Raw genomic sequence first — 56,171 nt, 5'->3', positions numbered from 1 at the left:
CAATGGGAGGGTAGAGCAGCTCCGTACCGATGGGTAGGGGTTGGGGAAAGGAAAGTTACCGGCGGTACAACATAGGCTGCAGGCGTGGCTGAAGACGGAGAACGACCCGGTGAGCAGCGCGAGTACCGGATGGAGGAGCTGGCGCGACTGGCCGGCATCACGGTGCGCACCCTGCGCTTCTACCGCGAGCGCAAGCTGATCCCCCCGCCGCGCCGCGAGGGCCGTATCGCCTGGTACGACGACCACCATCTGGCCCGGCTGCGCACGATCTCGGCGCTGCTGGAGCGCGGCCACACCCTCAGCGGCATCGCGGAACTCGCGGAGGCCCTCGACCAGGGCCGGGACGTCGCCGACCTGCTCGGCATCGGCGCCCCCACCGAGGAGGAGCCGGTCCGGCTGACCCCCGAGGAACTCGCCGCCCGCTTCGAGGGCGAGGTCACCCCGGAGAACCTCGGCGCGGCCATGGAACTCGGCTACCTGGGCACGGACGGCGACGAGATCGTCCACATCAGCCGCCGTCTGCTGGACGTGTCCTCCACGCTGGTCCGCGAGGGCATCCCGCTCGCGGAGGTCCTGGCGGCGGCCGGCCGGGTGCGCGAGCACGCGGACGCCCTGGCCGAACTCTTCACCGAACTCGTCCTGCGCCACGGCCCGGAGGAGGACCTGCAGCGCCTGCGCCCGCTGGCGGCCGGCGTGGTGGCGGCGGAGCTGTCCCTGGCCCTGGACCGGCGGCTGCGCAAACGCGCCTGAGCCGCAGGGGCGGCGCCGCCGTCGCCCTAGAGGCTGTAGACGACCGTCACCGGCGCGTGGTCCGACCACCGCTCGCCGTGCGTCGCCGCCCGCTCGACGAAGCCCTTGACCGCCTTGCCGGCGAGCCCGGGCGTCGAGACGTGGTAGTCAATGCGCCATCCCGTGTCGTTGTCGAAGGCCCGCCCCCGGTACGACCACCACGTGTACGGCCCCTCGACATCCGGGTGCAGGGCGCGCACGACGTCGACGTACCCGCCGTCGGCCGGGTCCAGGACGCTGCCGAGCCACGCCCGTTCCTCCGGCAGGAAGCCGGAGTTCTTGATGTTGCCGCGCCAGTTCTTGAGGTCGGCCTGCTGGTGGGCGATGTTCCAGTCGCCGACCACGAGGACCTCGCGCCCGTCGGCGGCGGCCCGCGCGCGCAGCCCCTTCAGGTGGGCGAGGAACTCGTCCATGAAGCGGACCTTCTCGTCCTGTCGCTCGGTACCGACCTCGCCGGCGGGGAGGTAGAGGGAGGCGACGGTGACCCCGGGCAGATCGGCCTCGACGTACCGGCCGCTCCCGTCGAACTCGGCCGACCCGAAGCCCACCTGGACGCGGTCGGGCTCGCGCCGTGTGTAGAGGGAGACGCCCGCGCGGCCCTTGGCGGCGGCCGGGGCGTGCACCACGTGCCAGCCTTCTGGCTGCCGCACACCCTCGGGCAGCTGCTGCGGCTCCGCGCGCACCTCCTGCAGGCAGACTACGTCCGCGGAGGTCTCGGCGAGCCACTCCACGAAGCCCTTCTTCGCGGCGGCCCGCAACCCGTTCACATTCACAGAGGTCACAGTCAGCACCAGGGCACGATACCGGCACACTGGACGAGGCACCGTCCATCCCTCTGCATAGAAGTACGATGATCAGCATGAACATACAGCGCGTCCCCTTCGACCACCCCGACGCCGTCCGGCTCAACGACGAGGTCCAGGCCGAGTACCACGTGCGCTACGGCGACGGCGGCGACGCCACGGCCCTGGACGCGGCGCACTTCGAGCCGCCGAAGGGCGTGTACCTGATCGCCTACGACGAGGACGGCCGCGCCGTGGCCACCGGCGGCTGGCGCAGCCAGGACGCGAACGGCGAGGGGCACGAGGACGGCGACGCGGAACTCAAGCGCATGTTCGTGATCGACGCGATGCGCGGCCGCGGCCTGGCCCGCCGCATGCTGGCGGCCCTGGAGGACGACGCCCGCGCGGCCGGCCGCGTCCGCATGGTCCTGGAGACGGGCACCAAGCAGCCGGAGGCCATCGCCCTGTACGCCTCCAGCGGCTACGAGCCGTGCGTCAAGTTCGGCTACTACCGCGGGTACGAGTCGAGCCGCTGCTACGCGAAGCTCCTGTAACCCGGATCACAGGCGGCCCACTTGGGCCGCCTGTGCCTCGACGCACACACGATGAAGCCCCTGTCGGCTACTGCCGACAGGGGCTTCATGCTGCGTGGACCTGAGGGGATTTGAACCCCTGGCCCCCTCGATGCGAACGAGGTGCGCTACCGGACTGCGCCACAGGCCCTTGCAACGAGTGAAACTTTAGCATCCCCGTCGGGGTGCTTGGAAATCCGTTCCCGGACTGGTCAGGGGCGGGGTCCGGCCCCGGCCGGCGCCGGGGACATCACTCGTTGGCCGCGCGCGGCCGGTCGCCGTCCTCGTACTGGTCGAAGAGCGGCGTGCGCCCGCGCTCCCGTGCCCGGCGCGCGGAGGCGGCGCGGCGTGCGTCGCTGCGGCCGCCCGCCGACTTGTCCTCGGCCGCGGGTGCCGGCTCCTGCTCCTCGGCCTCCCGCGCGCCCGGCTTCGCCGCCTGCTCGGCCTGGCCCGGCTGCTCCGGCCGCTCCGCGTGTTCCGGCGCGACGGCACTGGACCGCGCCGAACTCCACGCGTCGGGCGCCCCGAGGTCCACGTCCGAGGTGGCGCGCGGCGCGACCGGCGCGGTCACGTACGTCGGCAGGGGCACCGGCACCGGGTCCCAGCTGTCCCCCTGCCCGGGCCGCCGCTGCCGCTCGCGCTGCTGGTCGACCCACTCCGCGTGGTCGGTCTGCTCGACGAGGGCGCGCCGGTCGGCGGCGAGCGCGGACAGTTCGGTGTCGGTGTCGGCGTCGGTCTCTGGTCCCTCGTCCGGTTCGTCGGCGGCCACACCCTCGTCCAGCGGCGCGCGGCGGCGTGGCTGACGCTCCCGCAGCCGCTGCGCCGCGGCCTCGGCCCGGCGCCGGTCCATCTGGAAGGCGAAGCGCCGGCGTTCCTGGGAGCGCAGGTAGGCGATGTACCCGCTCAGGAGGACGGCGGGCACGGCAGGCGCCCACAGGAAGGAGAGCCCGCCGACGGCCGCGACGACGGCGCCGAGCGTGAAGACGATGAAGAGCATCACCGTGGTGCGCCGACGGCGCGCGAGCACCTTCGTCCGCTGGGCACGCGCCGCTGCCGCCTGCGGCGAGGGCGCGCGCCGGGCCGCCGGCACCCGCTTCTGCGCGGGCGAGGAGGGTGACACCGGGGTCGAGGCCGAAGGCGTCGGCGCGGAGGGGGACTTGGGCTCGGGTACCGGGGCCTTGGGCTCGGCGTCCGCCCGCACCTGACGGCGCGTCGGAGGCACGGCGAAGGCCCGGACGTCCACCGAATCGGTGACCGCGTCCGGGTCGGCGTCGGGCTCCCCCTCTTGGTCGGAGCGCGCCCGCAGGTCCTTGGCGTATCGGCGCTCCATCCCCGCCCGTCCGGACAGGAGCCGGATGGCCGTGCTGAAGCGTTCCGTCGGACGGGCCTCATTCAGCTCGTCCTGCCTACGGAGCCACATCGGCACCAAGTAGGCGGCCCAGGCCCCGACAATGACTGCGTAGATGAGGCCGCTGCTGCTCACGCCTCACACGGTAGAGGGGTTTGCGTGAGGCCATCTGCCAATTCGGCCGGTGTGTCGCACGATCTGGCTGATATTTCCAGCTTTTTTTCGACCGATGCGATCAGCGGGCCGCCGGAGCCGCGAATTCAATGGGCACGAGACGCTCATCCGGCGATCAATTTCGAACATACATTCAATTTCCCGGGCTACGAGGCATTCCCCGGAGTGCTCTGCGGATTCCGCGGTGTGTTGCGGGTGTCCGGCGTCGTCCCGGATCGTGCCCGCTGCCAACGGTTCAGCAACCCCTCGGGCGCCTCTTCCGCGGTGAGCGCGAAGACGAGGTGGTCGCGCCAGGCGCCGTCGATGTGGAGATAACGCGGCCGCAGCCCCTCCTCGCGGAATCCGAGTTTCTCCACCACCCGGCGGCTGGGCCGGTTCTCGGGGCGAATGCAGACCTCGATGCGGTGCAGACCGACCATGCGGAAACAGTGGTCCACCACGAGAGCGACGGCCGTCGGCATCACCCCGCGGCCGGCGACCGACTCGTCCACCCAGTAGCCGATGTGCCCCGAGCACATGGAGCCCCAGGTGATTCCGGCGACCGTCAACTGCCCGACCAGCTGCCCCTGGTACTCGATGACGAACGGCAGCATCCGGCCCGAGTGCGCCTCGGACCGCAGGTGCCGGACCATCTGCCGGTAGGTCGGCCGGTGCGCGATCGGCCCGCTGGGCGTGGGCGGCGGAATGGTCGCCTCCCAGGGACGCAGCCAGTCCCGGTTGCGCCGGTTGACCTCGCGCCAGGCCCGCTGGTCGCGCAGCTTTATCGGCCGGAGGACGATGTCGCCGTCCGCCAGCACGACGGGCCAGGATGGGCTGTTCAGCTCGCACCCCCAGGGCGTCTGGAGCGGTCGTCGCCGGCCGCGGCGGACTCGGCGTCCGGCCTGGGGTGGTCGCCGCCCCGGATCTGGTCGACGGCGTGGGCGAGCAGCGGCTCCAGGACGGCCAGCCCGTCCCGCACGCCACCGCTCGACCCCGGCAGGTTGACGATCAGCGTCCGGCCGGCCACTCCGGCCAGTCCCCGGGACAGCGCCGCGGTCGGCACCTTCTCCCGTCCGAACGCACGGATGGCCTCGGCCATGCCCGGCACCTCGTAGTCGATCACCCGGCGGGTGGCCTCGGGGGTGCGGTCGGTGGGCGAGACGCCGGTGCCGCCGGTGGTGACGACGACGTCGTACCCGGCCTCGACCGCGGCACGCAGCTCGGCCTCCACCGGGTCTCCGTCCGGGACGACCCGCGGCCCCTCCACGACGAAGCCGAAGCCCCTGAGGCCGTCGGCGACCATCGGGCCTCCCTTGTCCGCGTAGACGCCCGCTGCGGCCCTGTTGGAGGCGGTCACGACCAGCGCGCGGTACCGCGCGGGCGCGCCCGCGCCGACGGTCGGCCCGGCGTTCACGCCCGGCTCCAGTCGCCCGACTTGCCGCCCGTCTTCTCCTCCACGCGTACGTCCGTGATGACCGCTCCCTTGTCGACCGCCTTGACCATGTCGATCACGGTGAGCGCGGCGACCGACACCGCCGTGAGGGCCTCCATCTCGACGCCCGTGCGGTCCGTGGTCCTCACGGTGGCCAGGATCTCGACGGCGTCGTCCGCGACCGACAGATCCAGTTTCACACCGGACACCGACAGCGGGTGGCACAGCGGGATCAGGTCCGGGGTGCGCTTGGCGCCCATGATGCCCGCGATGCGCGCGGTGGCCAGGGCGTCTCCCTTGGGCATGCCCTCGCCGCGCAGCAGCTCGACCACGCGGGGCGAGACCAGGACGCGGCCGCTGGCGCGGGCGGTGCGCGCGGTCACGTCCTTGTCGGACACGTCGACCATGCGGGCGGCGCCCACCTCGTCGATGTGCGTCAGTCGGTCCTGCGCAGGGGGTCCGGGGGTTTCCCCCCGGGAAGGCGTGGTCATGATGTGAGGCGCTCCCGGTCCCGGCCCGTCGCGGTGCGGCGCACGGGCCTGCTGTGCGCGACACGGTACCGCCAAGTCGGGGGACGCACTCAGCCGAGCAGGACCACCTCGACCTCGGTGCCCGGCTCGACGGACTCCATGTCCTCGGGGACGACGATCAGCGCGTCCGCCTGCGCGAGAGCCGCGATCAGGTGGGACCCGGCCCCGCCCACCGGCGTCACCTCGCCGTCGGCGTACGCCCCGCGCAGGAACTGCCTGCGCCCCTTCGGGGAACTCAGCGCCTTGTCCGCCGTCAGGGTCGCCCGGGCCGTCGGCCGGTGGACGTCCGTCACCCCCATCAGGGTGCGGATGGCGGGGCGCACGAACAGCTCGAAGGAGACGTACGACGAGACGGGATTGCCCGGCAGCGCGAGCAGGGGCGTGTGGTCGGGGCCGATGGAGCCGAAGCCCTGGGGCTTGCCGGGCTGCATGGCGAGCTTGCGGAAGTCGATGCCGCTGCCCGCCTCGTCCTCGTCGCCGACGTGCGACAGCGCCTCCTTGACGACGTCGTACGCCCCGACGCTCACCCCGCCCGTGGTGACCAGCAGGTCGGCGCGGATGAGCTGGTCCTCGATGGTGGACCGGAGGGTCTCCGCGTCGTCGGTGACCGCGCCCACCCGGTAGGCGATGGCACCGGCGTCCCGCGCGGCGGCGGTGAGGGCGAAGCTGTTGGAGTCGTAGATCTGGCCGCTGCCCAGCGACTCACCGGGCTGGACGAGCTCACTGCCGGTGGACAGGACGACCACGCGCGGGCGGGGGCGCACCCGGACCGTGCCGCGGCCGATCGCCGCGAGCAGCGCGATCTGCGGGGGCCCGAGGACCGTACCGGCCGCCAGGGCCTGGTCGCCGGCCTTCACGTCGCTGCCCGTCGCGCGGACGTGCGCGCGTGCCTCGGCCGGCCGGTAGACGCTCACCTGCCCGCCCGCCCCCTCGGGCGCCAGGCTACGGGCGCGCATCCCGCTCACCGGGCCCTCGCCGAGGCCTCCGTCGGTCCACTCGACGGGGACGACGGCCTCGGCGCCGGGCGGCAGCGGGGCTCCGGTCATGATCCGGGCGGCCTGGCCGGGACCCACGCGCAGCGCCCCGGCCGAGCCGGCCGCCACGTCGCCGACCACCTCAAGGGCGGCCGGGAACTCCTCGCTCGCACCCGCCACGTCCGCGACCCGCACCGCGTACCCGTCCATCGAACTGTTGTCGAAGGGCGGCAGCGAGACCGGGACCATGACGTCGTCGACCAGGACGCAGCCCTGGGCGTCGAGCAGTTGCAGTTCGATCGGTTCGAGCGGGCGGACGGTGGTGAGGATGTCCTCCAGGTGCTCGTCCACCGACCACAGGTGGTCCGGGCCGGCGGGGCGGGGCGCGGCGGTGCTCAAGGTTGCTACATCTCCTCGGCTACGTAACTGCGAAGCCAGGTCCGGAAGTCCGGGCCCAGGTCTTCACGTTCGCACGCGAGTCGGACAATGGCACGCAGGTAGTCGCCGCGGTCGCCGGTGTCATAGCGGCGGCCCTTGAAGACGACGCCGTGCACCGGGCCGCCGACCTTCTCGTCCTGCGCGAGCTGCTGGAGCGCGTCGGTCAGCTGGATCTCGCCGCCGCGGCCCGGCTCGGTCTTGCGCAGTATGTCGAAGACGTGCGGGTCGAGGACGTAGCGGCCGATGACCGCGTAGTTCGACGGGGCGTCCGCCGCGTCCGGCTTCTCGACCAGGCCGGTCACCTTGACGACGTCGCCCTCTTCGGTGGCCTCGACGGCGGCGCAGCCGTAGAGGTGGATCTGCTCGGGCGCGACCTCCATGAGCGCGATCACGCTGCCGCCGCGCCGCTCCTGGACCTCGACCATGCGCGCGAGCAGGGGGTCGCGCGGGTCGATCAGGTCGTCGCCGAGGAGGACCGCGAAGGGCTCGTGCCCGACGTGCGGGGCGGCGCACAGGACCGCGTGGCCGAGGCCCTTGGGGTCACCCTGACGGACGTAGTGCATGGTCGCGAGGTCGCTGGACTCCTGGACCTTGGCCAGCCGACCGGCGTCGCCCTTTTTCTGGAGAGCGGATTCGAGCTCGTAGTTGCGGTCGAAGTGGTCCTCAAGGGGGCGCTTGTTGCGTCCGGTGATCATGAGCACGTCGTCGAGCCCCGCCGACACGGCCTCCTCGACCACGTACTGGATCGCCGGCTTGTCCACGACCGGCAGCATCTCCTTGGGAGTGGCTTTGGTGGCCGGCAGGAACCGGGTGCCGAGGCCTGCTGCGGGAATGACAGCCTTGCTGATCCTGGGGTGCGACTGAGTCATGCCCGCAACCTTATCCGGTGCCTTTGATGGGAATCTGTGGCTCCGGTCAATTGGCTCTCATATGAGCGCATTCGGAAGGGTACGGGAGCGACCTCATGGATCACACCGGACGTACGGCGGAGCCTGACAAGCGAATGTTGCGGCGAGAGTTCCTCTCGGTGAGGAACAGGTTGACGGCGGATGACGTGCGCGAGGCCGCCGCCGCGCTGGCCGGGCGTGCGCTGGAGCTGCCCGAACTGGCGCGGGCCCGCACGGTGGCGGCCTACGTCTCCGTCGAGAGCGAGCCCGGCACACTCCCGCTGCTGGACGCGCTGTGCGCACGGGGCGTACGCGTCCTGCTCCCCGCGCTCCTGCCGGACAACGACCTGGACTGGGGCGCCTACGCCGGGGAGGGGTCCCTCGCGCGCGTCCAACACGGCGGGAAGATGGCACTCTTCGAGCCCGCCGGCGAGCGCCTCGGCCCGGACGCCGTCACCTCGGCCGACGTCGTGCTCCTGCCCGGGCTGGCGGTGGACGCGCGCGGGATGCGTCTGGGGCGCGGCGGAGGTTCGTACGACCGCGTGCTGGCTCGCCTGGAGCGTGCGGGCGCGCACCCCGCACTGGTGGTGCTCCTGTACGACTCGGAGATCGTCGCGCACGTCCCCGAGGAGGCGCACGACAAGCCCGTGCACGCGGTGGTGACGCCCTCGGGCGTGCGCCGCTTCGCGGGCACCTGACGCCCCTTCCGTTCAGGTGAAGAGGGCCTGCACGCGCGCGTGCAGGCCCTCTTCGGGATGTTTGTCAGCGGCTCACGGCTTGAGGACGAGCGTGTCGCTCGTGCTCCCGTCGACCGCCTTCGACGAGTACGACCACGGCAGGAGCTCGCCCTTGGCCCACTTGTCGGTCTGGTCGGTGTAGTGGGCGCTGAAGGCGTGCCCGGAGGCACCGGTGAGGTTGATCCACCGGGACTTGTCGAGCTCCTTGAGGTTGACCACCATCCGCATGGACGGCACCCACACGACGCCGTAGCCGCCGGCGGCGTTCCAGCCGGAGGCGTTGACCGTCGCCTCGCCGCCGCTGAGCCTCCAGGGGCCGCGGTTGAGCACGTACTGCAGGAAGCCGGGGCCCTCGGTGCCCAGGGTCTGGTTCTTCAGGAACAGGCGGTGCAGGCGACCCCAGCTCCAGGTGTCGATGTCCTTGCCGAGCTTTGCGGTCAGCTCCCAGCGGGCGTCGATCATGGCGCGGCCGAACAGCTCGTCACGGTTGTCGGCCTTGGGGCGGGTGCCCGCGGCGGGCGCCTTCCACCAGTCGCTGTTCTCGTCGTCCATGAGCCGCCGCACCACCTCGAACCAGCGGTCGCCGCCGTCCGGCTGCGCCTGGTCGGCGTCGCGCTCGCCGCACTCGCGGACCTTGGTGTCGTCGTCCACGGGCCCGGTGTCGTTGCTCTTGTCCATCCACAGGCACTGGCCCTTGACCCGCAGCTCCTTGGGCATCTTGTTGCCGAAGGCGAGCTTGAGGATGTTGCGCCACACGGCGTTGAAGTAGGCCGCGGCCGCGGAGTCGGCGTCCTGGGTGTAGTCCCAGCCTTCGAGCAGGCTCTGGGCCTCGCGGACGTCCTTGTCGGCGATGTTGATCTTCAGCAGCTTGGGCACCAGCAGCCTGGCGATCTCGCTGCTGTTGTCGAGCTGCATCTGGCGCATGTCGTCGGTGGAGATCTTGCCGCCGCCCTTGATCTTCGACTCGATCAGGTCGGTGATCCGCTGGCTGCGGGCGCCGTATCCCCAGTCCGTGGTGAGCGTGTAGGGGTACTTGTCCTTGTCGACGACGGCCTGGTTGGCGGTGACGATGTAGCCGCGCTTGGGGTTGTACTCGTAGGGCAGCTCGTCCTGGTCGATGTAGCCGGTCCAGCGGTACTTCGAGTCCCAGCCCGGCACCGGAAGGGAGCCGTCGCCCTCCCCGCGCGTGGGGATCTTTCCGGGCAGCGTGTAGCCGATGTGGTTCTCGGTGTCGGCGTAGATCAGGTTCTGCGAGGGCACGTCGAACAGCGCCGCCGCGGAGCGGAAGGCGGTCCAGTCGGCCGCCTTGTCGATGGCGAACACGGCGTCCATGGAGGTGCCCGGCTGCAGCGCGGTCCACTTCAGGGCGATGCCGTAGCCGTCACCGCGGTCGGGGGCGGCGGAGTCGACGGTGGCCTTCCTGCCGACCTTGACGAGCTCGTCGTCGCGGTCGGAGAGCAGGGGCATCCCGTCCTTGGTCTGCCGGACGACGATCTTCTTGGACGAACCGCCGGCGACCTTGATGGTCTCCTCGCGGCTCGTGAAGGGCTTGACCTTGCCGTCGTACAGGTACCCGTTGCTGCTGAGCTTCTCCAGGTAGAGGTCGGTGACGTCGACCCCGGAGTTGGTCATGCCCCAGGCGATGTTCGCGTTGTGACCGATGATCACACCGGGCATGCCGGCAAACGTGTAGCCGGTGACGTCGTACTGGCACTTGGCCGAGACGGTGCGGCAGTGCAGGCCCATCTGGTACCAGACGGACGGCAGCGACGCCGACAGGTGCGGGTCGTTGGCCAGCAGCGGCTTGCCGGTGATGGTGTACCGCCCGCCGACGACCCAGGAGTTGGAGCCGATGCCCTGGCCGTTGACGCCGACGGCCGCCGGAACGTCGTCCAGGACCTTGTAGAGGCCCGCCAGCTGGCTCGTGACGCCCGAGCCCGTCGTCGAGGAGCCCGCGGAGGTCGAGGACCCCGTCGTGCCCGTGGTGCCGGTCGTGCCCGTGGTGCTCGCCGTGCCCGTCGTGCCGCTTGCGGCGCCACCCTGCTGGAACGTCTTGGCGACCGCGTCGTACCGGCCCTCCCGGACTATCGGCTTGTTGCGGCCGTAGGGGTACTCCGGGTACAGATCGGCGATCTGCTGGGGGCCGAGGCGGCTGGTCATCAGGGCGCGGTCGATCTCGTCCTGCATGTTGCCGCGCAGGTCCCACGCCATGGCCTTGAGCCAGGAGACCGAGTCGACCGGCGTCCACTTGCCCGGCGCGTAGTCGTTGGCGAAGCCGAGCGCCGCGTACTCCAGGGAGATGTCCTTGGCGTCCTTGCCGTCGAGGTAGGCGTTGACTCCCTTGGCGTAGGCCTGGAGGTACTTCTTCGTGGCCGCCGACAGCTTGTGCTCGTACTCCTGCTCGGCGATCCGGTCCCAGCCCAGGGTGCGCAGGAACTGGTCGTTCTCGACCTGACCCTTGCCGAACATCTCCGACAGCCGCCCGGAGGTCATGTGGCGGCGCACGTCCATCTCGTAGAACCTGTCCTGCGCCTGGACGAAGCCCTGGGCCATGAACAGGTCCTCGTCGGACGAGGCGTAGATCTGCGGGATTCCGTTGCCGTCCCGCTTCACGTCGACCGGGCCCGACAGGCCGTCCAGCGTGATCGTTCCCGTGGTCTGCGGGAAGGAGGCGCGCACGGTGCTGATCGACCAGTACGCCCCGTAGGCGACGCCCCCGATGATGGCCAGCACCAGCACGAGCACGATCAGTCGGGCTTTGCGCCCCTTCTTCCTGCCGGACTTGCCGGGCTTGTCACCCGTTGTGGCGGTGGTGTTGGGGGGCATCGCTGTCCTTGCTGTCCTAACGCGAGCGGCAGGCGGTCCTGGAGTGCTGGAGCAACCATAGGCGCAGGGCCCCGCGCCGCTTGACGCGGAGTCGGGAACCTACGCGGACGGACGTTCGATCTTGCCTCGGCAAGCGTCAAGAAAGCGTCAAGAATTAGGTAAGGTAACGAAGTGCTTGGGTGCGGAGTCCCGCAGCCTCGGGTCTTGTGTACGTGTGCTTTCGCGTCCCCCGCGCGCTAGCCGGTGAAGGGAACCGCCGCTGACTGTCGACCACCTCAACCAGCTCCTGCTCGTCTGCTCCCTCGTCCTGCTCGTCGCGGTCGCGGCCGTACGGATCTCCTCCCGCAGCGGGCTCCCCAGCCTGCTCGTCTACCTGGCGATCGGCGTCCTCATGGGCCAGGACGGCATCGGGAACATCCACTTCAACAACGCCGAGCTGACCCAGGTCATCGGATACGCGGCCCTGGTCGTGATCCTGGCCGAAGGCGGTCTGGGCACGAAGTGGAAGGAGATCGAACCGGCCCTGCCCGCGGCCTCCGCGCTGGCGCTGGTCGGAGTCGCGATCAGCGTCGGGGTCACGGCGGCGGGCGCGCACTACCTGATCGGGCTGGAGTGGCGACAGGCTCTGATCATCGGCGCGGTGGTGTCCTCGACGGACGCGGCGGCGGTCTTCTCCGTACTGCGCAGAATTCCCCTCCCCTCGCGCGTGACGGGCACGCTGGAGGCGGAGTCCGGTTTCAACGACGCACCCGTGGTCATCCTGGTCGTCGCCTTCTCCCAGGCGGGCCCGATCCCGCACTGGTACGTGCTGATCGGCGAGATACTGCTGGAACTGGCCATCGGCGCGGCCATCGGGCTCGCGGTGGGCTGGCTCGGCTCCTGGGGCCTGCGGCACGTGGCGCTGCCCGCCTCCGGTCTCTATCCGATCGCCGTCATGGCGATCGCGGTCACGGCGTACGCGGGCGGCGCGCTGGCGCACGGCAGCGGCTTCCTGGCCGTGTATCTCGCCTCGATGGTGATGGGCAACTCCAAGCTGCCGCACTGGCCCGCCACCCGCGGGTTCGCCGACGGGCTCGGCTGGATCGCCCAGATCGGCATGTTCGTCCTGCTCGGCGTCCTGGTCACACCGCACGAACTGGGCGACGACATCGTGCCCGCGCTCGTCATCGGGCTGGTACTCACGATGGTGGCCCGCCCCCTGAGCGTGGTGGCCTGCCTGACGCCGTTCCGCGTGCGCTGGCAGGAGCAGGCGCTGATGTCCTGGGCGGGGCTGCGCGGCGCCGTGCCCATCATCCTGGCGACGATCCCCATGGTGAACGGCGTCGACGCCAGCCACCGCATCTTCAACATCGTCTTCGTCCTGGTCGTCGTCTACACGATCGTCCAGGGGCCGACGCTGCCCTGGCTGGCCCGCAAGCTGGAGCTCGGCGACGGGCCGGAGGCCGCCGACCTCGGCATCGAGTCGGCGCCCCTGGAGCGGCTGCGCGGACATCTGCTGTCCGTCGCGATCCCCGAGGGCTCGCGGATGCACGGCGTCGAGGTCAACGAGCTGCGGCTGCCGGCCGGAGCCGCCGTCACGCTGGTCGTCCGCGAGGGGGAATCGTTCGTTCCTCTACCGGCGACCGTGCTGCGCCACGGGGACGAGCTGCTCGTGGTCGCCACGGATCCCGTCCGGGACGCCGCCGAGCGACGCCTGCGGGCGGTCGCCCAGGGCGGCAAGCTGGCCGGCTGGCTGGGGCTGGGCGCGAACGGCGCGGGGCGGTGACCGGCGGGAGCGGGTACCGAGGGTGACGCGGGCATGCGCCGAACGTGCGTTTGGCACGGTTCGCACTCCCCCGTCAATCCCAGGTCAGCGCTCCCACGGTGCTCATTTTCACAGGCCTGCCGCGCCTTGATCCCTGTACGATAAAGGCACCCTGATCGAACCAACTCTGCCTGACGCAGAGCTGGCGCGACCGTATGGCGGCCGGGACGCCCCCACAGTGGGCGCCGGTATCTACCGCAGTTCCGCGCAAGAGGACAGCTCTCGGCGCCCCTGAAAGGGGTCGCGCTACCAGGCGGCAGAAAGGCACGGGCCGTGGAATCCACGGTCACCTCCGAGCCGTCGAAGAACTCGGCACCGTCCCCCCGCCCGGGATACGGCCAGCTGCTGCGCACCCGCGGCGCCTGGACGTTCCTGCTCCCCGGTTTCGCGGCGCGCCAGCCGTTCGCGATGCTCACCATCTCCATCGTGCTGCTCGTGCAGCACACCACCGGCTCGTACGGTGCCGCCGGCGCCGCCGCGGCCGCCACCGGTGTCTCCCTGGCCCTGTTCGCGCCCTACAGCGGCCGGCTCGCCGACCGCTACGGCCAGCGCGCGGTGCTGATTCCCGGCATCCTCCTGCACACCCTGTCCGGACTGACCCTGACCGCGCTCGCCCTGGCGCACGCGCCGCTGTGGGCGCTGTTCGCGGCGGCCGTGCCGACCGGCGCCTCGGTCCCCCAGGTCGGCCCCATGGTGCGGGCCCGCTGGGGCGTGAAGCTCAAGGACTCGCCGCTGATGACCACCGCGGCCGCCTTCGAGTCCGTCACCGACGAGCTGACCTTCGTGGTCGGCCCGCTGCTCGCGACCGCCCTGTGCACCGCCGTGGACCCGGCCGCGGGCCTGATCACGGAGGCCGCGCTGACGCTGGTCGGCGGCCTGCTGTTCGCCGCGCGGAAGAGCACGCAGCCGCCGGTGACCGCCGACGGGCACGCGCGCGTGAAGCAGGCCTCCGCCCTGCGCGTCCCCGGCGTGCGCGTGCTGGTCGTGACCTTCCTGGGCATCGGCTCCGTCTTCGGCGGCATGCAGGTCGGCCTCGCCGCGTTCACCGAGTCGATCGGCGAGCCCGGTCTGAACGGCGTCCTGTACGGCACCTTCGCCGCGGGCAACATGCTCTCGGGCATCGCCTGCGGCGCGATCGCCTGGAAGGTCGCCCCGCAGCGGCGCCTCGTCCTCGGCTACACCGCCCTCGCGCTGACCGCCTCCGCCCTGTGGACCGCCCACGCGGTGCTCCTCCTCGCGGGCCTCGGTCTCCTGGTCGGCATGTGCATCGCGCCCGCCCTGATCACCGGCTACACGCTGGTCGAGGAACTGGTCCCGGCCGGCGCCCGCACCGAGGCCTTCACCTGGCTGACCGGCGCGGTCGCGCTCGGCCAGGCCGCCGCCGTCACCGTCGCCGGACAGCTGGAGGACCGGTTCTGGAACGGTGCCGGATTCCTGGTGCCGATGGCCGGTACCGTGCTCGCCCTCGCCACCCTGCTGGCACTGCGTTCGAGGCTGGTGGCCCGGCCGCGAACCCGTACCGTGGCACGTGGCGTCGGTCACCGAGTGCCGGTGACGGTGGACTGATCCCCCGGAATACGTCACTATGGATCGTCGTTAGCACTCATCGAGTGAGAGTGCCAGGAGGAAGACAGTGCCCACCTACCAGTACCAGTGCACCGAGTGCGGCGAGGGCCTCGAGGCGGTGCAGAAGTTCACCGACGACGCCCTGACCGAGTGCCCCAACTGCGGTGGCCGCCTGAAGAAGGTGTTCTCCGCCGTCGGCATTGTCTTCAAGGGATCCGGCTTCTACCGCAACGACAGCCGCGGCTCCTCGTCGAGCAGCAGCCCCGCGTCGAAGTCGTCGAGCACCACCTCGACGAGCTCGTCCTCGTCCGAGTCGAAGACGTCCTCTACGTCTTCCTCGTCGTCCTCGTCCTCGTCGGGCACCGCGAGCAGCTCCGCCGCCTGATACTCCTCACCGAAGACCCTGCCGTCACGCGACGGCAGGGTCTTCGGCGTTGCCCGGCACCTGCGCCGACGGGTTTCGCGGCCAGCTAATGTGCTCGTCATGGCGAACGCAGAGATCGGCGTAATCGGCGGCTCCGGCTTCTACTCGTTTCTCGACGAGGTGACCGAGATCCAGGTGGACACTCCCTACGGTCCGCCCAGCGACTCCCTCTTCCTCGGTGAGATCGCCGGCCGACGGGTCGCCTTCCTGCCCCGGCACGGGCGTGGACACCACCTGCCGCCGCACCGCATCAACTACCGGGCGAACCTCTGGGCGCTGCGCTCCCTGGGCGTCCGCCAGGTTCTCGGCCCGTGCGCGGTGGGCGGACTGCGCCCCGAGTACGGCCCCGGCACCCTGCTCGTGCCGGATCAGCTGGTGGACCGTACGAAGTCCCGGACGCAGACGTACTTCGACGGGATGCCCCTGCCCGACGGCCGCATCCCGAACGTGGTGCACGTCTCCGTGGCCGACCCCTACTGCCCCGCCGGCCGGGCCGCCGCGCTGAAGGCGGCGCGCGGCCGGGACTGGGAACCCGTGGACGGCGGCACGCTGGTGGTGGTCGAGGGGCCGCGCTTCTCGACTCGCGCCGAATCGCTGTGGCACCAGGCGCAGGGCTGGTCGGTGGTGGGCATGACCGGCCATCCCGAGGCGGCGCTCGCCCGTGAGCTGGAGCTCTGCTATGCGTCGCTGACGCTGGTCACCGACCTCGACGCGGGCGCGGAGAGCGGCGAGGGCGTCTCGCACGAGGAAGTGCTGCGGGTCTTCTCCGCCAACGTGGACCGGCTGCGGGGCGTGCTGTTCGACGCCGTCGCGGCGCTGCCGGACAACGAGTCGCGGGACTGCCTGTGCACGAACGCGCTCGGCGGCATGGATCCGGGCTTCGAGCTGCCCTGACGGAACTCCCCGTTCGCGTGGGCGAGTTTTCCACAACCCGCCGGTAGCCCACCGGCTCCGACGCGTTTCGGCGCGAGGCCTCATCGTGGCCTCGCAAGCCGATTCCTCGTCGCTGGTGGTGGTTCCCCGTGCCCGTCTCTCCCCCGTCCCCCTTCCCTCCCGTCCCGTCGCCCCTTCCCTCGCCGCGCCCGCTGGGCACCGACGCCCCGGCCACGTGCGAGATCCCGCACTTCGCGCCGGTGCGCGTGCGCGGCGGACGGTATCGACTGCAGCGGCTCGTCCGGCATCGCCGGCGCGCCGTGGCGGCCGGTCTCGCCGTCACCGCGGCGGCGCTCGTGGCGGCCGGGCCACGCGCCACGACGGACCCGCCCCGCGGTGAACGGGCGCGCGGGCATCCGGTGGCTGAGCCGGTACGACGGCATCGCGCGGTCGACAGCGTGGCCGCGCCGGTGCGGATCGCCGACGCCGCCACCGTCCGGCTGCTGCGTCCCGGCGACCGGGTCGACGTCGTCGCCGCCGAGGACCCGGCGACGGGCGGCGACGCCCGGGTGATCGCGCGCGGGGCGCGGGTGACGAAGCTGCCGGAGCCCGTGGACGGCGGCGCGGAGAGCGGGGCGCTGGTCGTGCTCTCGGTGCCGCGTTCCACCGCGGCGCGCCTGGTCGGCGCGAGCGCGACGGCCCGGCTGGCGGTGACGCTGTGCTGAACCGCGTCTGTCGGCTCCTCGGTGATCTGCTGTCAAGTCGCATGATGGTGCTACGGGACTGGACAGGATGGCCTAGCCGTGCCGTAGGTTGCGGAGCGTTTCGTTCCACACCCCGAACGCGCGAGGAGAGTCCCCGAGGTGAGCGAGAAGAAGAAGGAACCGAGCGTCTGGCAGGGCTTCAAGGCCTTCCTGATGCGCGGCAACGTCGTGGACCTGGCCGTCGCGGTGGTCATCGGCGCGGCCTTCACGAACATCGTCAGCTCGGTGGTGAAGGGCGTCATCAACCCGCTGGTCGGCGCGGTCGGCACGCAGAACCTCGACAGCTACAGCTTCTGTCTGGAGGACCCCTGCAAGGTGGCCCCGGACGGGACGATCCAGAGCGGCGTCCCGATCCTGTGGGGCACGGTCCTCGGAGCCGCCCTCACCTTCGTGATCACGGCGGCGGTGGTCTACTTCCTGATGGTCCTGCCGATGGCGAAGTACCTGTCCCGGCTGGAGGCCCGCCGGAAGGCGCGCGAGGGCACGCACGAGGTCATCGAGGTGACCGAGCTGGAGGTGCTCAAGGAGATCCGCGACGCGCTCGTCGCGCAGCGCGGCTCGGGCCACGACCAGCGTTAGCGAAGTCCCCGCACGGCCGGGCTCAGCAGTGGTGGAGCCGGGTTCCGAGGTGGTGGGACCGGGTTCAGAGGTGGTGGGGCGGCTTCTCGTCGAGGAAGCGCTTCAGGTCGGCGGCGCTGTCGCGCTCGCCCCGCTCGCCCCACCCACGGTCCGTGTCGTCCGAGGACTGCTGGCTCAGCGGGTCGTCGAAGACCAGCGCGGCCTTGGGGTCGCGCGGCTCGGGTGCGGGGGCGGTGCTCATGCCCCAAGGGTACGGCCCTGTCGGCGGCCGGAGTCCGGGGCAGCGGCCCTCCTCCGCCCACGCGGACGCGCACGCCCCCGGACCTGGCCGTTCCCCGGAAACCGCGGGCCTTCGCCGCTCGGCAGTCCCTGCAGAAGATATTGGTGAGATTTTCTGCTGTGCTGGGAGGCATGACGTCGAGTTCCGCTTCGGCGCCCGCCTCCCCGGGCGCGCCACAGTCCCACAGACCACTGCGTCGGCTGACCGCGCGTGGACGCCACGAGGCCCATCGCGTCGCCTCGCCACTGGAGCTCTTCTTCGACCTGTGTTTCGTGGTGGCCGTGGCCCAGGCGGGCTCGCAGCTGGTGCACGCCGTGGCCGAGGGGCACGCGGGCAACGGCATCCTGAACTACGCGATGGTGTTCTTCGCCATCTGGTGGGCCTGGATGAACTTCACCTGGTTCGCCTCGGCGTACGACAACGACGACGTGCTCTATCGGGTCGTCACCCTGGTGCAGATCGCCGGCGTCCTGGTGCTGGCCGCCGGTGTCTCCTCCGCCTTCGCGAGCCACGACTACGTGCTGGTGCTGCTCGGGTACGTGATCATGCGCCTGGCGATGGTCGCGCAGTGGCTGCGGGCCGCGCGCTCGGCCGAGGGCGCGGAGCGGACGATGGCCCTGCGGTACGCGGGCGGGGTGCTGCTGTGCCAGGTCGGCTGGCTCGGGCTCGTGGTGCTGCCGGAGCCCGCACGTGTCTGGGTGTTCCTGGTCATGGCGATCGCGGAGCTGTGCGTGCCCGTGTACGCGGAGCAGCACCACCCCACGACCTGGCATCCGCACCACATCGCCGAACGGTACGGGCTGTTCACGATCATCGTGCTCGGCGAGACGATCGCCGCGGCCACGGTCGCCGTGAAGTCGGCCGCGAACGAAAACGACGCCCTGGGCGAGCTGCTGCCGATCGCGGCAGGCGGTCTGCTGATCGTCTTCGCCGCCTGGTGGATCTACTTCGTGGTGCCGATCCACGGGCATCTGCGCTCCAGCAAGCAGGCCTTCCTGTGGGGCTACGGCCACTACCTGATCTTCGCGTCGGCCGCCGCGATCGGAGCCGGCCTGGAGGTGGCGGTCGAGCAGACGGTCGGCAAGGCGCACATCTCCACGCTGTCCGCCGCCGCGGCCGTGACCCTGCCCACGGCCCTCTATCTGCTCACCGTCTGGGCCCTGCACTCCCGCCACTACAAGATCGGCATCGCCCAGCAACTGGTGCTTCCGGCCGCGGCGCTGCTGGTGATCTGCTGCACCTTCCTCGGCCGCTGGGCGGTGCTCGCGGCGGGTCTCGTGTCGGCGCTGACCGTGGTGACCGGGACGACGCTGACGGCGCGTCTGGCCGCGCGCGGGCGCCGTGCGAAGGCAACCGCGCCCGCCGCCTGACACCTGCTCGCGCGCCCCCGTCCGGGACAGACTGTCCGCCATGACAGTTGACGCATTGACGGACGTCGCCGGACTGCGGGTGGGGCACGCGACCTTGGCCGGCGAGGGCTGGCTCACCGGCACCACGGTCGTCCTCGCTCCGCCGGGAGGTGTCGTCGCCGCCGTGGACGTGCGCGGCGGCGGCCCCGGCACCAAGGAGACCGACGCGCTCGACCCGCGCAACCTGGTGCAGAAGGTCGAGGCGGTCGTGCTGACCGGCGGCAGCGCCTACGGACTCGACGCCGCGTCCGGTGTGATGGCCTGGCTGGAGGAGCACGGGCGCGGAGTCCCGGTCGGGACGGACCCGGCGCATGTGGTGCCGGTGGTGCCCGCCGCCTGCGTCTTCGACCTGGGCCGGGGCGGGGACTTCCGGGCCAGGCCGGACGCGGCGACGGGGCGTGCGGCGGTCGAGGCGGCTGCGGCGAGCGCACCGGGCGCACCGGTGCCGCAGGGCTGTGTGGGCGCCGGTACGGGCGCCGTGGCGGGGCAGTTGAAGGGCGGGGTCGGCAGCGCGAGCACCGTCCTCGACTCGGGGATCACGGTGGCCGCGCTGGTGATCGTCAACGCCGTGGGCTCCGTGACCGATCCGGAAACGGGCCTGCTGTACGGGGAAATGTGGCAGGGGCGGGCGCGATATCCGCAGGCGCACATCCACGAGGCCGCACGCCGTCACCTCGCCGAGGTGGCCGCCAAGAACGCGCCTCCGCCGCTCAACACCACGCTCGCCGTGGTCGCCACGGACGCGGAACTCTCCAAGGCGCAGGCGCAGAAGGTCGCCGGCACCGCGCACGACGGCATCGCGCGCGCCGTTCGTCCGGTGCATCTGCTGCACGACGGGGACACGGTGTTCGCGCTGGCCACGGGGGCGCGGCCGCTCGATGCCGAACGGCCGCTCGCGCTCAACGACATCCTCGCGGCCGGCGCGGATCTCGTGACCCGCGCGATCGCCCGCGCCGTGCGCGCGGCCGAGTCGGTGGACGGGCCGGGCGGAGTGTGGCCGTCGTACGGGGAGTTGTACGGGGGCCGGTAGGGCGTAGTACGGCATCTCGCGCGGCCGTGGATTGTCCCGGTTCTGTCACGTGATGGCGTTCCTGCGGAACGGAGGGAACCCGGCCCCGCGCCGGTTCCCTCTTTCTCCACGCATCGGAACGGATCACTCACATCACACGAACCTGGAGCAGCCCGTGACAACGCCGGACATTGCAGCGCGGCGCGCACTGGTGGCCTGTGCCGCCCTGATGGTCGGCGCCCTCACCCTCACCGCCTGCGGTGGCGACGCCAGCGCCAAGGACGGGGACGACAAGGGCGGCAAGGACTCGGTGAAGACGTCCGCCGCGAAGATCGTGATCTCGGCCAGGGACGGTTCGACCAGCGCGTCCATCAACGCGACCGGCGTGAAGGTCAGCGGCGGCAAGCTGACCGAGGTGAAGATGACGGTGGCGGGGTCGCAGCAGGCGGTGCAGGGTGCGATATCCGCCGACGGCAGCACCTGGAAGCCGAAGGAGCAGTTGGAGCGCGGGACGAAGTACCAGATCGCGGCGACCGCGAAGGACGCGGGCGGGCGTACGGCGGCGGCCAACTCCATCTTCACCACCGTCACGTCGGCGAACAGCTTCATCGGGACGTACACGCCGGACAACGGCACGACGGTCGGCGTCGGCATGCCGGTGTCGTTCAACTTCAACAAGGTGATCACCGACAAGAAGGGCGTGCAGTCGCACATCACGGTCACCTCCAGCAGCGGCCAGAAGGTGGTCGGGCACTGGTTCGGGGCGCAGCGGCTCGACTTCCGCCCCCAGGACTACTGGAAGGCCGGCTCCAAGGTCACGATGAAGATCGACCTGGACGGGGTCGAGGGCGCGAACGGCGTCTACGGGGTGCAGAAGAAGACGGTGTCCTTCACGGTCGGCCGCTCCCAGGTCTCCACGGTCGACGTCAACACGCAGACGATGACGGTGGTGCGGGACGGCAAGACGCTCAAGAGCGTGCCGATCTCGTCGGGCAGCCCGGAGCACACCACGTACAACGGGCAGATGGTGATCTCCGAGAAGTTCGCGCAGACGCGCATGAACGGCTCGACGGTCGGCTACGGCGGCGAGTACGACATCTCGGACGTGCCGCACGCGATGCGGCTGACGCAGTCGGGCACGTTCGTCCACGGCAACTACTGGTACAACAAGGGCAACCCGCCCTTCGGCCGGCAGGGCACGAGCCACGGCTGCGTCGGACTCCAGGACGTGCAGGGCGCGCAGGGGGACACGACCGGCAAGTGGTTCTACGACAACTCGCTCATCGGTGACGTCGTGGTCGTGAAGCACTCCCCCGACAAGACGGTGTCCCCGGACAACGGGCTCAACGGCTGGAACATGCCGTGGAGCGAGTGGGTCGCCACAAGCGCCGCCTGACCGGCCATTTCTGACTCCGTGTCGGGCCGCGCGGGAACCTTTCGCGCGGCCCGCGCGTTTTCCCTGCGTACGTTTTCTCGGTTCCCGGACATGATGTCCGACCGAGGGGCTACGGTATGCACCCACAAGGTGACATGCAGCAACGCCGGGAGAAGCCTTGAGCGTTCCGTACGAGACGGCAGCGTACGAACCAGCCGAGTCGCCCGAGTCTCCGGAGGAGCACCTCGCGCGACTCCTCGGCCGTGCCCTGAACTCCTTCGAGCTGCCCGACGAGGCCATAAGGCGCCTCGACTGCGCCCTGGCGCACGACAGTTCGCTGCACTCCGCGCACCACAGCGCGGGGCTGCACCGGGAGACGTACCGGCACACCTGGCTGCTCCCGGACGGTTCGGCGGTCACGCTGTGGGAGCTCGTCCACAACACCGCGCCGGGCAGCGACCCGCAGCACGAGGTGTACGTCGACGAGGAAGAGCTGCGCGCGGCCACCGCCCGGCTGCCGTTCCCGCCGGACACGCCGGACTTCGAACTGCCGGTGCTGATGCAGCTCTCGGCGATCCCCGAGCCGCGGCACGTGTACGTGCCGGACGATTCGGCGGACCACGCGCGCCGGCTCCTGCGGCGCGCGGAGAACGCGGACCGGCCGGGCGCGGAGACGGCCGCCCTGCTGACGACGGCGTTCGCGCACCAGATCACCCAGGCCTTCGGCCGTCCGGGCCGGGCCGGCCGGATAGGGCTGTGCTTCTCGCTCTACGAGCACGCGTTCCTGCTGCGCGACGGCAGGGAGCTCTCCCTCTGGGAGGTCGAGCACACGGCGACGCCCGACGGGCGCCACATGTGCGAGGTGTACGTGACGGAGGACGCGGCGCGGGATGCCATGGAGCGGCGGGCGGCCCGTCAGTCCTGAGGGGGCCGCGGCTCGGCGCCGGGCTCCGACACGAGTCGGCTGCCCGCTCTCGGCTACCGGTCGTCGAGCCGTCGTATCAGGCCCGCGAACGCGTCCTGCTCCGCCGGGGTCAGTTCGACGGATTCCATCGGGGGGCCGGCCTGGCGCTGCCGCGGGAGAGCGCGCAGGGGGCGGCCGGAGCGCCGTGCGGCGGCCTCGGAGCGGGAGTGGCGCCGGGTGTGCCTCAGGAGGATCACCCAGGCGGCGGTCACCAGGACCAGGCCGACGACGCCAACCAGCTGGAGAATCGAGACGTGCTCAGGCATACGCCCCAGTAGACACCACGGTCCGGGACTTTGGTCCCGGACCGTGACGTATCTCGCAGGTGCCGTGAACAGCCCACAGCACCCCAAAGGGACAACCGTGGCGGGCCGTTAGGCCGCGACCGGCTGCTTCGGCTCCGTGGCCGCCGAGGTGGCGTTCGCCGTCGTACCGGCGTCCGCGGCCTGCGGGTTCTCCTTGCGCATGCCCTTCAGGACGACCACCAGTGCCGTCGTGACGCCCACGCCGGCCGCGATGGCGAGCAGGTAGAGGAACGGGTTGCCGATCAGCGGGACCACGAAGATGCCGCCGTGCGGGGCGCGCAGGGTGGCACCGAAGGCCATCGACAGGGCGCCGGTGACCGCGCCGCCGACCATCGCCGACGGGATGACGCGCAGCGGGTCCGCCGCCGCGAACGGGATGGCGCCCTCCGTGATGAAGGAGGCACCCAGCACCCAGGCCGCCTTGCCGTTCTCGCGCTCGGTCTGGGTGAAGAGCTTGCCGCGCACGGTCGTGGCCAGGGCCATCGCCAGCGGCGGGACCATACCGGCCGCCATGACCGCGGCCATGATCTTCATCGCGGAGTCGCTGGGGCTCGCGACCGCGATGCCGGCGGTGGCGAAGGTGTACGCGACCTTGTTGACCGGGCCGCCGAGGTCGAAGCACATCATCAGGCCGAGCAGGGCGCCCAGCAGGATGGCGTTCGCACCCGTAAGGCCGTTCAGCCAGTCGGTCATGGCCTTCTGGGCGGTGGCGATGGGCTTGCCGATCACGACGAACATCAGGAATCCGACGATCGCCGAGGAGATCAACGGGATCACCACCACCGGCATGATCCCGCGCAACGCCGCCGGGATGTCGATCCGCTGGATCGCCATCACCACGCCACCGGCGATCAGACCGGCCGCCAGACCGCCGAGGAAGCCCGCGTTGATCGTGAGGGCGATCGAGCCGCCGACGAAGCCGGGGACGAGACCGGGGCGGTCCGCCATGCCGTACGCGATGTAGCCGGCGAGGACCGGGATGAGGAAGTTGAAGGCCACGATGCCGATCTGGAACAGCAGGGCACCCCAGCTGCCCGTCTGGGTCCACACGAAGTGGTCCATGACCGACGGCGCCTTGTTCACCTGCCAGCCGCCGATCGCGAACCCGAGGGCGATCAGCAGACCGCCCGCCGCGACGAAGGGGACCATGTAGCTGACGCCGGACATCAGCCACTTGCGGAGCTTGGTGCCGTAGCCCTCGGCGGAGTCGCCAGCGCGCTCGACCGGGGTGCCGCCGGACGCCGCCGCCGTCACCTCGCCGCGCTCCGCCTTGCCGCGGACCTCGGCGAGCAGTTCGGCGGGGCGGTTGATGCCCGCCTTCACGCCGACGTCGACGGTGGGCTTCCCGGCGAAGCGGTCCTTGTCGCGGACCGGCACGTCGTGCGCGAAGATCACGCCGTCCGCCGCCGCGATCACGGCCGGGTCGAGCCGGGTGAAGCCGGCCGAGCCCTGTGTCTCGACGAGGACCTCGACGCCGGCCTCGTGGCCCGCGTTCTCCAGCGACTCGGCCGCCATGTAGGTGTGGGCGATACCGGTCGGGCAGGAGGTGACGGCGACGACACGGAACGGCCGCTCGCCCGCGCCGGAAGCGTCGTCCCGGGCGGCCTCCGCCGCGCCGGTCGTACTGCCCGCCGCGGCGCCGGCGGAGGCCGCCCCCGGCGCCGCAGCGGTGTCTTCGGGGGCGCTCGCGGCGTCCTTCGCGCCGTCAGAAGCGGTGTGCGCGCCCGCGTCGGCACCCGCAGCCGCCTCCGCCTCGGCCTTGACCTTCTCCGGAGCCTCGTCCCCGCGAATCAGCGCGGCCGCCGCCCCGGCGTCGGCCACCGACCGCAGCGCGGCGGTGAACTCGGCGTTCATCAGCTGCCGGGCCAGCGACGAGAGGATCGTCAGATGGGCGTCGTCGGCTCCGGCCGGGGCCGCGATGAGGAAGATGAGGTCGGCAGGACCGTCCGCCGCGCCGAAGTCGATGCCGGCGGCGCTGCGCCCGAACGCGAGTGTCGGCTCGGTGACGTGCGCGCTGCGGCAGTGCGGGATGCCGATGCCGCCGTCCAGGCCGGTCGGCATCTGCGCCTCGCGGGCGGCCACGTCGGCGAGGAAGCCCTCCAGGTCGGTCACCCGGCCGAGGGCCACCATGCGCTGGGCGAGGGCACGTGCCGCCGCTTCCTTGGTGTCGGCGGACAGGTCGAGGTCGACCAGGTCCGCGGTGATCATGTCACTCATCGCGGGCTCCTCTGCACGCGTATCGCCCGGGGAGTGGGGTGGGCGGAGGTGGGGACGGGGATGCTGTGGGGGGAAGGCCAGTCCGCGGAGGCAGGGCCGGAAGGACCCCGCCTCCGGCCGGCGGCGGGGCGGCTCGGGGCGCCCCGCCGGACCACGGCCGCGGCGGGCGACGGGTGGCCCCACCGCCGCACGGCCGGTGCGAGGAGCGCGGTGGACGCCGTGGTCGTACGGGCGTTCATGACACCGGCTCCGTCAGTTCACGGTCCGTCGGGATCGCCGACGTGACCGTCACCGCCGCCGGGTCCAGGTCGCCCGGCGCGGGCATCTCACTACCGGGCAGCCGGACGGCGGCCGCGCCGTGCGCGACGGCGGAGGCGAGCGCCTCCGGCCCACTGCCACCCGCGATCAGGAAGCCGGCGAGCGAGGAGTCGCCGGCGCCCACATTGCTGCGTACGACATCCACGCGTGCGCTGCCGAACCAGGTGCCCGTGCCGTCCACGAGCAACTGCCCGTCGGCGCCCAGGCTCGCCAGCACGGCGCGCGCGCCCAGCTCGCGCAACTCCTCGGCCGCTTTCACCGCGTCGCCCACCGTGGCCAGGGGGCGCCCGACGGCTTCGGCGAGTTCCTCGGCGTTCGGCTTCACCACGTCCGGGTGCTCGCACAACGCCTCCAGCAGCGCGGGCCCCGAGGTGTCCACCGCGATGCGTGCGCCGTCGGCGTGCGCCCGCGCGACCACATCGGCGTACCACGCCGGTGCGAGCCCTCTCGGCAGGCTGCCGCAGCACGCGATCCAGTTCGCGTCGTCCGACTGCGCGCGCACCGTCTCCAGCAGCAGTTCCTGCTCGGCCGCCGACAGTGCGGGCCCCGGCGCGTTGATCTTCGTCAGTACCCCGTCGGCCTCCGCGAGCGCGATGTTGGAGCGGGTGGCCCCGGCGACCGGGACCGGCACGACCTCGATGCCCTGCGCGTCGAGCAGGTCGGCGACGAGCGCTCCCGGCGCACCACCGAGGGGCAGTACGGCGACCGTGCGCCGTCCGGCGGCCGCGACGGCCCGCGAGACGTTCACGCCCTTGCCGCCGGGGTCCATGCGCTCGCCGGAGGCACGGATGACTTCACCGCGCTCCAGCGCGGGGACCTCGTACGTGCGGTCCAGGGAGGGGTTGGGGGTGACGGTGAGGATCATGCGCGTACTACTTCCGTGCCGCCGCGCTCGATGGCGGCCGCGTCGTCGGGGCTCAGCCCGCTGTCGGTGATCAGCAGGTCCACGTCGCTCAGGTCGCCGAAGCGGGCGAAGTGCTCCTTGCCGTGCTTGGCGGAGTCGGCCAGCAGGACCACGCGCCGGGCGGCGGCCACCGCGGCGCGCTTGACCGCGGCCTCGGCGAGGTCGGGGGTGGTCAGGCCGTGCTCGGTGGAGAAGCCGTTGGCGGCGACGAAGAGGACGTCGGCGCGGATCTCGCCGTACGCGCGCAGCGCCCAGGCGTCCACGGCAGCGCGCGTACGGTGCCGCACCCGACCGCCGACCAGGTGGAGCTGGATGCCCGGGTGGTCGGCGAGGCGGGCCGCGATCGGCAGGCTGTGCGTGACGACCGTGAGCGAGGCCTCCAGGGGGATGGCGCCGGCGAGGCGGGCGACCGTCGTACCGGCGTCGAGGATCAGCGTGCCCTCGGTCGGCAGTTCGGTGAGGGCCGCCTTGGCGATGCGGTCCTTCTCGTCGGCCGACGTGGACTCGCGTTCGGCGAGGTCCGGCTCGAAGTCGAGGCGTCCGGCCGGGATGGCGCCGCCGTGCACCCGGCGGACGAGGCCCGCGCGGTCGAGGGCCTTCAGATCGCGGCGGATCGTTTCCGCCGTGACCTGGAACTCCTCGGCGAGCGACAGGACGTCCACCCGGCCGCCGTCACGGGCGAGCCGGAGGATCTCTTGCTGCCGCTCCGGTGCGTACATGTCCGTTTGCCTCCGACCGATGCCCGAATCTGTGGTTTCACTGCGAGACTACGCCCGGATGTCCGGAAAGTAAACAGGTTCGGGCTCAATCCGGGCATGAACGGACTACTGGCCCTGTGGGGTCCGAACGGGGCCCACGCGAAAGGGCCCGGCACCCGAGGGAGGGTGCCGGGCCCGTGCTCCGGCGAAGCTCGGCGGATCCGAGGCTCAGGAGGTCCGGAGGTCTGGAACTCCAGAGGTCAGGAGGAACTCAGGACACCAGCTCCGGCTGCTTGTCCGCGGTGTCCTCGGCCGGGAGCTCCCCGGCTCCTTCGACATGCTGCGCGGGCCGCTTCGGCAGCGCGAACATCAGCAGGAAGATGACGCCCATCACCCCGGCCACCCACCACAGCGCGTGCTGGAAGGCGTTCACGAAGGCCGGACCCACCTGGGCCCGGGTCAGCCGGTCGTCGATGACGCCGAAGAAGACCACCGACACCAGCCCGAGCCCGAGCGCGTTGCCCATCTGCTGCACGGTGTTGATGAGACCCGAGGCCGAGCCCGCGTGCTCGCGCGGCACCTCCGAGAGCACCGCGTCCGTCAGCGGGGCGACGATCAGGCCCATGCCGGCGCCCATGACGACCAGCGGGAGCGCCATCTGCCAGGAGGCGATGCCGAGGCCGTACCGCTCGGACTCCGCGATGTAGATCAGGACACCGGCGGCCATCACCAGCGCGCCGGCCTGCAGCACCTTGCGGCCGAAGCGCGGGACCAGCTTCTGGACCGACATTCCGGCCGCCATCGACACGGCGATCGAGAAGGGCACGCCGGTCAGACCGGCCCGCAGCGGCCTCCAGCCCAGGCCCACCTGCATGTACAGGGTCCACACCAGGAAGAAGATGCCGAGCGCGATGCCGAAGACCGTCTGCACGGCGATGCCCGCCGCGAAGCTCTTCACCTTGAACAGGGACAGCTCGACCAGCGGGGAGCCGTCCCGCGCGCTCTTGCGCCGCTCGTACACCACCAGCCCCGCGAAGACGCCGAGCGCGCCGACCATCGACGCGTAACCCCACAGCGGCCAGCCCAGTTCACGGCCGCGGGTGAGCGGATAGAGCAGCATCAGCAGGCCCAGCGTCACCAGCGCGACGCCGACGGGGTCCAGCTTGAGCGCCTTCGGCGCCTTGGACTCCGTGATGAAGCGGCGGCCCAGGAAGAGGGCGACGACGCCGACCGGCAGGTTGATGAGGAAGATGGGCCGCCACTCGAGCCCGAACAGGTTCCACTCCGTCAGCAGCGCGCCGAGCAGCGGACCGGAGACCGCGCCCAGGCCGACGATCGCGCCGAACAGGCCGAAGACCTTGCCGCGCTCGTGGGCCGGGAAGGTGGCGTGCACGATCGACAGGACCTGCGGGACCATCATCGCCGCCATCCCGCCCTGCAGGATGCGGGAGGCCACCAGCATCTCCGGGTTCGCGGCGAAGCCGCACAGGGCCGAGGCGAGGGTGAAGCCGCCGACGCCGATGAGGAACAGCCGCTTGCGGCCGTGGATGTCGCCCAGGCGACCGCCGGTGATCAGGCCGGCGGCGAAGGCGAGGGCGTAGCCGGCGGTTATCCACTGGATCTGGCTGAAGGAGGCGCCCTCGTCGTGCTGGATCGACGGGATGGCGATGTTGACGATCGTGACGTCTACGAGGTCCATGAACGCCGCGGTCATCACGATCGCGAGCGCGATCCAGCGCCGGCGGTCACCGGCGTCGGGCTGTGCGGGAGAGGGGGTCTCGGTGGAGGTCATGGCTCAAAGGTAGGACCGCAGTAGGTCAGATCATGTCCTAGTTCTGCGGCATGCTCGAAGGTATGACGACGGACACACCGGCACGGCTGCTGCAGCTCCTGTCCCTCCTCCAGACGCCCCGCGAATGGCCCGGTGCGGAGCTCTCCGAACGACTCGGCGTCTCCCGCCGCACGGTGCGGCGGGACGTCGACCGGCTGCGAGAACTGGGCTATCCCGTGCAGGCGACGATGGGCGCCGACGGCGGGTACCGGCTGGTCGCGGGCAAGGCGATGCCGCCGCTCGTGCTCGACGACGAGGAAGCGGTGGCCATCGCGGTCGGACTGCGGGCCGGCGCCGGGCACGCGGTGGCGGGGGTGGACGAGGCGTCCGTACGCGCGCTGGCGAAGCTGGAGCAGGTGCTGCCCTCGCGGCTGCGCCACCGGGTGTCCACGCTTCAGGCCGCGACGACGCCGCTGACCAGCGGGGACGGGGCGAGCATCGCGCCCGAGACACTGACCGTGATGGCGTCCACGGTGGCCGGGCACGAGCGGCTGCGCTTCGCCTACCGGGCCGGGGACGGGACCGAGTCGCGCCGGCTGACCGAGCCGTACCGGCTGGTGTCGACCGGGCGGCGCTGGTACCTCGTGGCGTACGACCTCGACCGCGGCGACTGGCGTACGTTCCGCGTCGACCGGGTGACCAAGCCGTTCGCGACCGGCACGCGGTTCGCTCCGCGCCCGTTGCCGACGGGCGGGGCGGTCGAGTATCTGCGGCGGTCCATCCAAGGGCAGCAGGAGACGTACGAGTTCACGGTCGCGTTCGCCGCGGCGGCCGACGTCGTCGCTTCCCGGCTGCCCGAGTGGCTCGGGCAGCCGGAGCCGGACGGGGACGGGAGCGGCTGCGTGCTGCGCGGGACCACCGGTGAGGCCGTGGAGTGGCTGGCGGTCCGGCTGGTGATGGTGGGGTGCGAGTTCGTCGTGCGGGGGCCCGATGAACTCGTCGCGTGTGTACGGGATTTGGGCGGGCGGTTCAGCCGGGCGGCGGGTGGGTGAGCGGCGACCGTCCCGGCCACGGCTCCCCCCACCACCCGCCTAGGCGGGCCGCACCCCGGCGTCCCCCCACGGAAAGTCCCGTAGCGCCGCGAGATTTCTCAGGGCCAGGGTCGCCGGGCCCTCCGGACCCGATGCCGGGGCCGCGGTCATGGACCAGGATTCGACCGCCACCCGTACCGCCGCACACGCGACAGCGGCCGTGAAGTGCAGGTCGGTCGAGTGATCGGCAACGTTGTCGGAGGGGCCCGTCGGAACCAGCCGAGCCGTCAGCACCTGGGTCAGTGTGTGTTCCGAGGTCTGGCAGACCTCCGCCCACACCTTGCCCAGCGCGGGGCTGGTGTGGGCCAGGCGGACGAGGGTGCGGACCCATTCCCAGGAGGCGGCGGAGACGCCGAGGCCGGGGGTGAGGGTCCGGTGAGCCGCGTGTTCCAGGGCTTCGGGCTGCGAGAGTTCCGCGGGTGCCTCGCGGACCGCCTCCACCCAGCACTGCGCACCCGCCGCGTACAGGGGGGCCACCGCCTCTTCCTTGGTGGCGAAGTAGCGGTAGAAGGTGCGCGGCGCGACCCCGGCGGCCTGCGCGATGTCCTCGGCGCGGGTGGCCCGCAGGCCTCGGCTCACGAACAGTGCGGCGGCCGCCCGGGCGATCTCCATCCGGGTCTCGGCCTTGCGGCGCTCGGTCAGCGAGGCCGGGGAGACCAAAGAGCCCGGGGAGACCGGAGGGGCCGAGGAAAACGGCTGTTCCGGGGTTCCGCCGGTGGGGCTGGGGGTGCTCACGGCGGCAGGCTATGCCCATGTGGCAGAATCTGCCATCCGGTGGGCCACCCCGGGGTTCAGGTACGGGGTGGCCCGCCCTTCCACGTTGTCCCTGTGCGGGCCTGCCCGCACAGGCGGCTCCTGCAAGCGCCCGCGGCGGACTCCGTGGACACACGCAAAGGAGCCGAGCTCCGGCACCCGGGGGGGAGGGCGCCGAAGCCCGGCTCTGGGAAGGTCCCGGCGCCGGGGGGGAGTGCGTCGGGACGTGGCTCAGGGTGTGGCGGGGTCCAAAGGAGTGCGGTCCGAACCCCGAACTCCTGGGCCCTGAAGGGTTGTTCCCGGGGCCCAGAGAGTTGAAGCGGCGGTACAGAGCCATGTTTGCGCTGTCTTCCGCCACCCGGCGTACGCGGGAGGGGCGGTTGTACGCCACCCGGCGTGAAAGAGCCGCACACGCTGCCACGCATGCGGCTCTCGTGCCGCGCCGCCGTGTCTACCGGTTATGCCATGCCTTGCTCCATGCCGCTTACGCCGCCGCGTCGAAGCCGGTCGAGCGGGCCAGCTTCTTCAGTTCGAGCAGCGCGTGCTTCTCGATCTGGCGGATGCGTTCGCGCGTCAGGCCGTGCTCCTTGCCGACCTCGGTGAGCGTGCGCTCCCGGCCGTCCTCGATGCCGTACCGCATCTTGATGATGGAGGCCGTGCGCTGGTCGAGGCGGCCGATCAGGCCGTCGAGCTCCTCGCTGCGCAGCAGCGTGAGCACCGACTGCTCCGGGGAGACGGCCGAGGTGTCCTCCAGCAGGTCGCCGAACTGGGTCTCGCCCTCGTCGTCCACCGACATGTTCAGCGAGACCGGGTCACGGGCCCAGTCGAGCACGTCGGTGACGCGCTCCGGGGTGGAGCCGAGCTCGGCGGCGATCTCCGCGGGCTCCGGCTCGCGCCCGTGCTCGCGGTTGAACTCGCGCTGTACGCGCCGGATCCGGCCGAGCTCCTCCACGAGGTGGACGGGCAGACGGATCGTGCGGGACTGGTCCGCGATCGAGCGCGTGATCGCCTGACGGATCCACCAGGTGGCGTACGTCGAGAACTTGAAGCCCTTGCGGTAGTCGAACTTCTCGACCGCGCGGACGAGGCCCGCGTTGCCCTCCTGGACCAGGTCGAGCAGGGGCAGACCGCTGCGCGGGTAGCGCCGGGCCACTGCCACGACCAGACGGAGGTTCGACTTGATGAACACGTCCTTGGCGCGCTCGCCCTCGGCGACGAGGGCTTCCAGTTCCTCACGGGAGGCGTCCGTGGTGGACTCCTCGTATCCGTCGAGGACCTGCCGCGCGAACACACCCGCCTCTATGGTCTGGGACAGCTCGACTTCCTTGGCGGCGTCGAGCAGCGGTGTTCGCGCGATTTCGTCGAGGTACATGCCGACCAGGTCGCGGTCGGCGATCTCGCCGCCATGGGCGCGAACACTGCTTGCCGCGTCGGCCGTCTCGCCGGAGGCGGACTTACGACGGGCGACGGCACGGGTTGCCATGCGTGCTCCCTTGCGAATGGGGGTCCCCCCTGTTCGAGCGAAGCCGAGAACTTGGGGGAGGGTCAGCGGGTGGTCCAACGAACGCTCAGCACTAGGGGAACTACCGGGACTCTCCATGAGTGCCCTGCGTTCGAAGGAAACAACGACTGGAATCCGGACAGAATTCCCAACCCGTCCTTCAATTTTTCTGATCATGCAGTACCCTGTCCGGCCACAGGGAGGCGAGATGACGTCCGAGCTTGGAGAGGTGCAGGTCAGGCCAGGAGTCGAGAGTGACCTCGAAGCCCTCACGGACCTCTACAACCACTACGTGCGCGAGACGCCCATCACCTTCGACACCGCGATCTTCACGCCCGAGGAGCGCCGCCCCTGGCTGCTCTCCCACCCGGAAGACGGCCCGTACCGCCTGATGGTTGCCGTGGACGTGGACTCACAGCGGATTCTGGGTTACGCCACATCCAGCCCTTACCGCCCCAAGCCCGCGTACTCCACCTCCGTGGAGGTCACGGTCTACGTCGCACCGGACGCCGGGCGGCGCGGCGTGGGCACGCTCCTGTACAAGTCCCTCTTCGAGGCCCTGGCGGACGAGGACCTGCACCGCGCCTACGCGGGCATCGCCCAGCCCAACGAAGCGTCCACGCGCCTGCACGAACGTCTCGGGTTCCGGCACGTCGGCACGTACCGGGAGGTGGGCCGCAAGTTCGGCCGGTACTGGGACGTGGCCTGGTACGAGAAGGACCTCTAGACCGGCCGGGAGGATCTCCGGGCCGGCCGAGAGGATCTCCGGGATTTCCGGGATCGCCGGAATCTCCCAGTCAGCCGAACTGCACGGACCGCTTCGCCATTCCCATCCAGAACCCGTCGATCACCGACTTCTGCGCGTCCAGCTCGCCGCCCGCCTCCGCCGCGCCCATGGTGACGAAGAGCGGGGCGAAGTGCTCGGTGCGCGGGTGGGCGTAGCGGCCGGCGGGGGCCTTGTCGAGGAAGTCGAGCAGGGCGTCCCAGTCGCGGGCCTCCAGGGCGCGCCGGCCCCAGTCGTCGAACTCGGAGGACCAGTTGGGGACGCCGCCGGTGTACCGCAGGGCGGCCAGGTTGTGGGTGAAGAAGCCGGAGCCGACGATCAGCACGCCCTCGTCGCGCAGCGGGGCGAGCCGGCGGCCGATGTCCATCAGCCGCACCGGGTCGAGGGTCGGCATGGAGACCTGCAGGACCGGAATGTCGGCCGCGGGGAACATCTCCACGAGGGGGACGTAGGCGCCGTGGTCGAGGCCGCGGTCCGGGATGTCCTGCACGGGCATGCCCGGGGCGCGCAGCAGCTTGCGCACGGACTCGGCGAGTTCGGGGGCGCCGGGCGCCTCGTACGTCACCTGGTAGTAGTGCTCCGGGAAGCCCCAGAAGTCGTACACGAGGGGGACGGTCCTGGTGGCGCCGAGGGCGAGGGGGGCCTCCTCCCAGTGGGCGGAGACCATGAGGATCGCCTTGGGACGGGGCAGGCCGGCGGACCACGCGGCGAGCTGGCCGGGCCAGACCGGGTCGTCGGCCAGCGGCGGCGCGCCGTGGCCGAGGTAGAGGGCGGGCATGCGCTCCTGGGCGACGGCGGACATGACGGCGGCTCCTCACCGGTTGCTTTCTCAGCTATTGCTTTAACTCTCAAGCTCTCAGGACAGAGTACGCCACACTTGTTCAAGTTTCAAGGAGATTCCTCGTAGAGTGGGACGCATGAACACGGCACCCGACTCCGCCGCACAGCAGCGCTGGCTCACCGCCGAGGAACAGCGCGTCTGGCGCTCGTACCTGCAGGCCACCACCCTGCTGGAGGACCACCTCGATCGTCAGCTGCAGCGCGACGCGGGCATGCCGCACATCTACTACGGCCTTCTCGTCCAGCTCGCCGAGGCGCCGCGCCGCCGGCTGCGGATGACCGAGCTGGCGATGATGGCCAAGATCACCCGCTCCCGTCTCTCGCACGCGATCGCCCGCCTGGAGAAGAACGGCTGGGTGCACCGCGAGGACTGCTCCTCCGACAAGCGCGGCCAGTTCGCGGTGCTGACCGACCAGGGTGCCGAGGTGCTGCGGCGCAACGCGCCGGGCCATGTCGCCGCCGTACGCCAGGCGCTGTTCGAGCGGCTGACCCCCGAACAGCAGAAGACCCTCGGCGAGATCATGGAGATCGTCGCCGAGGGTCTTCAGCCCAACGAAGCGGGTGCGGACCTGCCCTGGCTCCGCTGAGCCGCTCACTCGCGGAGCCGGGGCAGGTCCTGGGAGTCGCACGTACGGGGCGTCCCCTCCCCGTGCGCACGGATGGTCCCGAAGGGGTGTCCGGGGTGTCCCGGGTGTCCCGGGTGCCTCAGTGGGCGACCACCGGCACCGGCACCTCGTCCTCGACGCCCTCGCCGGAGGCCACCGCGCCACTGCCCGGGGTGCCGGCGTTGACGAAGGTCACGACGATCACGGCGGCCAGCACCAGCATGCCGACGGCGAACCAGATCGCGTTGGTGTAGCCGTGCACGGCGCCCTCCATCTGAACCAGCTGCGCCTGCGACTTGGAGGTCGCGCCGGCGATGTGGTCCTTGATGTACGCGGTCGTCGCGGAGGCGGCGATCGTGTTCAGCAGAGCCGTACCGATCGCGCCGCCCACCTGCTGCGAGGTGTTGACCATCGCGGAGGCGACACCGGCGTCCCGGGGCTCGACGCCCAGGGTGGCCAGGGACATGGCCGGCATGAACGCCGTACCCATGCCGAGACCGAGCAGCAGCATCGCCGGCAGGATCGTCGCGGCGTACGAGGAGCCGATCTCCAGCTGGGTCATCAGCAGCATGCCGACGGAGGCGACCAGGAAGCCCGGGCCCATCAGCATCCGGGCCGGGACCCGGGTCATCAGACGGGTGCCGATCTGGGTCGAGCCGACCATCATGCCCGCGATCATCGGCAGGAAGGCGAAGCCCGTCTTGATCGGCGAGTAGCCCTTGATGACCTGCAGGTAGTAGGTCAGGAAGAGGAACGTGCCGAACATCGCGATGATGGCGATGCCGAGGGAGAGGTAGATGCCGCCGCGGTTGCGGTCGGTGACCACGCGCAGGGGCAGCAGCGGGGCCTTCACCTTGGCCTCGACGAGGACGAAGGTGAACAGCAGGACGGCCGACGCGACGAACAGCGAGACGGTCACGGTGTCGCCCCAGCCGTCGGACTCGGCGCGGGTGAAGCCGTACACGAGCGAGACCAGACCCAGGGTGGACAGGACGACGCCCGGGATGTCGAGCGGGGAACGGTTGCGGCCGCCCTCCGGCTCACGGATGACGAAGTACGCGCCGAGCGCGGCGACCACGGCGAACGGGATGTTCACGAAGAACGTCCAGCGCCAGTCCAGGTACTCGGTCAGCACGCCGCCGAGGATGAAGCCCACGGCGCCGCCACCACCGGCGATCGCGCCGTAGATGCCGAACGCCTTGGCGCGCTCCTTGGCGTCCGTGAACATCACGGCGAGCAGGGAGAGCGCGGCGGGGGCGAGCAGGGCGCCGAAGACGCCCTGCAGCGCACGGGCGCCGAACATCATCGCGCCGGTGGTCGCGGCACCGCCGAGCGCGGAGGCCGCGGCGAAGCCGGTCAGGCCGATGACGAAGGCCCGCTTGCGGCCCCACAGGTCGGCGATACGGCCGCCGAACAGGAGCAGACCGCCGAAGGCGAGGGCGTAGGCCGTGACGACCCACTGCCGGTTGCCGTCGGATATGCCCAGGTCCTGCTGGGCGGAGGGCAGGGCGATGTTCACGATGGTCGCGTCGAGGACGACCATCAGCTGGGCGAGCGCGATGAAGATGAGCGCTTTCCAGCGGTTGGCGTCGCCGGTTGGCGCGGCGGCGCCGCGAGCCTTGGCGGCTGTTTCAGACATGGAGATACCCACTTCAGGACTTCGGGACGGAAAAAGAGGTGACGGTGAAAGAGACGCGGAACGAGACGAGAGGGATGAGAGATCGGGACCGCCCGCCCTTGAGGACGGCCGGAAGCTTGGTCGTGAGTCTTGGTCGCGAGTGAGGACCGCGGTACGGCCCGGAACTCATCGATCCGGTGAGGGATCGGGTGCGGGATCGGCTGGTCGGATCGAGCTGGGCGGGATCGGGCTTGGTCTGGGCGGGATCGAGCTCGGCGGGATCAGGCTTGGCGCAGGTCCTCCATGGTCACGGCCGTGCCGGGCAGCACCGAGCGACCCGGCGCCCGCAGCCCGTCCAGGAACAGTTGCAGATGCCGGTGCACGAAGGGGTCGGCGCTGAGACAGCCCGTACCGGCCGGGGGCCGGCTGAGCTGCGCGACGGCGACCATCAGATCGCCGACACCGACGTCGGCGCGGAGCAGTCCGGCCAGCTTGGCCCGCTCCATGAGGTCCCCGACGATCCGCTCGACACGCTCCCGGGCGGCTTCGAGGTCGGGGTGATACTGGTCGAAGGTGCTGGTGACCATCGGGCACAGGGCGCTGATCCGCTCGTCGGCGGCGGCGTGCACGAAGCGCTCCAGTGCGTCGAAGGCGTCACCGCCCTCCGCGAGGGCCTGCTGCGCCGCGCGCACCGTACGGTCCAGGACCGAGCAGACGACCTCACGGACGAGGGCGTCGCGGTCCGGGAAGTTGCGGTACACCGTGGCATTGCCCACGCCGGCCCGGCGAGCGATCTCGTCGAGCGGCACGTCGGGGCCGTGCTCCACGAACATCTCCCGGGCAGCGGTGACGATCCGCTCCCGGTTGCGCAGGGCATCGGCACGAGGCCGGGGTGCCTTGCGCGTTACGGGGGTGGCGGTCTGCACGGCGCACTCCTAGGTCGACTGCGGTCTCGATCCGGGGAAGGAGTCCCCGTTTCGCTCGAACACAGGTCTAAACGGGGAAACGGTCCCCGGTTATTTCCCGCACCCGAGAAGATTTCTTGTGACCTGAGTCACATGCCTGTGGGTGTCCGCTCGCGGGTGTGAAGTCCGCTTCCGGTAGGCGGGGAACCGGTGTCGGGGCGTCCGCTTACGGCGGCCGGGGCATCGGCGTCGGGGCCGTCCGCGTCCCGCGGGCGGAGCATCGACGTCGGGGCCGTCCGCGTCCCGCGGGCGGAGCATCGACGTCGGGGCCGTCCGCGTCCCGCGGGCGGAGCATCGACGTCGGGGCGTCCGCGTCCCGCGGGCGGAGCATCGACGTCGGGGCGTCCGCGTCCCGCGGGCGGAGCATCGACGTCGGGGCGTCCGCGTCCGACCGGCAGGACGCCGACGTCAGGGGGGCCGCGTCCCGCGGGCGCGGTATCGGTGTCGGGCGTCCGTGTCCGACCGGCAGGACGCTGGCGTCGGGGGGCCGCGTCCCGCGGGCAGGACACCGACGTCGGGGCGTTCGAGTCTCGCGGGAGGAGCACCGGCACCGGGGCTTCCGCGTCCCGCGGGAGGAGCACCGGCACCGGGGCGTCCACGTCCCGCGGCGGGACGTCCACTTCCCGCAGGCGGCACCCTGCGCCTTCCTACCCGTGGGAAACCCACGATCGGTCTCTTCCAGCGCGCGCTCGCGCTCCCCTCGACACAGGGTGATCGCAAGGGTGCAGCCGGAGACCGGTGGCTGCCGTGGAGCGAAAGGCCTCTGCATGCCGCCGCAGCCGCTCGCCCGTCGGATACGCCCGCGCCGTGTGGCCGCCCTCGCGTCCGTGACCCTTCTGACCCTCGCGGTCAGCACCTCGGCCGGACCCGGGCACCTCACGGCGGGCCCCAGCGCCACCGGAGCGGGCCCGATCGCCCTCGCCCGCCGCTCCGTCTTCGGCCCCTGCATGATCAGCGGCACCCCCGACGTCCAGATGACGGAGGGCGTCCCCACCCCGGGCGGCTACTCCCGCTCCACCGGCACCGTCCGCGCCCTGACCCTGATGGTCGACTTCTCCGACGCGCCCGGCGAGGGCGACGCGCTCGACCGCTACCGGGAGTTCTTCCCACAGACCCAGGACTGGTTCCACACCGCCTCCTACGGCCGACTCGACTACCGCCCCGAGGCACCGATCCCGCACTGGCTGCGGATGCCGAAGCCGTTCAAGGAGTACGACATACAGCGCGGCGCCCCCTTCGACCCCGGCTACCGCCAGCTCGTCCAGGACATCGTGGCCTCCGCCGACCCCGAGGTGGACTTCCACGCGTACGACCTCGTGAACGTGCTGGTCACCCCGAACGCCGGCCCGTCCGCCCTGGACACCGTCCTGTCCGTGACCTTCGCCGGCAACGCCGAGGCGCCGGTCGCCGACGGCGTCCCCGTCGCGAACGCCTCCTTCGTCTACTCCCGTCAGGACGACGGCTCCGGCACCTTCGACCGGACCGGCTACCGCGTCCTCCCCCACGAGAACGGCCACGTCTTCGGCCTGCCCGACCTGTACACCCAGGACGGCGGGGGCGCGGTCGGCCACTGGGACATCATGAGCGAGGACTGGGGCGCCAACAACGACCTGCTCGGCTGGCACAAGTGGAAGCTGGGCTGGCTGGACGCCAACCAGGTGAGCTGCGCCTCGGCCCGGGGCAGCAAGGAGTACACGCTGACGCCGCTGTACCGGACCGGCGGCCCCAAGCTCGTCTTCGTGCCGATCAGCGACCGCACCGGGTACGCCGTCGAACTGCGCGCTCCCGGCGGCAACGACGAGACCGTCTGCCAGCCCGGCGTCCTGGTGTACCGCGTCGACGCGGACGTGGACACCGGCCAGGGCCCCATCACCGTGTACGACGCCCACCGCCACTCCGGTGGCTGCACCCGCAGCCCCAACGTCCACGCCGAACTCTCCGACGCCCCCTTCACGCCCGGCGAGAGCTTCCAGGACCCGCACACGGGGATCACGATCGAGGTGACGGCGGCGGAACTGGGCGGGGACTACAAGGTGCGGGTGACTCGGCGGTAGGGGCGGCCGCCGGGATTACCTCAGGTAGGCGGCCGGGGCTGGGATTACCGTAGGCATGCCGCAGACGCCGTACCGGAGATTCCGATGCCCGCGAACACCGCACTGGACGCACAGGCCCCGCCGGGAGCCGAGGTGCCGCCGTCCGAGGCGGTCACGCCGCTGATCCGCGGGATCGCCGTGCTGCGGCAGCTCACCGAGGCGGGCGGCACCCTGAGCCCGAGCGCCCTGGAGCGGGCCACCGGCCTCGCGCGTTCCACCGTCGACCGCATCACGGCCACCCTCGCCCGCATGGGATACGTCCGCCTCGACGGCCGGGACGCGGTCCTCGCCCCCCGGGTGATGGAGCTGGGCAACGCCTACCTGGCCGCCCTGCGTCTGCCGGCGCTGCTGGACGCGCGCGCGGACGCGCTGGCCGACGAACTCGACGAGTCCGTGTCCCTCGCGGTCGCCGACCGCGACGGCATCCGCTTCATCCACCAGGCGACCCGCCGCCGCGCGATGTCCTTGAGCTTCCGCATCGGCGACCTGCTCCCCGCCGAACGCACCGCACCCGGCCCGCTGTTCGCGGCCGAGTGGACCGAGGCGGACTGGGCCCGCTGGCACACACGCCGGGCGGCGGACCCACAGGACCGCACCTTCACGGCCGTACCGCCGCGCGAGCATCCGCAGACGCGCGCGGCGGACGCGGTGGACGGGACGGACCACGCGGACTCGGCAGACTCGGCCAACTCTGCGGACCCCGCGAACTCGGCGGACTCGGCGGACTCGGCGGGCGAGGTGTTCGTACGGCAGGCGGCGCGGGCGGCCGCCGACGGCTGGGCGCTGGACGACCAGCTGATCGAGCCGGGCCTGGTGGCGCTGGCCGTCCCCGTACGGGACCCGCACACGGGCGGGATCGCCTGCGCGGCGAGCGTGGTCAGCCACACCAGCCGGCACACCGCGGCGGACCTGCGCGACACCCTGCTCCCCCGGCTGCGCGCGGCGGTGGCCGAGATGGAGGCGGACCTGCGCGACGCGCCGCCCCCGCGGCCCGGTCCTCCCCCGTCCGGCCTGGCGACCTGGACGACGGCGTCCAAGCACGAACTGGGCCGGGACTTCATCGAGTCCCTGGCCCGCGGCCTCACCGTCCTGACCGCCTTCGGCGAGGGCCGTTCGGCGCTCACCCTGACGGAGGTGGCGAAGGCGACGGGGCTGGCGCGGGCGACGGCCCGCCGCGCGCTGATCACCTACGAGTACCTGGGCCTGGTGACCGCGGCGCCCGACCGCACGTTCACCCTCACCCCCCGGGTCCTCTCCCTGGGCTTCGCACCCATGGCCCGTACGACACTCCCCCGGCTGGCGGCCCCGCACCTGCGCGCCCTGGCGGACCGCCTGAACGAGCCGGTGTCCCTGGCGGTCCTGACGGACTCGGGAACCGGCCAGGAGATCCAGTACACGGCCAGGGCCACGACGGCCCGGGTCCTCACGGTCGACATCACGGTGGGCACGCGCCTGCCCGCCGACGCGACTTCCCTCGGCCGCGTGCTCCTGGCGGACGCCCCGGGCCCGCTCCCCGACCCGCTCGCGGAGGCCCGCGCGCGGGGCTACGCCCTGGTGGACGAGGAGCTGGAGTCCGGCCTCCGCGCGATCGCGGTACCGGTCCGCGACCGCACGGGCAGGGCGGTCGCGGCGGTGAACGTGGCCACGCATGCGGCCCGCCGCTCCCTTGAGGACTGCGTGACGACGGTACTGCCGGAGCTGGCGGACACGGCCGCGCACATCCAGTCCGACCTCGGGACGGCGTCGCGCTTCACTGCGGTGCCGCCGGCGTGACGAGCTAGGAGCCTTCAGCGCCCTCCGTGACCAGGGTCCGCAGGGCACTCCTGTCGGTCTTCCCGTCGGCATTGAGGGGGAGCGAATCCAGGTGGAGGAAGCGGCGCGGTACGAGGTGGAGCGGCAGCGTCGTCCAGCCGCCCCAGGTGGACCAGCTGCCCGTCCTCGACGCTCACCCGGTCTCCGGTACGGAAGTAGCGCTCGGGGCCGGGCCGCCCGGTACCTGTGTGGTCCAGGAAGCGGCCGGTGCCGTCCCGCGGATCGAGATAGCCGTCGAACCGCTGGGGCCCGCGCACGCACAGCTCGCCCGTCTCCTCGACGACCAGCGAGTCCAGGTGGGCGAACGCGCCCGATGGGCACCGTGCCGTTGGAGGTGCGGGGTCACCGCGCCGGATCCCGGGGCAACTGGAACGCGGCGCAGCGATGGCGACTTCGCTGGGCCCGTAGCCGTCGTCGATGCGAGCGTGCGGTGCGGTGTCGTGCCACATCCGCGCCTGACCGTAGGTGAGCTGTTCGCCGCCGAAGTGGCTGTGGCGCAGCTCGGTCGCCCGGTTCTCCGTCCCCTCCGCCATCTCCGTGAGCGCCCAGCTCGGGCAGCTGCCCACCGGACGGCCGGCGCCCCAGGTGACGAACAGGTCGTAGACCGAGGGATCGAAGGTGAGATCGAAGGTGTGCGACATACGACAGCTCGGACCGACCCCGAACCGCACGATGCTGTGCTCGATGAACGGCACGACCTGCCGCTGGGCGATCGGTATGCCCTTGGGCCGACCGGTGGTACCGGAGGTGAAAAGAACGTAGGCGAGCCGGTCGCCACCACCGGCACCCGCGTCGCCCGCCTCGTACGAAAGCAGACGCCCGCGGGGGATCGCGCCGAAGAGCGGCCAGATACCCGGCGAAGGCCGGCACAGTGCCCCGGGCGGCGAACAACCCGACCCGAGCAACCGAAGGTTGCGCGTCCCGGATCATCTCGGCGACCACGTCGGAGAGATCCCTCAGCTGAGGGTAGGTCAGCGTGCGTTCGGAGAACTCGGCGGCGGGGGCACCGGGTTGCCGCCCGACGGTATCGGCGAGGAGCGCGTACAGACTGCCGCTCACGCCTCGCCCTCCTCGGACACATCGGACCGGAACTCGTAGAGGACATAGTCGATGTTCAACTCCCCACCCAAGATCCCGGTACCGGGCGCATCGATGGCAAGCCGTAACACCTCCCGCCCATACACGGCCCCCACGGATCCCGCCGCCGCGGCCAGCTCCATCAACCGCGAACTGTTCCCCAGGGCCTCACTGAACCCGAGGAACACCCGGGCGCCATCGGCCATGTGCCGGCGTACGCCGTCGAACTACCTACGGTGCGCGTCGTAACCGGCATCGAGAACGGCGCAGTCGAGCGGAGTCTCGTAAGGATGGTCGGCCGGAGCTTCGACAAAGGGAGAATTCCAATAAACGAGGTCAAAGGTCTCGGCACCCCCGAGATCCCGGAGATCCCGGAGAAGAGATCACTCCGCAGGACGGTGACACGGTCGGTTCTCCACCGCTGCCGGACTGATGTCCAGGGCACAGACCCGAGAGCACGCGTTCAACGCGACGGTGACGGCGGTGACCCCCGCGCCACAACCCACTTCGAGGAAGGAGTCGGCCTCCTCGTACAGCAGCCAGGAAGTGAACAGCCGAGTGGCGATCGCGTTCCCCGGCCACACGTCGGGAAGCAGAGTCCACTCCCGATCCAATGCCGTGAAGCTGACCCCCGGGGACCGCTCCCGGTACCGCGCCAGGTCCCACAACCCCACTTCATAACCGAACGTACTCACGCGTCTCCCCCGCCTTGACCGGGCCCGGCCGCCAGGTGGCCCACCCCACTCACGGAAACGTCACGCCGACCGCACCACACAACCGACCCCGCGCCACCTCACCGGACAAACCCCCCGCCCTGACCCCACCCGACGCCCAACCCGCCCAACGCTGCGGCCGCCGCACCACCAGCCGCTACACTGTGGTCGGTGGCATAGCTGCACCCCAGCCCTGCCACCGCAACACGGCCGGAATCCTGCCTACCAAGGCCCGCCATCCAGGCACCAAGGTCAGACACGTTCCCGACCCATCCCAGCCTTGCCTTCGTAGCTCAGGGGATAGAGCACCGCTCTCCTAAAGCGGGTGTCGCAGGTTCGAATCCTGCCGGGGGCACCACAAAATTGCAGGTCAGCGCAGTAAAGGCCTTCCAGGGAACCACCCTGGAAGGCCTGTGGGTGCGGAATGGGAACGTCCTGGGAACATTGAACTGCGCATCAGTCGCACTTCGGACATTCCTTAACGATCTCAAGGAAGGTCCCCGTCTCTACGGCCAGACGAGCCTGGGTGCAGATCAGGCGTCCCCTTGCTGACGTCGGATCCTGGCGGCCACGTCGTTCTGTTCCGTCTCCCACCAGGGACGTACCCGTTCAAGGGCCGGTACCGGGGGATGGTCCGCCGTGGGCGCGGGAACGACGACGGCGAGTTCGGCGTCCAGGCGGCGGTCCAGCGCCGCGGTCTGAGCCCGCTCGGCGCGCGCCCACTGGAACAGGATCGCCAGCAGGAAGGGCAGCGCGACGAGTTCGGCGATGCTGAGCATCGCGCCGCCACCGAGCTGCTGGTCGTGCTGGACGTCCGGGGACCAGGTCGGCGCGTGGTGCAGGTACCAGGCACCCGCGATCAGCGTGCCGTGCGTCATGACGACGACGCCGGGGACCGCGTCGACGATGCCGTCCAGGAACACCAGTCCTGCGCGCACCGGGTGCGTGCACCAGGCCGGCAGCGCCTCTTCGTCGGTCAGCACTGGTACGACGAACAGGCAGCCGGCCGCCAGCAGGTGCAGATACATGAGCTCGTGCAGCCAGCCGACGCGCAGGGCGGTTTCGAAGTACGGCGTGAAGTACACCGTCAGCTCGGTGGCCAGCACCAGGGCCGTACTGACCAAGGGGAACGTCAGCAGCCGCACCAGGCGGCCGGCCATGGCCCGGCGAACCCGCCCGGCGGCGCCCTCCGCCAGCGTCTCCACCGCCAGCCGCAGCGGGTCGCCCAAGGCGAGGCCCAGGGGTGTGACGAGGTCGAGGAGGATGTTCTGCACGGCTGCCGGCCAGAACAGCACGTGGTCGTAGACGGCCAGGGCGGACATCGTGGCCACGACCAGTCCGCCCAGGCCGAGCAGCGCGAAGGCGACGACACGGGCGGGCGGCCAGGGCGCGCCCAGGCGGCGGACCCGCACAACGCCCCAGCCGTAGAGCGCGCCCAGGGCGACGACCAGTAGCAGCGCGGGGACGTCCAACTGCCACGTGGACAACAGACGCCCTGTGGTCAGCTCGGGGAGCTGACCGGCCGACAGTTCGGTCACCGCGTGACCAGCCATGCAGATCGTCCTCCTTCGGCTCCGCGCAGAAGAGCCGGCTCAGGTCTACAGCGGGACGCTAGTCTCCGGCGGCGGCAAGCCGGGCATGGAGGCGCCGCACGCCGGGGTGAAATCCCGGGATCAGGCGAGACCGAACCAGCCGAGGACCGTCTGGACGAGCAGGATGGTGGACATGGCGGCGACGCCGACGACCACGGCGGTGGCGGCGATGCGGTATCGCGGGCCGTTGGCAGCCTGGCCGAGGACGGAGCGGCGGTTGGTCAGGACCAGCAGGTAGACCAGGACGATCGGGCTGATCAGGCCCTGCAGGACCTGGGTGCCGATCAGCAGCTGGATGACGTCGACCGGGGTCATGGCCACCGTGGCTCCGAGCACGATCTGGGCGGTGAACAGGCCCAGGAACAGCGGGGCGTCGCGGAAGCTGCGGGAGACGGAGCGTTCCACGCCCGCTGCCTCTCCTATGGCGTAGCTGGCGGAGAGCGGGACGACGGCCCCTGCCAGGGCTGAGACGCCGATCAGACCGAGGGCGAAGAGCAGTTCGGCGTTCTGGCCGACGACCGGTTTGAGGGCTTCGGCGGCCTGGGCGGCAGAGCCCAGCGGGCCGGTGCCGCCGATGGCGGAGGCGGTGGCGGTGGCGGTGGCGGTGGCGGTGGCGGTGGCGGTGGCGATGATGATCGTCAGGCTGATGACACAGGCGAAGACCGCACCGAGGATGGCGTCGGCGCGGATCAGCGGGTAGTCGGCGGGCTTGGCGCCGCGGTCGACGACGCCCGCTGCGGCGTAGAACTGCATGTACGGGCTGACCGTCGTACCGATCAACGCGACCGCCAGCAGGATGAAGTCCTTGCTCGGCTCCATGTGCGGGACCACCAGGTGGTGGCCGACGGCGCCCCAGTCGGGGTGGCCGAGGATCATCGCGATCGGGTAGGCGAAGAACGCGCCCCGGCCGACCTTCCCAACCCCATGACCGGCCCTTGACCTGCACGCTACGGAACGGAGACCGAGTCGGTCGTCTCTATCTCCGGCTCCCCCTCCACCGCCGCGCGGGCGCGGTTGCGGAGGCAGGTCTGCGAGGATTTCGCAATGACCAGCATCGACGACGCCGCCCGCCGGACGCTTGTCCGCCGCGGCTTCGCCCTGGAGTACACCACCCTCAGCTGGAACGTGATCGGCATCGTCGTGCTCGCCGTCGCCGCCTTGTCGGCGCGGTCCGTGGCGCTGGCCGGGTTCGGTCTGGACTCCCTGATCGAGATCGGCGCCTCCACCGTGGTGATCTGGGAGCTGTCCGGCACCGGCGAGGACCGCCAGCGCCGTGCGCTGAAGCTGATCGGTGTCGGCTTCGGGCTCCTGGCGGCGTACCTGCTGGTGCAGTCCACCTGGGTGCTGGCAACCGGCTTCCGGCCCCACCACTCACCGCTGGGCATCGGCTGGACCGCAGTGACGGCCGCGGTGATGTTCGCGCTCGCCGCCGGCAAGGCACGCACCGGCGCCGCCCTGGACAACCCGGTGCTGAAGACCGAGGGTCGGGTCACCCTGATCGACGGCCTGCTGGCCGCCGCCGTGCTGCTCGGGCTCCTGCTGAATTCCCTGGCCGGCCTGTGGTGGGCCGACCCTGCCGCCGGATACGTCCTGGTCTACTACGCGCTGCGCGAGGTCAAGGAGATCTTCTCCGGCGAGCACTGACGGCCTGGACCGGCCGACGGCACGCTTCACGACCGACGCTGCCGGTGAACAGCGCCACCGCGCCTCACCCCCGCTTTACCGTCCCCTGGCACACTGTCCGGACCCGGACCGGTGAAGGAGAATCCCGCATGTCGATGGTCGGCAACCTGCGCAAGGTCACCAGCCTGACCCGGCGCAGCCGCCGCCGCGTGGACCTCAGCCACCCTGCCCGCTCCCCGCTCGGCTCCTCCGTCGTCAACTGCGTCCTCTACCGCGACGGCGTCCGCCAGCCCGCCACGGAAACGGTCGAGGAAGCCGTCCGGCAGGTACGCAAGCACGGCCACGACTTCGTGTGGCTGGGCCTGCACGAGCCCACCGAGACCGAGTTCGCCCGCGTCGCCGAGCTGTTCGACCTGCACCCGCTCGCCGTCGAGGACGCCGTACAGGCCCACCAGCGGCCCAAGCTGGAGCAGTACGGCGACGTCCTGTTCGCGGTCTTCAAGACCGTCACCTACGTCGAGCACGAGCAGCTGACCGCCACCAGCGAGGTCGTCGACACCGGCGAGATCATGGTCTTCACCGGCCCGATCATGGTCTTCACCGGCCCCGACTTCGTCGTCACCGTCCGCCACGGCCGCCACGGCTCGCTCGGCCCCCTGCGCGAGGAACTGGAAGCCGATCCCGAGCAACTGGCCAAAGGCCCCTCGGCCGTACTGCACGCCATCGCCGACCACGTCGTCGACGACTACGTCACCGTCACCGACGCCGTCCAGGAAGACATCGACGAGGTCGAGACCGAGGTCTTCTCCCCGAAAGGGGGTCAGACCGCGGACGCCGGCCGCATCTACCAGCTCAAGCGCGAACTCCTCGAACTGAAGCGAGCCGTGGTCCCCCTCGCCCGCCCGCTGGAGACGCTCTCCACCACGCCACTTCGCGCCGTCGACGCCGGCATACGGGCCTACTTCCGCGACGTCGCCGACCACCAGGCCCGCGTAACGGACCAGATCACAGGCTTCGACGCCCTGATCGACTCCATCCTCCAGGCCCACCTCGCACAGGTCGCCGTCGCCCAGAACGACGACGCCCGCAAGATCACCGCCTGGGCCGCGATCATCGCCGTACCCACCATGGTGTGCGGCGTCTACGGCATGAACTTCGACCACATGCCCGAACTCCGCTGGCGCTTCGGCTACCCCCTCGTCCTCGGCGTCATCGCCGTCGCCTGACTCCTCCTCCACCGCGGCTTCAAGCGCAACGGATGGCTGTGAGACAGGGCGAGTTGAGCGGCCCGTGACCCGCTGGTTCTGCAAGCAGAGCGGCTACGTCGACGCGCCAGAGATTTGCCCGAACATCCTCTGCGAACTGGCTTCGCAGATCAGCCGAGCCGCTAACCTGTGCGCAGCGGCCCGACAGGGCGTGCGCAGACAGCCAGAGGCCCCTATCCCTTGACGGGGCGGGGCCTTTGTCGTCCCCAAAGGGTCTGCGGTGCTCACCGCTTCGACGACCGCAGCTGAGCTCAGCCGACTCCCCCGCCCGCGTTCCCAGGGGCTTGTGAAGGCCCCTCATGGGAACGTCATGGGAACGGAAGGCCATGTAAAGACAGGGAACGATCGGACGGGGACGCAAGACCGCACCCCGCTGACCAGCAGGAACGGCGAATCCAGGGAAAGGCCATCACAGACAGGGCAAGCTATAGACCCTCTCCTAAAGCGGGTGTCGCAGGTTCGAATCCTGCCGGGGGCACAGCGCACTACTGCTCTGACCTGCATCGGAGCATCAGAAAGGCCCCTCGGAGTCACTCTCCGAGGGGCCTTTTGACCTTCCATGGGAACGCGCCGTCGGCGAGGCAGAGCTTGGCGCCCACTCTGACCGAGCTCCCACATCACCGAACTGACCCGAGGTGCAGATGCCTGAGGCCCGGGTGGAAGGCCTGCGGATCATCGCTGAAGAGAAGGCGTGGCTCGCCGAACGCCCAGGCCGGAACGTGATGTTCTCTCTGACTCGATACAGAAAGCCGGGATTGTGGCCGCACCGGTCGGCTTCATTGGGCCGGACCGAGTACCTCGTCGGCGCTGCGCGGCTCTGTGCGCGGCTGCTGATTGAGCTTGTGGCGCGCGATGGAGGATCGCCGGTAGACCTCCTTGCGGGCCCGCATGATGTTTCCCAGGGGCGCGTGCTCGGCGGTGACCCGCCAGGGCGTGAAGGACAGTGCGTCCATCTTCTCGAGATTCTCCGGCTCGGAGATGTCCTGCTGCGGTAGCCGTAGCTTGGCCACGGTGACGGACGGGGAGAGTTGCTCGGGCCACTCCACGGTGGTGTCCTCCACCGGCATGCGCTCCAGGTCGGTGCAGAGCTGGACCTGGATGTCGAAGGCGTAGGGCCGCTCCTGCAGCTCGGCCTGCAGGGCCGGTCGAAAGACCTCCACTCCCGAGGTCGGGTCGATGGTGCGTCGGACCACCGCGGCGGCGGAGGACAGGTCGGGGGTGATGCGCACCTTGGCGATGTAGTCCCCATGTCGGACCGCGCCCATGGTCCAGTAGCTCGACAGCAGCAGGTTTGCCGGAGGGGTCTTTGCCAGGCGCAGGAAGGCCAGGAACTCGTCCCACGCCCAGTTGTCCTGGTCCAGCGTTCCCTTTCCGGTCACGAATTCGGCGTAGAAACGATGTGCGCCGGGCCGGCCCTTAGAGAAGTAGGACGGGGCGTTCAGGAACAGTTCCTGGATGAACAGGTAGTGCTCGACTGTGTTGCAGAAGAAGACCGGTCCGTTGATGTTGGCGTAGTCGAAGGTGCCTGTGTCCGGTTCGTCTTCCAGCAGGGTGGGGCCGGGGATGCCGAACATCTTCAGCGCCAGTCCGGTGGCGGCGCCCAGTCGCGCGTCGGCTCCGGCGTGGGGCGAGCCGTTGGAGAAGCGGATGAGGGCGTCGTGGGTTCCCGGGGTCGCGTAGATGCCTTGGGCGTACTCGGGGGGCAGCCCGTCCAAGATCTCCACGTCCCCCCGGACCAGCCCGTAGCCCTTGGCGTGAGCGTCTCGGAGGGCCCGGCCGGTGCCACCGGCCTCGACCGACTCGGCGATATAGCTCTCGGTCTTTTCGATCACCGTCTGCACGTTCTGGTCGAAGTGCGGATCGTCATCTTCGACATCCGGCGTGTAGCGGACGAACTGTGCTGCCATGACCTCGACCTCTCCTCGGAGAGCGTGACCGGACCTCAGGGTGTGGGAATCGCCGTCAGCCCTCCAGTTCCGCGAGCCAGCGCAGGGCACGCAGGCCCGGCACGAAGCAGTACTCACCGCCGCGGGTGACCACGAAGCTGGGCAGGTTCTGCAGACGGCGCCGGACCGGCTTCTCGGGGATGGTGACGCTGCCGGTTCCGCCGTGATGCCCGGCCACCGGGTCCTTCTCGCCGGGGTAGCCGATGAAGTTGCCGTCGTTGACCCACTCGGCCTTGATGAACTCGAACTGCCGTTCCAGATGGGCCCCGAGGAAGACTCCGACCAGACCCCGGTCGGCGCCGTCGTCCTCCAGCACACCCTCGGGCAGCGGCGGCCCGTAGGTAGTGCCGCGGCGGATGAGGCGGTGCATCCGTGCGTCGCCGATGATGGTGGAATCGCGGGGGTTGGTGCGCCGGATGTGCGCACCGGCGGGGCACCGGTACCCTCGGTCGTCGTTCTCCCGGTACAGGAAGTTGTTGACGCGGTGTGGATCGGCCGCCAGCTCCGGATCATCGTGCTCCGGCGTCAGCGTCAGCGGCGCCCCGCTGGGCCAGCGCCCGACCATCTTCGCCGCCAACAGGGCCTCCTCCTCGGCGCTGGAGCTGTTCGCGCGCAGGTACCGGCGCCAGGCCGCCACGTTGGTGTGGATCTTGCGAACGGCCGCGTAGGTCCCGTTGCGTCCCAGCACGTCCGGGCTGGGCATGGGCGGCGGGTTCCCGGTTTCGTCGGGGTAGCCGAGGATGAACTCGCCTGCCTTGAGAGGCGCTTCCTGCGGGTTGGAGCCGGGCAGTCCGACACCCTCGATGTTCGGATGGCTGATGCCGTCACGGAAACCGAAGGTGGTGCGGCCGGTCGGGAGCTGGTGGACGTCCTGCTGCCAGATCACCCGGACACCGGGTGTGTCCTCGTAGGCGACACGGGCCCGCTCCAGCTCCTTGTCCAGCTGCGCCGCATCGGACGAGAGGGCACTCAACGCGATGTGGACATCGCCCGTTCCGAACGGTGCCTCCCAGTGGGCCGGCGCACTCTCGCCCACGTCGCCGATCAGCTCCGCCCGAGCGGCCATGCCCTCACGAAACGCCTGCGGAAAGCTGTCCAGCGACTCCTGGGGCACACCCAGAGCTCTCAGCCCCTGGTAGGTGAACGCCACAGCGACCCAGGCATCCTGGCTCCGGTCCGCGCTGGGCAGACCACTCGAGGTGACCGGGAGCAGCCGCCGCAGCAGGGCGCGCCCTGCCTGGCGGTCATCGACGTGCAGGAAGATGAACTTTCCCTCGTAGGGCACGGGCCGTGGACGCAGGGCCCCGCTCTGGACGTCGTCGATCTCGATGCGCACGTCGGCCGCACTGCTGCTGTCCGCGGTGTTCATGGTCGCCCTGTGCCTCCACATCGGTCTCTGCCTGGGCAGCCCTCCAATGGCTGACAGGCACCAGCCGACGCGGTTCACCGATGGTGGGTCGGCTCTGAGGGTTGGTTGTGTCCGGGTTCTAGGCCGAGGCTTCTTCCAGCAGCTTCTGGAAGGCAGGCGTGGCCACCAACTCCGCGTTGGCCGGGTTGTCCAGCGCCGCGCGGAACTCGGGGGTGTCCAGCACCGCTTGGAACGCCTCGCTCACGCGCTGGTCCTTCCAGACCTGCTGAACGGTCAGATCGGGATAGGAACTGACGAAGACTCCCGCAGGCGCCTGGTGGGAGATGAACCAGTCCTTCACCCCCGGATCTTTGACGCCGGGGAACCCTTCGGTGTGTGAGAAGACCTTGTCGAAGCGGTCCCCGACTTCCGTCTGGGCGAAGTCATCGATGTAGGTGTCCCAGGAGCCGTCGAAGACGCTGGCGAACATGTGCCGGGTGTCGTTGTCGAAGATCACGTGCCGTGCGTCGTGCAGGGTGCCGATCTGGCGCAAGGCCGCATGGACCCTCTCGTCATTCGTCGCGTCGGCGAGCATGGCGAGATCCTCCCGCAGCGCATCCGCATGGCCCGGCTTGATCTCGGTGAAGACGGTGAACTCGTTGCAGACCCCGTCCGACCTGCCCGGGCGCTCGGGGTGAGCTGATTGGGTTGCACCTGTCGTCGCAGTCATCGTGAGATTCTCCTGCCACGGATCGGTGTGAGGGTCGCCCAGCGCTCGGACATGCGGCGCCATCGCCCTCACATATCAATCCTCACTGCGGATGCGCTGCCTCGCATCTTCGCCCCTGCACCTGGGCTCACCTGGGCGGATCCTCGGCAAGCTCCAGCACCGCGAGGTGATCACTTCATGATTCCCCCACCAGCGCCGATCACGTTTCCTGCCGCGTCGGCACCACGGGTGCGGCAGGCCCATGCGGGGGGCCTCGCGTCCGGAGAACCTCCCGAGGACAGATCTGGCCCGGCACAGGAAGATGGAATGGGGAGTGCCGGGGACGTCGTCACCTTCTGGGGCTGCCACTGCCGCCAAGTACTTGCTCCATCGGATCGCCACCCTCACGCCCACAGGAGGCAACCATGGGCGCAGTTCTCGGCGACATACTGGGTTTCGCGGCCGCCGTCGCGATCAGCCCCCTCCCGATCATCGCCCTCATCCTCATACTCGCCACGCCTCGGGGACGGCTCAACGGCCCCCTCTTCACCATCGGCTGGATCCTGGGACTCTCGGCGCTGGGCGCGGTGATGCTGGCGATCGCTTCCCCCGCAAGTGCCTCCGCCCACAACCACCCGGCCACCTGGGTGGGAGCCCTCAAGCTCGCTCTGGGCGTGTTCCTCGTCCTCTTCGGCGCCCGGCTGTGGCGCCGGCGCCCGAAGGATCCCTCGCAAGCCCAGCTGCCGAAGTGGATGGGCGCGATCGACCGCCTCACGCCGGTCAAGGTCTTCGGACTCGGACTGGCCTTGGCCGCGCTCAACGCCAAGAACGCACCGCTGACCATCGCCGCGGCCGCCTCCATCGGCTCAGCCGGACTGCCGGTCGGGCAACAGATCGCATCGCTGGCAATCTTCGTCCTGATCGCCACCCTCGGCCTGCTGGCCCCGCTGGGAGTTTTTCTCATCGGGGGAGAGCGAGCCAAGACCACGCTCAGCAACTGGAAAGAGTGGGCAGCTCAGCACAATGTCGCCGTGATGGCCGTCCTGTTCTTCGTTCTCGGGTTGAAACTCCTCGGAGACGGCATCTCCATCCTCACCTCCTGAGAGGTTCGGCCACGCGCGACACCGAGGATGCCGGCGAGCCCGGCCATGCCGTCGTCTCAGTTTCCGTTCATTCACACTGTCCGGTGCGGTCATCGTGCTGATCTCCTTCAAAGACTTGGTCGTCTTGAAAGATCAGCCGGTGGCCATTCGCCTAGGCGGGCCTCATCCCGACGCCGGAACAAACCCCCGGATCCGGTCGAGCCCGTACACCATTTATCTGCATCCCAAGAGCAGACCGCTGCCACCACCGCCATCGCGGCGCTCGGGCCACGCTCAGACAGCCCCGGCCTGCAACTCGAACCAAATGGTCTTGCCGGTGGCTGTCCGAATGCTGCCCCAAGCGTCCGCGAGCAGGTCGAGGAGTTCGGTGCCGCGGCCGCCTTCCGCGTCCGGGTCGACGACGCCGCGTACGGGGCCGGCGGACTCGGTGTCCTCGACCTCGCACAGCAGGCGGGAGTCTCGCAGCCGCAGGTTGACCCGGAGCGGCCCCCGTGTGTGACGCAAGGCGTTGGTGACCAGTTCGCTGACCAGAAGTTCGGCGGTGTCGGCCAGGTCGCCCAGAGCCCACTCGTTCAGCTGCGCGGTCACCAGACGCCGGGCTCGGCGCACCGAGGTCAGCTCCCGCTGCAGGGGCCAGGAGGCGTCCCAGGCGGTGGCACGGCCGCGCGGCGCGTCCAGCGGACGCAGCGGCGCGAGCATGCGGGACCACATGGCCCGCTGCCTGCCAGCCCACGAGCGTACGGCGGCACGAGAGGACCGGCCTCCCCGGCGAGAGCCGATGGGGTAACCGATGGCCCGGGTGGCCATGGGGATCAGTCCCTTCTGGGTTGGCGGCGGACGGTCCGCCGGTGAACGCGCCGGGCATGCACCAGGCCTTACCTGTAGCAGTCGCTACAGGTAAACTGTAGATGAAGCGACTGCTACAGTAAAGACCTCGCCAAAAGTGTGATAACGGACAGCTGAGAGTCGCGGCCCTCACGCACCCAGGAGCCTCCATGCCTCGCCCGCCCGACCCAGCCAAGCGACGTGACCTACTCGACCGGGTCCGCGAGTACGTGATGCGCAACGGCCTCGCGGACCTCTCCCTGCGCCCGCTGGCCGAGGCCCTGGGAACCAGCGACCGCATGCTCCTGTACTACTTCGGCAGCAAGGAACGGATGGTCGCCGAGGCCCTCGAGATCTACGAGCGCCGGCCCCTCCGGCGCGCCCGTGAGCTACTGGAGACCGTCGGCCCGCCCACGAGCCCTGCGGGCCTGCGCCGCTTCGTGGAGGAGGTATGGCAGCAATTCCGCGACCCCGACGTCCGCGCCACGCTCCCTCTCTACCTCGAGATCATGAGCGCCAGCGTGCTTCACCCGGACCGCTACGGGCCCGTCATGCACGAGATCGTCACCGAATGGACGACCCTGCTCACCTCCGCCTTCCGCGACCTCGGCATGAGCACCGACCGAGCCCGGACCCAGGCCACTCTCCTGACCGACGCCACCGTCGGCCTCCTGATCGCCCCGCTGGCAGACAGCCACTGGGACCGTGCCGACAAGGCCTTCCACGCCCTCCTCGACAGCCTGGAACCCGCATGGCACACCACGGCATCACGTCCCCGCCGGCAAGCAGACTGACGGGCAGCGCCCCCGCCGCAGGCCTAGGACGACGACATCACCGACTACGTTCGGACGTGGCATACGCACTGGCCGCAGCGGTCGAACGCGAAACCGGACCTCAGGCCCACTAGCACGCCGTTGGCGGCGCCCTTCATCACATCGCATTCGAGCGCGTCACCGTACCGTGCGTGCGCCGCCGACTTGGTCATCGGTGGTGCCGTTCATCCGGTCGGCCGGGGTCCCACGCGCAACCGGCCTGTCAGCACGAGGGCCAACTCCGCTGTGCTATTCCTGCCGGACGAACCTGCCCAGGCCAGTCCGTTGCCGTGCCACACCGTCCGTTTCACCTCCAGGCCTGCGCGGAGAGCCCCTCGGACAACGCGGGTCTGCTGTCAACGCCAAGCCGGCACCCGACGCGGTATGACGGCCCCTGGCCGATCGCCAGCCCTTACGCGAGTTTCTGGCCTGTATTCCTCAGTGCACGGTCACCGAGGTGGTGCAGGAGTTCCAGTGCAAGGGACACGGCGAGGCGGTGTTCGGTGACCGGGCGTCCAAGGAGTGTTTCGGCGCGGGCGATCCGGTGCAGCACGGTGTTGCGGTGGGTGTGCAGGCGTTCGGCTGTTCGCGGGGCATTGCCGCCTTCGTCGAGGTAGACGCGCAGGGTGGTGCGGAGGGCCGCTTGCGCCGGGTCGTTGCCGCACAGGGAGCCCAGGGTGGAGAAGATGAACTCTTCCATGCGCTGCTCGTCCTGGCTGGCAAGGGCGACGGCTTCGATGTCGCGGTAGGCGGTGAGTTGTTCTCCGTCGGGGTTGCCGACGAGGAGCCGTTGTGCGGCGAGCGCGGCAGCGTGGCTGCGCCTGAACCCGGTGACTCCTTCGCGTGGCGGCCCGAGGGCTGCGCGAACCATGGGGGTGTCGCGGGCCATGGCGTTGCGCAGTGCCTGCAGGTCCGGTTCGTGGCGGACGGCGATCCAGGCCCACAGCGTGCGGGTGCCGGCGGGCAGGGTCAGGGGCGGGCGGGTATGGGCCGCGGTGGCGAGGATTCCGGCAGCCTGCTCGAGCATGCCGTGTACCTCGCCCGGGGGGCCGGACCAGAGCACCATGGCGATATGCCGTCCGGTGAGGTCGTAGTGGAGTCGTTGGCCGGCTCGGTCGGCGCTGATAGGGGCTCCGTCGAGGAGGAGCCGAATCGTCTCGGCTCTGCGGGCCAGCGCGCCGGAGAGCAGGTCCCGGCGTTCTTGCTGCATGCGCGTGATGACGGCGTCCAGCGCGCCGTCGACGTATTCGTACATCAGGGCCGAGGACACCTGGAGCAGCTCGACCAGGTCGCCGCGCGCCGGGACGGCAGCGGACGCGACGTCCATCCACCGCCGCCAGGCGACGTTCTGGCCACGGCGGTAGGACTGCACCAGGGCATCGAGTTCGGCGCCGCGCCGCACCAGGGAGCGGGCCAGATCGAGGGTTTCCGGGGGTGCGTCCCGGGAGATCGGTTCGCCGGGGCGCCGCTGCATGGCGGTCAGCCAGCGCAGTACGTTCGCCCGGCTGCTGGCCCGGCTCTCCGCGGCGAGTGACGGGTCCTCGGCGAGGACCGGGGCCACCTCGAAGATCGCCGCGTCGATGTCCATGAGGAGGGCGTCGACCTCGTCGAGGAGCTGCCCGGCGACCTGTTTGATCAAGGGTGCGACGTCTGAGGCAGTCGACTCCATGGGATCACGCTAGCCAGCGTTGTGGCGCCGGCACAACGGATGTTTCTCATACTGGGCGGCTGCACATCCTCCGTGGTTGCCGGCGAGGCATACGGTGTGGCCGCACCGACCAGAGGAGCCAGCCCGCGGGTCGATGGTGACGACCGTTGGCGCGGCTGCTCGCCGCCGCATCCTCCCGCAGCACTGTCCACGTTTTCGGCCGGTACGCGCCCCGATAGGCCGCCGGCCCCCTCGCCGCAGCACTGACAACGGCGCGGGCCGCCCTCACCGCATCCCTCGGAGGCTGACCATGACGACCTTCGCGACCTCCCGCGACCACAATCAGTCGCCGGAGGACGACGCCTACGACTACGACGTCGTCGTGGTCGGCTCCGGCTTCGGCGGGGCGGTGTCCGCCCTGCGGCTGAGCGAGAAGGGCTACCGCGTCGCGGTCCTGGAGGCCGGCCGCCGGTTCACCACCGCCGACCTGCCGAAGAACTCTTGGGACCTGCGCAACTACGTATGGGCGCCCGCCCTCGGCCTCTACGGCATCCAGCGCATCCATCTGCTGCGCAACGTGCTCATCCTGGCCGGCGCAGGCGTCGGGGGCGGCTCCCTCAACTACGCCAACACCCTGTACGTGCCGCCGAAGGCGTTCTTCACCGATCACCAGTGGGGGCACATCACCGACTGGGAGCAGGAACTGGCGCCGTACTACGA

Annotated in this window: 51 protein-coding genes and 2 tRNA genes (1 of these 53 only partly in view); 24 read left to right on the top strand and 29 right to left on the bottom strand. The window is 70.7% G+C overall.

What is annotated here, in order from left to right; all coding sequences use genetic code 11:
* Positions 1–129 precede the first annotated feature (129 nt).
* Entirely contained in the window at positions 130–750 is a 621-nt protein-coding gene (locus ACWGKT_RS04210) for a MerR family transcriptional regulator (RefSeq protein ID WP_356146086.1), read from the top strand.
* Positions 751–776: 26 nt separating this feature from the next.
* Here ACWGKT_RS04210 and ACWGKT_RS04205 read toward each other — a convergent pair whose 3' ends face one another.
* Positions 777–1,580: an exodeoxyribonuclease III gene (locus tag ACWGKT_RS04205; RefSeq protein ID WP_453272394.1), complete on the bottom strand. Its 804-nt coding sequence runs from the start codon at positions 1,578–1,580 to the stop codon at positions 777–779.
* Positions 1,581–1,648: 68 nt separating this feature from the next.
* On the opposite strand from ACWGKT_RS04205, the gene ACWGKT_RS04200 reads away from it, so the two are divergent.
* The gene (locus ACWGKT_RS04200; RefSeq protein WP_453272393.1) at positions 1,649–2,125 is read left to right on the top strand and encodes a GNAT family N-acetyltransferase; all 477 of its coding nucleotides are present in this window, start codon (positions 1,649–1,651) and stop codon (positions 2,123–2,125) included.
* A 95-nt stretch (positions 2,126–2,220) separates the two neighbouring features.
* On the opposite strand, the gene ACWGKT_RS04195 is transcribed toward ACWGKT_RS04200, so the two are convergent.
* The 7 genes from ACWGKT_RS04195 to galU form a co-directional block, all read right to left on the bottom strand.
* Positions 2,221–2,294 (bottom strand) — tRNA-Ala (locus ACWGKT_RS04195).
* A 99-nt stretch (positions 2,295–2,393) separates the two neighbouring features.
* Positions 2,394–3,626 (bottom strand): divisome protein SepX/GlpR, encoded by a 1,233-nt coding sequence (gene sepX / locus ACWGKT_RS04190; protein WP_453272392.1) that lies wholly within the window; start codon positions 3,624–3,626, stop codon positions 2,394–2,396.
* Positions 3,627–3,811: 185 nt separating this feature from the next.
* On the bottom strand, positions 3,812–4,462 hold the full coding sequence (locus ACWGKT_RS04185; RefSeq protein ID WP_453272391.1) for a GNAT family N-acetyltransferase: 651 nt from the start codon (positions 4,460–4,462) through the stop codon (positions 3,812–3,814).
* 20 nt (positions 4,463–4,482) lie between these two features.
* Positions 4,483–5,058: a MogA/MoaB family molybdenum cofactor biosynthesis protein gene (locus ACWGKT_RS04180; protein WP_453272390.1), complete on the bottom strand. Its 576-nt coding sequence runs from the start codon at positions 5,056–5,058 to the stop codon at positions 4,483–4,485.
* Complete coding sequence (gene moaC, locus ACWGKT_RS04175; protein WP_453272389.1) at positions 5,055–5,567, bottom strand: cyclic pyranopterin monophosphate synthase MoaC; 513 nt, start codon at positions 5,565–5,567, stop codon at positions 5,055–5,057. Before moaC ends, ACWGKT_RS04180 begins: the two co-directional genes overlap by 4 nt.
* A gap of 89 nt (positions 5,568–5,656) precedes the next feature.
* On the bottom strand, positions 5,657–6,979 hold the full coding sequence (gene glp, locus ACWGKT_RS04170) for a molybdotransferase-like divisome protein Glp (protein WP_356145936.1): 1,323 nt from the start codon (positions 6,977–6,979) through the stop codon (positions 5,657–5,659).
* 5 nt (positions 6,980–6,984) lie between these two features.
* Positions 6,985–7,887, bottom strand: a complete 903-nt coding sequence (gene galU / locus ACWGKT_RS04165) for a UTP--glucose-1-phosphate uridylyltransferase GalU (protein ID WP_356145933.1) — start codon at positions 7,885–7,887, stop codon at positions 6,985–6,987.
* Positions 7,888–8,021: 134 nt separating this feature from the next.
* On the opposite strand from galU, the gene ACWGKT_RS04160 reads away from it, so the two are divergent.
* Complete coding sequence (locus ACWGKT_RS04160) at positions 8,022–8,603, top strand: 5-formyltetrahydrofolate cyclo-ligase (RefSeq protein WP_356146083.1); 582 nt, start codon at positions 8,022–8,024, stop codon at positions 8,601–8,603.
* A 72-nt stretch (positions 8,604–8,675) separates the two neighbouring features.
* On the opposite strand, the gene ACWGKT_RS04155 is transcribed toward ACWGKT_RS04160, so the two are convergent.
* Positions 8,676–11,468 (bottom strand): penicillin acylase family protein, encoded by a 2,793-nt coding sequence (locus ACWGKT_RS04155; protein WP_453272388.1) that lies wholly within the window; start codon positions 11,466–11,468, stop codon positions 8,676–8,678.
* A gap of 259 nt (positions 11,469–11,727) precedes the next feature.
* Between ACWGKT_RS04155 and ACWGKT_RS04150 the strand changes: the two genes are divergently transcribed.
* The 6 genes from ACWGKT_RS04150 to mscL all read left to right on the top strand — a co-directional run bounded on the left by ACWGKT_RS04150 (position 11,728) and on the right by mscL (position 17,478).
* Positions 11,728–13,233 (top strand): potassium/proton antiporter, encoded by a 1,506-nt coding sequence (locus tag ACWGKT_RS04150; protein WP_453272489.1) that lies wholly within the window; start codon positions 11,728–11,730, stop codon positions 13,231–13,233.
* Positions 13,234–13,545: 312 nt separating this feature from the next.
* On the top strand, positions 13,546–14,838 hold the full coding sequence (locus ACWGKT_RS04145; protein ID WP_453272387.1) for an MFS transporter: 1,293 nt from the start codon (positions 13,546–13,548) through the stop codon (positions 14,836–14,838).
* A gap of 67 nt (positions 14,839–14,905) precedes the next feature.
* Positions 14,906–15,223: an FmdB family zinc ribbon protein gene (locus ACWGKT_RS04140; protein WP_453272386.1), complete on the top strand. Its 318-nt coding sequence runs from the start codon at positions 14,906–14,908 to the stop codon at positions 15,221–15,223.
* 99 nt (positions 15,224–15,322) lie between these two features.
* On the top strand, positions 15,323–16,156 hold the full coding sequence (locus ACWGKT_RS04135; RefSeq protein ID WP_356145922.1) for an S-methyl-5'-thioadenosine phosphorylase: 834 nt from the start codon (positions 15,323–15,325) through the stop codon (positions 16,154–16,156).
* A gap of 128 nt (positions 16,157–16,284) precedes the next feature.
* Positions 16,285–16,860: a hypothetical protein gene (locus tag ACWGKT_RS04130; RefSeq protein WP_453272385.1), complete on the top strand. Its 576-nt coding sequence runs from the start codon at positions 16,285–16,287 to the stop codon at positions 16,858–16,860.
* A gap of 138 nt (positions 16,861–16,998) precedes the next feature.
* Positions 16,999–17,478 carry a large conductance mechanosensitive channel protein MscL gene (mscL, locus tag ACWGKT_RS04125; RefSeq protein ID WP_356145916.1) on the top strand — a complete coding sequence of 160 codons (480 nt, stop codon included), beginning with the start codon at positions 16,999–17,001 and terminating at the stop codon, positions 17,476–17,478.
* 64 nt (positions 17,479–17,542) lie between these two features.
* Here the strand turns inward: mscL and ACWGKT_RS04120 are convergent, their stop codons facing one another.
* Complete coding sequence (locus ACWGKT_RS04120) at positions 17,543–17,719, bottom strand: hypothetical protein (protein ID WP_235459487.1); 177 nt, start codon at positions 17,717–17,719, stop codon at positions 17,543–17,545.
* 170 nt (positions 17,720–17,889) lie between these two features.
* Between ACWGKT_RS04120 and ACWGKT_RS04115 the strand changes: the two genes are divergently transcribed.
* The 4 genes from ACWGKT_RS04115 (at position 17,890) to ACWGKT_RS04100 (ending at position 22,476) form a co-directional block, all read left to right on the top strand.
* Complete coding sequence (locus tag ACWGKT_RS04115; RefSeq protein WP_453272384.1) at positions 17,890–19,128, top strand: low temperature requirement protein A; 1,239 nt, start codon at positions 17,890–17,892, stop codon at positions 19,126–19,128.
* Between the two features lie 40 nt (positions 19,129–19,168).
* Entirely contained in the window at positions 19,169–20,197 is a 1,029-nt protein-coding gene (locus ACWGKT_RS04110) for a P1 family peptidase (RefSeq protein WP_453272383.1), read from the top strand.
* A gap of 154 nt (positions 20,198–20,351) precedes the next feature.
* Positions 20,352–21,572, top strand: coding sequence for a L,D-transpeptidase (locus ACWGKT_RS04105; protein WP_453272382.1), 1,221 nt, complete (start codon positions 20,352–20,354; stop codon positions 21,570–21,572).
* 157 nt (positions 21,573–21,729) lie between these two features.
* Entirely contained in the window at positions 21,730–22,476 is a 747-nt protein-coding gene (locus ACWGKT_RS04100; RefSeq protein WP_356145904.1) for a DUF6227 family protein, read from the top strand.
* Between the two features lie 53 nt (positions 22,477–22,529).
* On the opposite strand, the gene ACWGKT_RS04095 is transcribed toward ACWGKT_RS04100, so the two are convergent.
* From ACWGKT_RS04095 to ACWGKT_RS04075, 5 genes are all read right to left on the bottom strand, one after another.
* On the bottom strand, positions 22,530–22,781 hold the full coding sequence (locus ACWGKT_RS04095; RefSeq protein WP_453272381.1) for a hypothetical protein: 252 nt from the start codon (positions 22,779–22,781) through the stop codon (positions 22,530–22,532).
* 108 nt (positions 22,782–22,889) lie between these two features.
* Positions 22,890–25,037, bottom strand: a complete 2,148-nt coding sequence (locus ACWGKT_RS04090) for a PTS fructose transporter subunit IIABC (RefSeq protein WP_453272380.1) — start codon at positions 25,035–25,037, stop codon at positions 22,890–22,892.
* Between the two features lie 235 nt (positions 25,038–25,272).
* Positions 25,273–26,220 (bottom strand): 1-phosphofructokinase, encoded by a 948-nt coding sequence (gene pfkB, locus ACWGKT_RS04085; protein ID WP_453272379.1) that lies wholly within the window; start codon positions 26,218–26,220, stop codon positions 25,273–25,275.
* On the bottom strand, positions 26,217–26,978 hold the full coding sequence (locus tag ACWGKT_RS04080; RefSeq protein WP_453272378.1) for a DeoR/GlpR family DNA-binding transcription regulator: 762 nt from the start codon (positions 26,976–26,978) through the stop codon (positions 26,217–26,219). Before ACWGKT_RS04080 ends, pfkB begins: the two co-directional genes overlap by 4 nt.
* 250 nt (positions 26,979–27,228) lie before the next feature.
* Positions 27,229–28,749, bottom strand: a complete 1,521-nt coding sequence (locus tag ACWGKT_RS04075; protein ID WP_453272377.1) for an MFS transporter — start codon at positions 28,747–28,749, stop codon at positions 27,229–27,231.
* 62 nt (positions 28,750–28,811) lie between these two features.
* On the opposite strand from ACWGKT_RS04075, the gene ACWGKT_RS04070 reads away from it, so the two are divergent.
* The gene (locus ACWGKT_RS04070) at positions 28,812–29,780 is read left to right on the top strand and encodes a helix-turn-helix transcriptional regulator (protein ID WP_453272376.1); all 969 of its coding nucleotides are present in this window, start codon (positions 28,812–28,814) and stop codon (positions 29,778–29,780) included.
* Positions 29,781–29,819: 39 nt separating this feature from the next.
* Here ACWGKT_RS04070 and ACWGKT_RS04065 read toward each other — a convergent pair whose 3' ends face one another.
* Both ACWGKT_RS04065 and ACWGKT_RS04060 read right to left on the bottom strand, forming a co-directional pair.
* Positions 29,820–30,431: a TetR/AcrR family transcriptional regulator gene (locus ACWGKT_RS04065; protein WP_356146077.1), complete on the bottom strand. Its 612-nt coding sequence runs from the start codon at positions 30,429–30,431 to the stop codon at positions 29,820–29,822.
* A gap of 625 nt (positions 30,432–31,056) precedes the next feature.
* Positions 31,057–32,055 carry a sigma-70 family RNA polymerase sigma factor gene (locus ACWGKT_RS04060; RefSeq protein ID WP_356145887.1) on the bottom strand — a complete coding sequence of 333 codons (999 nt, stop codon included), beginning with the start codon at positions 32,053–32,055 and terminating at the stop codon, positions 31,057–31,059.
* A 226-nt stretch (positions 32,056–32,281) separates the two neighbouring features.
* Between ACWGKT_RS04060 and ACWGKT_RS04055 the strand changes: the two genes are divergently transcribed.
* Positions 32,282–32,800 carry an N-acetyltransferase family protein gene (locus ACWGKT_RS04055; protein ID WP_453272375.1) on the top strand — a complete coding sequence of 173 codons (519 nt, stop codon included), beginning with the start codon at positions 32,282–32,284 and terminating at the stop codon, positions 32,798–32,800.
* Positions 32,801–32,870: 70 nt separating this feature from the next.
* Here ACWGKT_RS04055 and ACWGKT_RS04050 read toward each other — a convergent pair whose 3' ends face one another.
* The gene (locus tag ACWGKT_RS04050) at positions 32,871–33,659 is read right to left on the bottom strand and encodes a dioxygenase family protein (protein ID WP_453272374.1); all 789 of its coding nucleotides are present in this window, start codon (positions 33,657–33,659) and stop codon (positions 32,871–32,873) included.
* Positions 33,660–33,774: 115 nt separating this feature from the next.
* On the opposite strand from ACWGKT_RS04050, the gene ACWGKT_RS04045 reads away from it, so the two are divergent.
* Positions 33,775–34,284, top strand: coding sequence for a MarR family winged helix-turn-helix transcriptional regulator (locus ACWGKT_RS04045; RefSeq protein WP_356145880.1), 510 nt, complete (start codon positions 33,775–33,777; stop codon positions 34,282–34,284).
* Positions 34,285–34,402: 118 nt separating this feature from the next.
* On the opposite strand, the gene ACWGKT_RS04040 is transcribed toward ACWGKT_RS04045, so the two are convergent.
* Positions 34,403–35,941, bottom strand: coding sequence for an MFS transporter (locus tag ACWGKT_RS04040; RefSeq protein ID WP_356145877.1), 1,539 nt, complete (start codon positions 35,939–35,941; stop codon positions 34,403–34,405).
* Positions 35,942–36,201: 260 nt separating this feature from the next.
* Entirely contained in the window at positions 36,202–36,846 is a 645-nt protein-coding gene (locus ACWGKT_RS04035) for a TetR/AcrR family transcriptional regulator (protein WP_356145875.1), read from the bottom strand.
* A gap of 806 nt (positions 36,847–37,652) precedes the next feature.
* Between ACWGKT_RS04035 and ACWGKT_RS04030 the strand changes: the two genes are divergently transcribed.
* Both ACWGKT_RS04030 and ACWGKT_RS04025 read left to right on the top strand, forming a co-directional pair.
* On the top strand, positions 37,653–38,939 hold the full coding sequence (locus tag ACWGKT_RS04030; protein ID WP_453272373.1) for a M6 family metalloprotease domain-containing protein: 1,287 nt from the start codon (positions 37,653–37,655) through the stop codon (positions 38,937–38,939).
* A gap of 84 nt (positions 38,940–39,023) precedes the next feature.
* Positions 39,024–40,751: an IclR family transcriptional regulator domain-containing protein gene (locus ACWGKT_RS04025; RefSeq protein ID WP_453272372.1), complete on the top strand. Its 1,728-nt coding sequence runs from the start codon at positions 39,024–39,026 to the stop codon at positions 40,749–40,751.
* A 14-nt stretch (positions 40,752–40,765) separates the two neighbouring features.
* Here ACWGKT_RS04025 and ACWGKT_RS04020 read toward each other — a convergent pair whose 3' ends face one another.
* Positions 40,766–41,695 carry an AMP-binding protein gene (locus tag ACWGKT_RS04020; RefSeq protein WP_453272371.1) on the bottom strand — a complete coding sequence of 310 codons (930 nt, stop codon included), beginning with the start codon at positions 41,693–41,695 and terminating at the stop codon, positions 40,766–40,768.
* Positions 41,696–41,845: 150 nt separating this feature from the next.
* Positions 41,846–42,073: a hypothetical protein gene (locus ACWGKT_RS04015; protein ID WP_453272370.1), complete on the bottom strand. Its 228-nt coding sequence runs from the start codon at positions 42,071–42,073 to the stop codon at positions 41,846–41,848.
* Positions 42,074–42,862: 789 nt separating this feature from the next.
* On the opposite strand from ACWGKT_RS04015, the gene ACWGKT_RS04010 reads away from it, so the two are divergent.
* A tRNA-Arg gene (locus tag ACWGKT_RS04010) sits at positions 42,863–42,938 on the top strand.
* Positions 42,939–43,113: 175 nt separating this feature from the next.
* Here the strand turns inward: ACWGKT_RS04010 and ACWGKT_RS04005 are convergent.
* Positions 43,114–44,133, bottom strand: a complete 1,020-nt coding sequence (locus ACWGKT_RS04005; RefSeq protein ID WP_453272369.1) for a cytochrome c oxidase assembly protein — start codon at positions 44,131–44,133, stop codon at positions 43,114–43,116.
* A 120-nt stretch (positions 44,134–44,253) separates the two neighbouring features.
* Positions 44,254–45,054 carry an NRAMP family divalent metal transporter gene (locus tag ACWGKT_RS04000; protein ID WP_453272488.1) on the bottom strand — a complete coding sequence of 267 codons (801 nt, stop codon included), beginning with the start codon at positions 45,052–45,054 and terminating at the stop codon, positions 44,254–44,256.
* A gap of 162 nt (positions 45,055–45,216) precedes the next feature.
* Here ACWGKT_RS04000 and ACWGKT_RS03995 point away from each other — a divergent pair, with 162 nt between their 5' ends.
* Both ACWGKT_RS03995 and ACWGKT_RS03990 read left to right on the top strand, forming a co-directional pair.
* Entirely contained in the window at positions 45,217–45,816 is a 600-nt protein-coding gene (locus tag ACWGKT_RS03995; protein WP_453272368.1) for a cation transporter, read from the top strand.
* A 128-nt stretch (positions 45,817–45,944) separates the two neighbouring features.
* Positions 45,945–47,021, top strand: coding sequence for a magnesium and cobalt transport protein CorA (locus ACWGKT_RS03990; RefSeq protein ID WP_453272367.1), 1,077 nt, complete (start codon positions 45,945–45,947; stop codon positions 47,019–47,021).
* An 815-nt stretch (positions 47,022–47,836) separates the two neighbouring features.
* On the opposite strand, the gene ACWGKT_RS03985 is transcribed toward ACWGKT_RS03990, so the two are convergent.
* From ACWGKT_RS03985 to ACWGKT_RS03975, 3 genes are all read right to left on the bottom strand, one after another.
* Positions 47,837–48,967 (bottom strand): catalase family protein, encoded by a 1,131-nt coding sequence (locus ACWGKT_RS03985; protein ID WP_453272366.1) that lies wholly within the window; start codon positions 48,965–48,967, stop codon positions 47,837–47,839.
* A 55-nt stretch (positions 48,968–49,022) separates the two neighbouring features.
* A complete protein-coding gene (locus tag ACWGKT_RS03980; protein WP_453272365.1) occupies positions 49,023–50,375 on the bottom strand; it encodes a Dyp-type peroxidase in 1,353 nt (450 codons plus the stop codon).
* A gap of 118 nt (positions 50,376–50,493) precedes the next feature.
* Complete coding sequence (locus ACWGKT_RS03975; protein WP_453272364.1) at positions 50,494–51,084, bottom strand: hypothetical protein; 591 nt, start codon at positions 51,082–51,084, stop codon at positions 50,494–50,496.
* Positions 51,085–51,488: 404 nt separating this feature from the next.
* Between ACWGKT_RS03975 and ACWGKT_RS03970 the strand changes: the two genes are divergently transcribed.
* Positions 51,489–52,166 (top strand): GAP family protein, encoded by a 678-nt coding sequence (locus ACWGKT_RS03970; protein ID WP_453272363.1) that lies wholly within the window; start codon positions 51,489–51,491, stop codon positions 52,164–52,166.
* Positions 52,167–52,439: 273 nt separating this feature from the next.
* Here the strand turns inward: ACWGKT_RS03970 and ACWGKT_RS03965 are convergent, their stop codons facing one another.
* The gene (locus tag ACWGKT_RS03965) at positions 52,440–52,973 is read right to left on the bottom strand and encodes an ATP-binding protein (RefSeq protein ID WP_453272362.1); all 534 of its coding nucleotides are present in this window, start codon (positions 52,971–52,973) and stop codon (positions 52,440–52,442) included.
* 188 nt (positions 52,974–53,161) lie between these two features.
* On the opposite strand from ACWGKT_RS03965, the gene ACWGKT_RS03960 reads away from it, so the two are divergent.
* Positions 53,162–53,785 (top strand): TetR/AcrR family transcriptional regulator, encoded by a 624-nt coding sequence (locus ACWGKT_RS03960; RefSeq protein WP_453272361.1) that lies wholly within the window; start codon positions 53,162–53,164, stop codon positions 53,783–53,785.
* A gap of 430 nt (positions 53,786–54,215) precedes the next feature.
* Here the strand turns inward: ACWGKT_RS03960 and ACWGKT_RS03955 are convergent, their stop codons facing one another.
* Complete coding sequence (locus tag ACWGKT_RS03955; protein ID WP_453272360.1) at positions 54,216–55,472, bottom strand: PucR family transcriptional regulator; 1,257 nt, start codon at positions 55,470–55,472, stop codon at positions 54,216–54,218.
* Between the two features lie 289 nt (positions 55,473–55,761).
* Between ACWGKT_RS03955 and ACWGKT_RS03950 the strand changes: the two genes are divergently transcribed.
* Positions 55,762–56,171 carry the 5' end (the start) of a GMC oxidoreductase gene (locus tag ACWGKT_RS03950; RefSeq protein WP_453272359.1) on the top strand. It continues 1,420 nt past the right edge of the window, so only the first 410 of its 1,830 coding nucleotides appear in the window; the start codon lies at positions 55,762–55,764; the stop codon falls past the right edge of the window.

The organism is Streptomyces sp. NPDC054794, assembly GCF_053611585.1.
The sequence above is the reverse complement of the archived record's forward strand: the minus strand, read 5'-3'. Positions and strand labels throughout refer to the sequence as shown.

Coding starts and splice junctions, on each gene's coding strand:
- ACWGKT_RS04005 (WP_453272369.1), bottom strand. CDS start 44,133: ATGGCTGGTCACGCGGTGACCGAACTGTCGGCCGGTCAGCTCCCCGAG.
- ACWGKT_RS04055 (WP_453272375.1), top strand. CDS start 32,282: ATGACGTCCGAGCTTGGAGAGGTGCAGGTCAGGCCAGGAGTCGAGAGT.
- ACWGKT_RS04080 (WP_453272378.1), bottom strand. CDS start 26,978: ATGTACGCACCGGAGCGGCAGCAAGAGATCCTCCGGCTCGCCCGTGAC.
- ACWGKT_RS04095 (WP_453272381.1), bottom strand. CDS start 22,781: ATGCCTGAGCACGTCTCGATTCTCCAGCTGGTTGGCGTCGTCGGCCTG.
- ACWGKT_RS04040 (WP_356145877.1), bottom strand. CDS start 35,941: ATGTCTGAAACAGCCGCCAAGGCTCGCGGCGCCGCCGCGCCAACCGGC.
- pfkB (WP_453272379.1), bottom strand. CDS start 26,220: ATGATCCTCACCGTCACCCCCAACCCCTCCCTGGACCGCACGTACGAG.
- ACWGKT_RS04115 (WP_453272384.1), top strand. CDS start 17,890: ATGACGTCGAGTTCCGCTTCGGCGCCCGCCTCCCCGGGCGCGCCACAG.
- ACWGKT_RS04045 (WP_356145880.1), top strand. CDS start 33,775: ATGAACACGGCACCCGACTCCGCCGCACAGCAGCGCTGGCTCACCGCC.
- ACWGKT_RS04060 (WP_356145887.1), bottom strand. CDS start 32,055: ATGGCAACCCGTGCCGTCGCCCGTCGTAAGTCCGCCTCCGGCGAGACG.
- ACWGKT_RS03995 (WP_453272368.1), top strand. CDS start 45,217: ATGACCAGCATCGACGACGCCGCCCGCCGGACGCTTGTCCGCCGCGGC.
- ACWGKT_RS03965 (WP_453272362.1), bottom strand. CDS start 52,973: ATGGCCACCCGGGCCATCGGTTACCCCATCGGCTCTCGCCGGGGAGGC.
- ACWGKT_RS04075 (WP_453272377.1), bottom strand. CDS start 28,749: ATGACCTCCACCGAGACCCCCTCTCCCGCACAGCCCGACGCCGGTGAC.
- ACWGKT_RS04050 (WP_453272374.1), bottom strand. CDS start 33,659: ATGTCCGCCGTCGCCCAGGAGCGCATGCCCGCCCTCTACCTCGGCCAC.
- ACWGKT_RS03985 (WP_453272366.1), bottom strand. CDS start 48,967: ATGGCAGCACAGTTCGTCCGCTACACGCCGGATGTCGAAGATGACGAT.
- ACWGKT_RS04200 (WP_453272393.1), top strand. CDS start 1,649: ATGAACATACAGCGCGTCCCCTTCGACCACCCCGACGCCGTCCGGCTC.
- ACWGKT_RS03980 (WP_453272365.1), bottom strand. CDS start 50,375: ATGAACACCGCGGACAGCAGCAGTGCGGCCGACGTGCGCATCGAGATC.
- ACWGKT_RS04070 (WP_453272376.1), top strand. CDS start 28,812: ATGACGACGGACACACCGGCACGGCTGCTGCAGCTCCTGTCCCTCCTC.
- ACWGKT_RS04120 (WP_235459487.1), bottom strand. CDS start 17,719: ATGAGCACCGCCCCCGCACCCGAGCCGCGCGACCCCAAGGCCGCGCTG.
- ACWGKT_RS04155 (WP_453272388.1), bottom strand. CDS start 11,468: ATGCCCCCCAACACCACCGCCACAACGGGTGACAAGCCCGGCAAGTCC.
- ACWGKT_RS04030 (WP_453272373.1), top strand. CDS start 37,653: ATGCCGCCGCAGCCGCTCGCCCGTCGGATACGCCCGCGCCGTGTGGCC.
- ACWGKT_RS04210 (WP_356146086.1), top strand. CDS start 130: ATGGAGGAGCTGGCGCGACTGGCCGGCATCACGGTGCGCACCCTGCGC.
- ACWGKT_RS03970 (WP_453272363.1), top strand. CDS start 51,489: ATGGGCGCAGTTCTCGGCGACATACTGGGTTTCGCGGCCGCCGTCGCG.
- ACWGKT_RS03975 (WP_453272364.1), bottom strand. CDS start 51,084: ATGACTGCGACGACAGGTGCAACCCAATCAGCTCACCCCGAGCGCCCG.
- ACWGKT_RS04135 (WP_356145922.1), top strand. CDS start 15,323: ATGGCGAACGCAGAGATCGGCGTAATCGGCGGCTCCGGCTTCTACTCG.
- ACWGKT_RS04025 (WP_453272372.1), top strand. CDS start 39,024: ATGCCCGCGAACACCGCACTGGACGCACAGGCCCCGCCGGGAGCCGAG.
- ACWGKT_RS03960 (WP_453272361.1), top strand. CDS start 53,162: ATGCCTCGCCCGCCCGACCCAGCCAAGCGACGTGACCTACTCGACCGG.
- moaC (WP_453272389.1), bottom strand. CDS start 5,567: ATGACCACGCCTTCCCGGGGGGAAACCCCCGGACCCCCTGCGCAGGAC.
- ACWGKT_RS04090 (WP_453272380.1), bottom strand. CDS start 25,037: ATGAGTGACATGATCACCGCGGACCTGGTCGACCTCGACCTGTCCGCC.
- ACWGKT_RS04160 (WP_356146083.1), top strand. CDS start 8,022: ATGTTGCGGCGAGAGTTCCTCTCGGTGAGGAACAGGTTGACGGCGGAT.
- ACWGKT_RS03990 (WP_453272367.1), top strand. CDS start 45,945: ATGTCGATGGTCGGCAACCTGCGCAAGGTCACCAGCCTGACCCGGCGC.
- galU (WP_356145933.1), bottom strand. CDS start 7,887: ATGACTCAGTCGCACCCCAGGATCAGCAAGGCTGTCATTCCCGCAGCA.
- ACWGKT_RS04015 (WP_453272370.1), bottom strand. CDS start 42,073: ATGGCCGATGGCGCCCGGGTGTTCCTCGGGTTCAGTGAGGCCCTGGGG.
- ACWGKT_RS04065 (WP_356146077.1), bottom strand. CDS start 30,431: ATGGAGATCGCCCGGGCGGCCGCCGCACTGTTCGTGAGCCGAGGCCTG.
- ACWGKT_RS04110 (WP_453272383.1), top strand. CDS start 19,169: ATGACAGTTGACGCATTGACGGACGTCGCCGGACTGCGGGTGGGGCAC.
- ACWGKT_RS03955 (WP_453272360.1), bottom strand. CDS start 55,472: ATGGAGTCGACTGCCTCAGACGTCGCACCCTTGATCAAACAGGTCGCC.